Below are 57,671 nucleotides of genomic sequence, written 5' to 3'. Positions count from 1 at the left end.
TGAAATCTGTCTGAGTAGAATTGAAATGTATACGGATCTGTATACATTAAATTTAAATCAATCTTATTTATGCCAGAGGATCATATGAAAAACATATTAATACTAGCCGCCGCAGTTTCATGTTTTAGTAACATCGCGTACGCAGACAAAATTGAAAGGATGAGCGCCAGTTCCATGCGCTCATTCACGCCCGAAAATATTGAATGGAAAGATGAGCCCATATTACCCAAAGGCGCTCAGAGTGCAATCGTGGTAGGAGATCCGACAAAAAAGGGAGTATTTATCGCATGGTTAAAATTTCCGGCCAACTATCCAATTCCCCCACATACCCATCCATTTGCCGAAGTGGTGACCGTACTCAGCGGCCAGTTAGGTAATGGCATGGGAACCAAGCTCGACAAATCCAAAGGCGAACTGTTAAATGCCGGCTCTAGCTTCGTGCTTCCAACTGGCCATACACATTATGTCTGGACGACAGATAAAGAAACTATTGTTGAATTAATCGCTACCGGCCCCTGGGATATCCATTACACAAATCCAAGTGATGACCCGAGAAAAAAAGCAACAACAAACAAGTAGCAACCATTTATTGCAAAGGGGGTGTCAGGAGCTTGTGTGTTGGATCATTTAGTTTCAAGGACAAGCCCCCCCCCCCCAAAAAAAACATCAATTTCCACGCCAAGCCGACATAACGGCCAACGATTGCCACAGGGATTTACCATCATCAGCCAGCCGTTTTTTGCTTGGCTATGGGAGGTGCAAAAAAATCGATACACCCCTGGGATTTTGGCCAGTAATCGGCTGCATCTGATGCACCCAAATACTGAGCGCCATAAGCCATAGCGCTTAGTTTGTAGACGTTTTCTATGCATATTGTTAATTACCACTTTATGCTTCCGTCCCTTAGTCACGTTATGGCTTCGTCTATCCGACAGACTATGCTTCTAGGGAGGGCTTTGATTAAATCCATATGCATTTGCTAATTTAATTAACTCCTGAAACCATTCACCCACTGACTTGGTGGTTAGTAGTTTTGCATAGCGCTCAAGTATCACCTTCATTCTCCTTGATGAAAGAGGGTGTGCAGTATGTAGCTTTAAATATTTATATGAATTTGTATCCAGTCAGTGAAAAATAACAGCCTTTAATGAGTTAACTGATTGCGAAAAACTCAATGCGCCTAAAGATAGATATTTAAACATTTCACCTAATGCTTGCATGCCTAAAACCAACCATGGTATGCCCGAAACAATGCCTATAATTGCAGCAATGGTGCGAATATGCCTGGAGTCAAATCTAAGAGCGAAAAGGTCTGGCTGTGTTTTAAGATCAAAGGCTTTTCCCCAAGTCCAAACTGTTTTGGCCATGACATACATAAGCATCACTGTCAGCAAACTGTAGGAGAGGACATAAAAGGATATTGCTCCACTTGCTGCAGCCATACCTCCAAAAGCAGTAAACATTGCTCCTGGATACCAAGTATTTAGAAAAGACATTGCTTGGAATTTGGCATCGAATGCGCGATTGCCAACTGCGTATGTGGAAAAAGTGCTGTCGTCTATTTGAATTCTTTGTAACAAGACGACAAGTGCGAGAAAAAATATAACTACCATCCCGAAGGTAATAAACATTATTCAATCCTTCCATTCTCTTTTTCATCAAGATATGCGTACACAATGCTGGTAGTGATAGATAGGCCAACTATCAAGAAATAAAATATTGTTGGTGGAAGGCCAAAGATTGGATGCTGCAGTTTATTTGCATACCAGTAGATTGGAGGTGCTAATGTAATAACGGTATTTAATAAGAACCACAATTTAACAATTAAAGATGGTTTTTCTTTCACGCGGCTGCCCCTTTAGTTATTCATATTTTTAACTACATACATGGATCCCACTCAGTAATTCTTGAAATATTTTTTGCGACTATTATGCGTGGCGCATGTCTAAAAAAATACCTTGCAAATGCAAGGTAGGACTGAGATTATTTATCTGCTCTTGATCGTTGTACATTCATCAATGAAGTCAGTATTTATTTATTGAAATGACTATATGAATCAACTTTCGATTTCCCCTACATTTTTAGCAGACATTTACCAAACCGCACTCGTAGAGAGCCCTAATGAATTTCAGAAGAATGTCTTAGATAAACTTAATGAGGTTATTGGTTTTGATCATGCTTGGTGGGGCATTATGAGCCAAGCTCCTTCAAAAGGTTTTAAACTGTTAAGCTCATTAAGATATGAGTTACCTGCGGCATTTGAAGAACATTGGAAGGCAGTTTGTGCCGATGATACTTTAGCTAGTAGTGTGCATTTACAGCCTGAAACCACTATACACTTTTGTAAAAGAGACCTTTACTCAACATCTGGTTTATCCAGTCTGAATAATACTTTCAAACTGCATCAAGCACTTTGCACATCTATTTTTCTACCTGATCACCAATCTTTCTTATTCATTTCACTTTTTCGCTCGGGCGACAGCCCAATACCATTTAAAGAAGCAGATATTGATTTAAAGCAACTAATAACACCTCATCTATATGCTTGCTGGAAGACCAATCTTGTGGCCGCAATCGAGAGATCAAAACTGGAAAACCATAGGCAGGGTGCAGTTGCTTTTGTTGACCGAGAAGGCTCTGTCGTGTGCACTAGCGATGCTTTTAAAGATTTAATATCACAAGCTTACCCTTGGTGGAGTTTTGGTGAAAAATTGCCGGTTCAATTTACTAGCAAACCAATCGTAAATTTACTTACCGAGAAGCAGCAAAAGTTAATTGTGGAGAAAAGCGAAGTTGGTGGCTTATACAAAATTGACATAAAAAATTTATCATTAATTGAAAAACTCAGCTCTCGTGAACGCCAAATTGCACATGCATATTCTTCAGCAAAAACTTATAAAGAAATTGCATTAGACTATAGTCTAACCCCAGCTACAGTAAGAAACTATATACAAAAAATATATGAGAAGCTTGGCATAGGCAATAAAGCAGAACTTGTTAGAATGTTTGATAGTAGCAATTACCCTAACTTCTCCTCAAGCTCACCTCCAATAGCCTTAGATGTAAAAAAGTCCAACATCCAAGGCGCCTTTTACTGAGAAAGAGATTGAGCTATTAGCTAAAAGTAAAAGAGAGATTGCAGACCGCGTACAAAGCTTTAAAACAGATTATGCTTAAGAATTCGCCTTGAGGCCAAGATATACTTCCTATCGAATAAGAAATTTATCCTCAAAAATAAATGGCGTCTTGTCACCATTACCACTCAACTCAAGGAGCTCAACATGAACTTTCATATTGAAAACATGACCTGTGGTGGTTGTGCGCGTGGTGTCACCAGGGCAATCAAAGATGTAGACCCTGACGCAACCATCATCACTGATCCACCAACCAGATATGTAAAGGTTGAAACCATTGCATCGCAGGATGAAATCATTACTGCCCTGAACAGCGCAGGTTTTCCGCCTATTGCCCAGTAACCCTATCGCCTGCCGAGTTGCAACACTAGCAGGCTTTCTTGTATTAATTCCCTCAACTCCCTAGCCAACACTCGGCACTTCAGAAAATTGCGGCTGAAATCCACGTAAACGCAATGCATTCCCCAATACAAACACGCTAGACAAGGCCATGGCACCTGCCGCAAAGATTGGCGAGAGCAATATCCCCCAAACTGGATAAAGTGCGCCTGCAGCCACTGGTATTAAGGCCGTGTTATACGCAAATGCCCAAAACAGGTTCTGGTGAATGTTTCCTATCGTTGCCTTGGATAGTGCAATCGCATTAGGTACGCCCTGCAAGTTACCGGACACCAGCACTACATCTGCTGACTCAACGGCCACCTCCGTACCAGTACCAATCGCAATACCGACATCGGCTTCAGCCAGGGCTGGTGCATCATTGATGCCATCGCCCACAAAAGCAATCTGGCCATATGTAGCTTTCAATTGGCGGACTGCCTCGACTTTGCCTTCAGGCATCACTTCTGCAATCACCTCATCAATACCAAGCTGTTGAGCAATCGCTTGCGCTGTCCTGGTGTTATCTCCAGTAACCATGGCCACTTTGAGGCCCAATTGATGAAGTGCTGCGATGGCAACCGGTGTAGTCGTTTTAACAGGGTCTGCCACGGCAATAATGCCTGCCAATTTGCCATCTACTGCGGCATATAACGGAGACTTGCCCTCCCTACCCAGGCGCTCTGCAGTTTCGGCAAAGGTACTGACATCCAGGCCTAGTTTACGCATAAAGCGATCCGCACCAATTTCGACGATAGAACCTTCAACGGTGGCTTGTACACCCATGCCAGTCACAGACTGGAAATCTATTAGTGACGACAAGGATAAGCCTTCATCAGTTGCAGCTGCCACAATCGCCCTAGCGATCGGATGCTCTGATCTAGATTCCACTGCGGCCACCTTTGCCAGCACGTTGCTACGATCAAAACCTTCTGCAACTTCAAAATCAGTCAATACTGGACGACCCTCAGTTAAGGTACCGGTCTTGTCCACTGCAACCACCTTGGCGTCTTTTAGCAGTTGTAGTGCTTCGCCTTTCCTGAACAGTACCCCAAGCTCGGCACCGCGTCCTGTGCCGACCATAATGGAAGTTGGCGTGGCCAACCCCATGGCACACGGGCAGGCAATGATTAATACAGCAACTGCATTGATCAGAGCAAAGGTAAGCGCCGGAGAAGGTCCGTAAATCATCCAGGCAGCAAACGCTAACAAAGCAGCCACCATTACCGCAGGCACAAACCACATGGTCACCTTATCAACGACTGCCTGTATGGGCAGTTTGGAGCCTTGTGCTTGCTCAACCATACGGATGATTTGCGCTAGCATCGTTTGCCCGCCTACGGCTGTTGCACGCATAGTGAAGGCACCCTTTTGATTCACTGTGCCACCCACCACAGTACTACCCGCAGATTTCTCAACCGGGATGGGTTCACCGGTAATCATGGACTCATCCACGAAGCTTTTACCATTGGTGATTTCCCCATCTGCAGGTACGCGCTCACCCGGGCGAACTTCCAGCGCGTCATGTAGCTGCACTTCATTGATTGGAATATCCAGGAAGCCACCATCACGCATGACATGCGCTACTTTGACCTGCATCTTGGCAAGGCGCTTGATAGCTTCAGATGTCCTACCTTTGGCACTAGCCTCCAGGAAACGACCAAGCAGAATCAATACGACAATGACCGCTGCCGCTTCGTAATAAACGTTCACAGTCCCTTCAGGTAATAGATCAGAAGCAAAAGTAGCCACCACTGAGTAACCAAAGGCTGCTGCTGTACCCACCGCAACCAATGAGTTCATATCCGGGGCTAGGCGAAATAGTGCCGGAAAGCCCTTGAGATAGAACCCTCTCCCTGGAATTGCGAGTGCCAATGTGGTCAGTGCGAACTGGAAATACCAACTGTTCTGCATGCCTATGGTGTTCATGATTAACTCGTGTACTGCTGGGATCATGTGAGATCCCATTTCGAGTAAGAACACAGGTAGTGCAAGCACCGTGGCTAGTAACAAATTTTTCTGAAGTTGTACGCGCTCTGTCTCTTTTTTGAGACTGGCCTCCTCTTCGTCCAGATTGGAAGCATTGATAGGCTTGGCATCATAGCCAGCTTTCTCAACTGCAAATATCAAGGCACTAACATCAGCTGTGCCACGAACAGTTGCCCGTTCTGTAGCAAGATTGACGGTTGCATCAACTACACCAGGGAGTGCCTTTAGGGCTTTCTCCACCCGCCCGACACAAGAGGCACAAGTCATACCCTGAACACTGAGTTCAATTGTAATCGCAGGAACATCGTACCCGGCTTTTTCAACAGCTTGAATAAGTGCATTACGATCAACCATGCCTACCGCTTGAATGCTGGCTTTCTCGGTTGAGAGATTGACTGAAACTTTACCGACCCCAGGCACCTTGGACAAAGCACCCTCTACACGGCCTACGCAACTTGCACAGGTCATACCCTCAATGGGCAAGCTAATCATCGAGTCAATATTCTGAATCCCCTTATCAGGGTGCATATTCATAACATGCTTTCCTTCATGCTGATGTTTGATAGTCAGACACTATAAACATTATCATCATTGGAAGGTCAAGGGGGTATTGGGATGCATAAGGTTCGCTTTAACGACAGCCGAAATCCCGCTAGTACCGGTATTGATACCCTTTATACCCGTTCGTACGACAAGTTAATAACATAGCAGAGGAATCACACCGGCTTTGCCATGAGCGCGCCTGCACAAGCATCTGAATCAATACCCTTAAAGCCTGATTGCCCGTGTCCCTCGGAAACTGTCAATTTTCATGAAGTTTATCGCCATGATCAGACAAAAAAATCCCTCCATCAGGAGGGATGAGGACTAGGAGAATGTCCAGGGTATGCAAGTTACAACAAATTAAATCTAGAATGATTTGGATACCGCAATCACAAAACGTGGATTAACGGTATGCCAGCTTGCGTCAGTATTACCATATAGATCGTGCTCACCTTTTTTGATGTTGGTATCGTGGTAGCGTAAATCTACCAGATAGCCAAATACCTTGCGGTTAACACCCACGTTCCAGTGCCACCAGTTCAGGTCTTGATGACCATCGCCGTTGTAGTCAATTTTTGGACCGTCATTTTTAAACCATTGGTAACCTACGCCCCCTGACAAAGTGACGCCATAGGGCAGGCTATAACTGGGCAGAAATGCTACATTGTGTGACCTGAGGCTCTTAACACCGAACCAGTCACTAATAGTCGGTGTATATTCAAACTTCAAATTCCACTTTCCATATTGCTTGTCTATGTAGTTAAACATTTCTGCATAGTTATTTGGGCTCGATCCAGGATACATATACTGGAAAATCATCCCGTTATAGTTAATGCCGGTACCAGCAATATCTTTGGTGCTATATCCGATATATGGCCCCCAAAGCGCATTGATGTCAGGGTTATTATTTCTTGGCCCATTGCCAGGAAATAAGTTATTGGCACTATACAAGCCAAGATATACGCCACTGGAATGGGTCCAGGTAATTGCAACCTTAGTTGAAGGAACCTTACCATCCCTGGTTTCAGAAGTACCTCGATAAACATAGTCCGAAGCGAGTTCAATCCAGGTCGAGAATTTACCTCCCAGGAACTCATCCCCATCCAGGTATTGCGCGATATCCATTGATTGTTTGGCAGCCTTTACCGGCCCTGTTTCAACCATACCTTCTGCGGCACCATATTCTGCTGCCTGGTCTGCATTGGCATTCGTTGCAGCAAAAGCAGAAAGCGCCACATACAACAAACAGCTTAATTTGCTTTTCATTTTGTTATCACTCCCTTGTCAAAAGATGCCTGGTTAATCACCGGACGGCATGTGGATAATTCAGTGGGTACTGGCCCAGCTTGTCCCAGCAACTGTGGTGGCTGAACATAATCGACTGGTTTACTTACGGCAGGAAAAGTCAACGTCAGCGTGTCTGGCACATTCATACTTTCGCCATTCATCGCGCCCCGTTTTTTGTTGTATGGATCAGTGAATTCACCATACTTGCCAGGTTGCATCTTGTAGACGATGCTTTGAGTGCCCTTACCCGCATTTGCCAGGTATTTATTGGGATCACGCCAATCGCGGCCATCCAGGTTTGTTGTGAATTTAATATCCACGAGTACTGCATCACACAGCGGGGTCACTTCCTCATACTGGGTTGGCCAGCCGGAGCCGCCGGAGACATTGGGATATCTGCCCCAGTCGCCACCTTTGAGCGGACAAGCACCACCCGCATCGTAAGCGGCACGATCTGGATGGTGTACGCCATAAACCGGTAAACCGACAGCTTTAGATAGTGAGCCATCATTCAGCCAGAATCTTGGCTGCGAGGTGACCTCTGTTTTCACCTCAGCCGGATTAATGCGCGTCTTGATAGCCTCGTAATAGGCCCCATCTGGCCTGATGTACCGGAAGTCCTGATTATCCTCATTGTCAAATACAGCCATCACAAACAGGAAGGGGCGGTTAAAGAAATTGCGCTCAACCACATAAAACTCAGCCCTGGTTTTATCAGCATTGATTGCTGTCCACTTGGCATGTAATTGATTTTTACCTTCCTGGCCGATATTGACCCATGCACTTGCATCGGAAAAATGTTTCAACCTAATGACCTTGGTATAGTTTTCCTTCACATCCAGGCCGGCACGTTTCCCCAGCGGGCCAATTTTGTTAGCCACCTCCTGGGCGAAAGCAAAGTTCATCGCCTGCTGGGCATAGGGGTAGTCACTCTCCGACATCGTGCAATACCATGTGGGCAAGTCGATAGGCGTATGGCTATCGTACTTGCCCTGGTATTTAGGGTGGGTAATGGGCAGATCAATGAAATTCAACGTACCATCAGCAGATATTTTCTGATCCGGGTATTTGTATCCTCCCCAGCTTTCATCAGGTAAACGTGCTGCATATTGTTCATTGATCATTTTCTGGTTTTGGGCAGCCATCAGGTCGCTATCAACAGGTAGCCCTTTCTGGCCTTTTTTGAGGTATTCCCGCACAAAACCAGATTCTTGTGCTCGCCAAAGGCCATGCTTCCCTTCACCAATCATGGTGAATACCTGTTCGTTCACGTTTACAAACCGGTATGTCGAGTTCGTATTCATGTAGCCGAAATACACCGGCAAGTGCGGGATGCCGGAGTGCGTTTTATTTGGCCGTCCAGCACCTAAAACCTTCTCCATCTTGTCACCTGGCGCGATATTAATATCGCTCGTATAGAAAAATGGATCGCCGTTGGTTAAGTCTTGCAGATTTACACCCGCCCCCCCTGCATGCGTCTGGCTAACGCCAAGGCAGAAGGAGAAGGCAGCCATTAACTGTTGCTTTCTCTTACTCATTTCTTCATCTCCTGATCGATTTTTTTTAGATAAATGAGTTAAGAGTTAAAACAGTTTTCTTTGACCACATGCCCAGGCCAGGCCGCTAGATTTGGTAGAAAAGGTGATTTTTGCCCCTTTGGGGAAAAACAGTACGTCGCCCTTTTTACCTTCAACAGTTTGCTGGCCATCCGAGAAAGTGATTGAACCGCTGATGACATACTTGATGTCGTCATAGTCATACAAGTACACGAGCGGATTGCCTTTTTCGATACGGAACAGGCCGCATGAAATGGGCGCCTGCGCATCGCCTGAACCCACTACGTCGTCAAAATAAGCATTAATGCCTTGTTCCAGTTGTGTTTTAACGGGCGTCTTACCGCCATTTTTAATGAACTTCAGTTGCTTCTCTTCTTGCTTAACATCGCCGCCATGGGCATAGCCTGATACTGCACCACCCATCCCGAATGCAACGATTAATGCATTGATTAATAATGTATTTTTCATCATATCTCCGTCTATAAAAGAGTCAAAAAATGTAGTTACCACCAAGAAAAAACTACGTTCTGTTTCAGCGTTTGCTTCGACGGTGGCATTTATAGGCTGAAATAAATTACTTGTCAAGTTATAAATTACGTGTAAAGTAACAAATGAGATTCGTTTTTAGAATTTAGAGGCATGTTAAGATCGGTTTTGATTGAATCAGGTATCCATTCGGGTACCTGTAAAACGACCTGTATCTTAGGGATGCACATGAAAAAGAATGGATTTCCGGACCGCCTGAAGGCGCTCATGGAGCAAAAAAAACTCACATTGGCGCAAGTTGCCCAGGCGATTAATACTTCACCACCATCAGTTCACCGATGGACCAAAGGGGGGGAGATTGAATATGACAACTTGCTGGCATTAGCCACTTTCCTGGAGGTGAACTGGATCTGGTTGCGTTATGGCGATGAGGCCATCCGCACTGCGAGTACAGCAGTACCCGAAAGCGAAACGGAGTCAGATTTACGCCGGGAGTACCTGGACAGGATCATGCTGAATGAGGCCAGGATGAAGACCGCGCTTGAGATGGCCCAGATTATTAACTGGGAGTGGAATGCGCTTACCGGCACCTTCACTTTCTCTGACAATGCAGAGTCTGTATTTGGTCGCCGGCCTGACACCATTCGGGAGAGGTTTGCGCCCTTTGCTTCCTTGCCACTGGAGGAGTTGATTGAATTATTTACCAGCCAGAATGGCTATTTATGGGACTTCAAAACAGAAGCCCCCGACTCTGGCGAACAATGGTTTGCATCGCGGGCAAAGCTGGTACTTGACCCGCAAAATATACCTTTGCGGGTCATTGGGGTGACCGCAGACATCACTGAACGCAAAAAAGCCGAATTTGCGTTGGAGCGCAGTGAATACATGATGCGGAAAATTATAGAAACCATCCCGGTTGGCTTGTGGGGGGCCGACGAGAACGGCGTCATTAACCTGGCCAACCCGGAAGTCATCAGGATCTGGGGAGGCGCCAAATATGTAGGATTAGAAAACTATGGCTTGTACAAAGGCACCTGGGAAAAAAGCGGGCAAGCATTAACAAAAGATGACTGGACCCTGGCAAGAGCGGTAAAAACCGGTGAAATCAGCGAGGCTGAAGTAGTCAACATTGAGGCATTTGATGGCGTACCACGTAGCATCATCATGTATGCGACACCGCTCATCAATCCGGAGGGAAAGATTATTGGTGCCATTGAAGTCAACCAGGACATTACAGATTTAAAACAGACCGAAAGAAGGCTGAGAAGAAGCCATGAGCAACTCCAGCGCCTGTACCAGCAAAATTCTTTTGGGGTGGTTGCATTTAACGAGGCAGGTATCCAACGCGTCAATGACAGGTTTGCCTCATTATCGGGAATCAAGCATCCGCAGATAAAAGACCTGCCGCTGACTACGATTTTCGATCATGAAACTGCCAGCAAGATTCTGGAAATAAACGAATTAGGGGACGCCAGGCGTATAGAGGGCAGGTTATTAATCAACGGAAGCGATGAAACACAACATCGTAAAGTGGACATCCAGGTGATTGGATCAACCGCTTCCGACATTGATGTTTCTATGCTGCTGGTATTTACATAAAGGCTGACTGGGATGGAATGGAAAAGTGGGCATTAATCATCAATTTTTAATCAAGGCTTGGTTTTCCATCAACGGGATAATTACTTTATTCCCACCCTTTTATCTGGTTCTGGATGAAAGAACCAGGATAGGAGGCTTGCCCCTCACGCTGATTTACTTTCTATTTGTCAGCGCTTCCTGTGGCTTAAGCGTGATTTACGCCAATCATGCCGAAGGCTGATAAACCATGATAGTCACCTTCGGCATCCTGTCGATCTCATTAGTCGTACTTGTATGCATTCTGCAACGCATTGGGGCTGAGTCCTTTAACTTCTCAAACTACGCCATTGGCAATCGATCGTTTGGTACCAAATACCAGACAATGTCCCTGCTGAACACCTGGTATCCAGGTGCGATGTTCACCGCATGGGGCAGCATGGCAGTCATGAATGGTGTCATGAGCTTTTACGTGCTGAATTACAGCCTGCTCACCCTGATACTCATGTACATCATGGCCAGGCCGGTATGGGCATGGGGCAAGCAGTACGACCTCAAAACGCAGCCCGATTTCTTTGCCTTGCGCTATAACTCAAACAATATCCGCATCATCACGGCGGCCATTGGCATCATTTCCGGCATCCCTATGCTTATCCTGAGCATGCAAGCCCTGGGGGAGATATTTAAATTTCTTTCCCTAGGATCGCTCTCATTCTCCCAATCCGTTTTTACGGGCGTCATGGTGATTGCCCTGCGGCAGATCTGGACGATCAAAATCGGCATGAACGGGGTGGTGATCTCGGATTATTACCAAGGTATCGTTTCCTATATATTCGGGACGATGATGCTGATTGGACTGATTCTGTGGCTAGTCTTTGCCCAGGGGATCGGGTTCGATTCACTGCCGGAATCCCGTTTTCATTTATCCGGATTCGGGGATGATGAAGGACCGCTTTACTTGTTCTCGATTGTGGTCACAGGCACCTTGGGAGGCTGGTGCTGGCCATATATTTTTGTGCGGCTGTTCACTGCCAAAGATGTAAATACCCTCAAGCGCTCAGCAGCCCATACCGTCCCGATCTCATTCATGTTCTGTACATCACTCCTGATCTTTTGCATGCTCGCTTCGGCCTTACCGGAAGTCGCGGCAGATCCGGAGGGTGTCTGGTTCCTGGTATCCAAACAAGCGGGAGGATATATCCTGCTTGGCCTTGCCGGCATGATTGTCATGGCAGCTTCCATGGGGCATATCGATGGCCACATCCAGGCAACCGGTGCCCAAATTGCAAACGATATTTTCAGGGGCCTGGGCGTCAGGTCTTCACACAGGCTGATTATTGTTTCCAAGATATGCATGCTAGCCATCACACTGCTTTGCTCATGGCTGGCGTGCCTGCAACTCCCCGCATTATTCTCCCTGGCAGTGTTGTCATACCAAGGCATCATTCAACTCTCCGTTCCCCAGTTCCTGGGCATGTTCTGGAAACGCGGCAACAAGCATGCCGCCATCTGCAGCATGAGCGCAGGGTTTCTAATGGCGGTCTTGCTAGAAGTGTATTACGCCTCTAAATTGCCTTATGGATTAACTTCAGGCGTGGTTGCCCTGCCCTTTAACCTGGCCATCTACCTGGCCCTGAGTTTCTGGGTCAAGCAAACCCCACCGGACTTGGCCAGGGTTAACCAGATATTCCGCAATTTGAGCGATGCAGACAAGGCATGACTGCTTTTTAGCACGACATCGCATCACCTGCAGGCAAAACGGCTATACTTACTCCCATTCTTTTCCATGCAAGCCCCACCAGCATGCAAAGGATTGCGTCATGAACAAAGGAACCCCGCATATGCATCAAAAAGAATTTGTGGCCAAAGACGGTCAGACATACTCCATCCGCCTGAATGACAGCGGCGAGGAAATTTCCGTCTTCCAGGGCACGGAACCCATGGGCGTGATTGACCTGAAGCGCGTGAGAATGCCCAGCGGCATCGAGTATTACCTGCTCACGGTGCTGGATCTGGAAAAGTGCAAACGGAAAGGCATAGGCGAAGCTTCACTGCGCTATCACCAGGAAATATTCAGGCGCCCGCTGACCGCGAATGGCGATGTGCGTGAGGGCAGGCGGTCCAGTGGGAGCCAGATTACCAGAGAAGGGGTACTGTTCATACAGAAAATGCGCATGAAAGAAGTGGTCGCACCGGAAGAATTTCATGATGCCTTTAGTGAGGATGAATGACTTCCGCCAAATGCTTGCCTTAATCCCAGATGGCCTGATTTTACGATGCCATTATTTTTTCAGCGTTGCCACAAAATCAACCCCGTATGCACAAAAACGGGGTGAAATGGCATGAATGATTGAAAACTGACCGATTTTAGGGCATTGTGCTACATTGATATTTAGTTGTGATAAAAATACTGGACTGAATGGATGAGATTGTTTTTATCCAAGAGCGTATGGAATCAATGCGGAAATAGTGGGGCTACTCAAGATCAGTCCTGCTGTCCCAAGTCTTCGGATCATGAGCGCGGAGTCATTGAAATCGGCAAAATAAACCTTATCCTCATCGCGCTGATCGGGGTGATATTACTGACCCTCTTGTCGCAAGACCATAGCAGGATCGAAGAGGAAGAGCCTCCGTTACGTATTCAGACCCAGCCGGCAGCCGGGATAGTGGCCACCACCGCTGAAGAAACCACGGCACCGGAGGAAGCGCCGGCCAGCGCTGCACCGGCAGAATCCAACGTGTCCCGCCAGCAACATCAGGAAAACGATGAACCCGCGTCGCCGGTGACGGAAACGCATACCCGCCCGCTGTCACCTGCAGCCAAGAACCCCCGAGTCCACAGAAGCGTCGTAACCGAAACGCATACGACACAAGAGCCAGTACAAATAGACACCTCAAGGCATACCATTGTGTTCAGCATATGGAGTGTATCTGAACTCAGACTCAGAAGTGCTTATACACAAGTGATGAACGATAGTTCGATGACAGCTTCACAGCAGCAACTCATCAAAAAGGATTACCTGGATTTTGTTAACCGAAGAACGCAGAAGTGTGGCGAACTTGATAATAAATTTGCCAGCAATATCAACACGGTAGAGAAACTGACGTTTGACGAAAAAAGCCTGAGAACGCTGGAATGCCACTCCTCAGAAAACGTCTCGGAGCTGGAACGGCTGAGTACACTGGACCTCCATCACCCCTAAAATAACGCCAGCATCCCAATAGCAGCGTGCTGGTCAGAAGGAACAATCACCCATGCCCTCTACTGGCATATACAGCAGGCCTGTGCTGCAACCGTCCACATCTTCAAAGCAGAACGTAGGCTAATTCTTACCGCCCATCCGGTAAACAGCCTATATCCAATAGGCATATCGCCTTTTATGATCTCCCTACGTTGAATAAAATCAGGAGATAAGTCCCATGCTGTATTACGCTTTGCTGTTTCTTGTGATTTCCATTGTTGCAGGTCTGCTTGGCTTTCGTAATATTGAATCTGGCGCAGCCACCATTTCCAAAGTCTTTTTCTTTATCTTTCTGATCCTGGCCATAGGCGTTGCAATTATGGCGGTGCTTGGCATCAGCCTGTTCGCTTAACCGCCCCACAACCCGCGGCTAATCCATTTTGCGACTTGGCTAGGCAAAACGCCTGCCTAAGTCGTAAAATGGCCACCTCGATTTCTGGGGTGTTTCCAATGTCTTACCTTGATGATCCGCGTGTCTACTTCGCGGCAGAACGCACACTATTAGCCTGGCAGCGTACGGCAATTGCGCTGATGGGGTTCGGGTTTGTGATTGAGCGCTTCGGGTTATTTATTAAACTGATGGCCCATGACAGCACGTTGCCAGATGCGCAAAGTACCCTATCCCTGTTTATCGGTGTCGGCTTTATCCTGACCGGTGCGGTTACGGCACTGCTGGCTGCAATCCAGTTCATTATTTTCTGTAAAACGTTGAGCGACCAGGAAAAACCGCGCGGCTACCTGTTCTGGCTACCGCCCGCAGTTAATGTATTTGTCAGCCTTTCGGCAACCGCCTTAAGTGTCTGGCTGATCCTGTCACGCTAGATACTCACCCGGGCAGAGCTAGCCGGCGACCCAGGATTTAATAGCAAGATTTATTTAGCGGTTTTAGCCGGGGCCTCTGCGACTTTAACCAGGTCACCTTCGCCCACCCCATCCGGCGGGTTCTCAATCACATTGTCCGTTGCGGACAGGCCAGCCTGGATTTCCAGCGTTTTACCCAAATCACGCGCAATGGTCACGGTTTTCAGCGACACTTTATGGTCGGCGGTGACGGTAGCAACCTTGAGCCCATGCTGGTCAAAAATCAGCGCACTGGCCGGAATACTTAAAATACCGGCTTTATCATTAAACTGCAGGGTGACATTGACAAAGCCGCCCGGCAGGAATTTGCCGGTTGCATTATCTACCAGCAATTGTACCAGGGTCGTGCCTGACGACGCATTGATGGCACCTGAGGTAGACTGGATAGTCGCCTCATAATTGCCATCCGGGTATTCTGGTACGGCAAAGGTCGCCTTGCCACCCGGCTTGATATGGCTGACATAGTTTTGCGGCACATTGATATACAGGCGCAATTTGCGCGTATCCGAGACTTCAAACAACGGCAATGCCGTGCTGCCACCGGCATTAATCAGGGCACCGGTATCGGTATTCCGCGCCGTCACCGAGCCATCAAAGGGGGCCAGGATACGGGCAAAACTTTTCAGGGCCTGCAACCGGTTCACATTGGCTTCCGCCGCTTTTACAATCGCCTGTTTGCTTTGATAGTCACCGACCTTCTCATCCACTTCCTGGCGGGCAATCGACTGGGTTTTCAGCATGTTCTGCCAGCGGGTGGCGGTGGTCTCTGCCAGGCTGACATTAGCCTGGGCACTGGCCAGGTCGGCTTTGGCCTGCAACAGTTCCTGGTCCAGGTCCGGCGTTTCCACTTCGCCCAGCAATTGCCCGGTTTTCACCGCACCACCGATATCCACTTTCCAGTTTTTCAGGTAACCGCTCACACGGGCATAAATCGGGGCGCGGGCATAGGCTTCAAAACGTCCGGGCAAAATCAGCCGGTTGCCTTCAATCGCGCCGCCAGGCTGGCTGACACTCACGGTTGGCACGGCCTGCCGGTCTGTCCAGTCTTTCAATCTGGCATCGTGGCCGGCACGTGTATTGATCCCAATAATCACGATAACCACAGCCATCAGCGCGGCACAGATTCCGCTCACTTTTAATGTACGGGAAGGACGGGGGGAAAGATTAGTCATGTATGTCTCCTGTAGAAGTACCGACAGGCTGGGGGTAGGATTTTTTGTGGATAACACTGAACACGACCGGCACAAACAGTAAAGTCGCAATCGTGGCAAAGATCAGGCCGCCAATCACGGCACGGCCCAGCGGGGCATTTTGTTCACCGCCTTCGCCCAAGCCCAGGGCCATCGGAGTCATACCGATCACCATGGCCAATGCCGTCATCAATACCGGGCGAAAACGGACAAACCCGGCGTCAATGGCCGCTGCCGTGGCATCTTTCAGTTCGGCCAGCCGTTCGCGTGCAAAACTGATCACCAGCACACTGTTGGCAGTAGCGACGCCCATGCACATGATGGCGCCGGTCAGTGCCGGCACGGACAATGGCGTATAGGTGACAAACAGCATCCAGACGATACCCGCCAGGGCGGCAGGCAGGGCGGTAATAATGACAAACGGATCACTCCAGGATTGCAGGTTGACCACAATCAGCAGGTAAACCAGCACAATAGCCCCCAACAAGCCGAAGAACAGGCCGGTGAAGGCTCGGTCCATGGTATATGCCTGGCCCAGCATCACCACATTGGCGGCCTTGGGCACCTGGTTACTGGTTTCATCCAGGATTTTTCGGATATCCCTGGCCACCGCACCGAGGTCTTTATCCTGGGTACTGGCATGAATCTGTACCATGGGCTGGATATCGTACTGGCTGACCACCGCATTGCCGACATTGCGCTTGAAGGTCGCCAGGCCACCCAGTGTCTGTACCTGGCCGTCACTACCGCTGATGGGTAAACTGGCCAGTGTGTTCAGGCTATCTACCTGATATTGCGGCGTCTGCAATACGATGGGATAGGTCACGCCATTGGCCGGGTTCAGCCAGTAAGTCGGTGATACCTGTGAGCTGCCGGCCATATTGATTACCATACTGTTGGTGACATCCCGCGTACTGATGCCAATTTCCTGGGCGCGGGTTTTATCCAGCGTAATATCAAACGCCGGCCGGTTGAGTGATTGCTGGATACGCGCATCCACCACGCCGGGCACACTACGGATTTTCGCCAGTAGCTGATTGGCATACGCGAAATTCTCTGCCAGTTTACCGCCACGGATCTGGATGTCTATCGGCGCCGGCGAACCAAAATTCAAGATCTGACTGACAATGTCTGCCGGCGGAAACGAAAACGTGGTATCCGGAAACTGCCCTGGCAGCACTTCACGCAATCTGCGCACATAGCCTGCGGTCGGCGCGTGCCCTTCCTTGAGCGCAATCTGGATATCGCCATCGTGCGAGCCGGTCATGCCGGTATTGTTATACGTCATATTGATGCTACTGATAGGCATGCCGATATTATCGACAATGGTCAGGATCTCCTGGGCCGGAATGACTTTCTTGATCGCGGCCTGGATACTGGCAAAGCGGCTGGCCGTATCTTCAATGCGCGTGCCTACGGGCACGCGTGCGTGCATAAGGATCTGGCCGCTATCCACAGCCGGGAAGAAATTGCTTCCCAGGGTAGGCACCAGCAAAAACGATAGCAACACAATGGCCATGAAACCGCTCATAAACACATGGCTATGGCTGACCGCCAGGACCAGGATACCTTTATAGGCCTGGCGTACACGCTCGAAGCCGGCTTCAAACCTTTGCTGGAAGCGCACCAGCGGATTGCGGCTGGCAGGGGCATGCGCCTCGCCCGCCACATGCGGCTTAAGCAGGTAATTGGCCATGGTGGGCACCAGCGAGCGCGACAGGATAAACGAGCTGGCCATGGCAAACATCACGGCTTCCGCCATCGGCACGAACAGGAAGCGTGAGACGCCTTCCAGGAAAAACATCGGGATAAACACGATACAGATACATAACAGCGACACGAAGGCCGGGGTCACGATTTGCGCGGCACCATCCAGGATGGACTGTTCTACCGGTTTGCCCTGCTCCAAGTGCCAGTTGATGTTTTCTATCGTTACTGTGGCTTCATCCACCAGTAACCCGACGGCCAGCGCCAGGCCACCCAGGGTCATGATATTCAGCGTTTCGCCAATGGCCGATAAACCGATAATGGCCCCCAGCACCGACAGCGGGATGGAGGTGGCAATAATCAGCGAAGAACGCCAGCTGCCGAGAAACAGCAGAATCATCAGGCTGGTCAGGATCGCCGCCAGTACCCCTTCAAACACCACGCCATGAATCGCGGCACGCACGAACAGGGATTGGTCATTGATTGGCGTGGCCACCAGCGTGTCCGGCAAGCTGGGTTTGATTTCTTCCAGCTTTTCCTTGATCCCCTCGACAATCGCCAGTGTGGAAATCGCACCGTTCTTTAAAATCGTCATCAGGACCGAGCGATTGCCATCCACATGCACAATATTGGTTTGCGGTGAATTACCGTCACGCACCTGTGCCACATCCCGTATATAGACAGTGGCACCATTGACCACCTTGACCGGGATATTGGATAGCTCTTCAATATCCGCAGCGGCATTGTTGAGGGTCAGCGTATATTCGATGCTGCCGATTTTCTGCGTGCCCACCGGCACGATCATATTATGGGCAGCCAGGGCATTGGAAATATCCTGTGCCGACAACCCGCGCGCCTGTAAGGCTGCCGGATTCAGGTCAATCTGGATCTGCCGGCTTTTGCCGCCATAGGGATAAGGCACGCCGGCACCCGGTACTGTCACCAGCCGGATACGCACAGCGTTCAGGCCCAGATCGGCCAGGTTCTGCTCGGTCAGGCCTTTGCCGGAAAGCGCCACCTGCAGGATAGGCACGGTAGAGGCGGTGTAGTTCAGGATCAGGGGTGGTGTGGTTCCCGGTGGCATTTGCCGCGTCGCGGTCTGCGAGATCGCCGATACCTGCGCATTGGCAGTCGCAATACTTACGCCAGGATGAAAAAAGATTTTGACAATGGCAAAACCGACATAGGTATTGGCTTCGATATGCTCGATATCGTTCACCGTTGTGGTTAAACTTCGTTCATACAAGGTGGTGATACGGCCGGCCATATCATCCGGTGGCAGCCCGGTATACTGCCAGGCCACGGCCACGATAGGGATGCGGATCTCAGGAAAGATATCGACCGGGCTACGCAGCGCCGATAATGTGCCCACAATCAGGATCAGCAGCGCCATCACCACAAAGGTGTACGGCCGTTTCAGGGCAATGCCAACAATATTAAACATGTTCTTCCTTTTCCGGCATGGCAACCACATACCCGGCATCCCGCCAGGCATCAATCCCGCCACTCAAGGGCCGGATATTGCGGTAGCCCCGGTTAATCAGCCGTTTGGCGACCCTGGCCGCAGTGACCTCATTGGGGCAAGCGCAATACAGCACCACCGGTGTATCCTGGTCAATATCCAGCGTCATGCTATCGACCTCCTCCAGCGTAATAAACTGTGCGCCTGGAATCCAGCCATCATCGACCAGATGCGTGGCACGCGTATCCAGGATGACCGGCATCCTTCCCTGGTTAATCAGGTCGTTCAACTCCTCCACACTGATACGTGCCATGCGCAGGCTTTTGATAAAGCGCTGCCTGTCCCACCATCTAGAGGCAATAAACACTGCCAGCAAAGCCAGTACCAGCAAAGTACCCCATTTGCCCATTTCCACCAGTGTCAGCATAAGCTGGTCTATCGCGGAGCTGAATAAATAGCCCAGCCACAGGGCAGATCCTGCCCATAATGCAGCACCCAGACCATCCATCAGCATGAATACCCAGTAACGCGTCCCGGCAGCACCCGCTAACGCACTGGAAATGGACGCGAAGCCGGGAATAAACTTGCAAACCAGTAATGCCGGCGGGCCGAGCTTGAGGTATAGCGCTTCAGTCTGGCGGACGCAGGTATCCGGGGAAAGCGAGATTTTACATAGCTTGCCCAATACTTTTTTACCGTACTTGCGGCCAGCCAGATACCAGGCAGTATCCGCCAGCAGGGCGGAAAATACCGCAACCGCCAGCAGCAGGCCAAACGGGTATTGGCCATTGCCAATCAGTACGCCAGCCAATAGCAATGTGGGATAGGCTGGCAAAGGCAAGCCGAGTTGCTCCAGAAGCACATTGGCAAACACAAAAATCAGGCCAAATTGTTCAATCAATGCCAGAACGGTACTCATTACTCACATCTATATAAAAAACATGTACGCATTGCCATGCGCTTAAAAATACACCTCACGCCGGGGGAGTTCTAATACCCCCGGCGTGACCAGCGAAATCTGACCAGTATGGCGCCACATTATGACAATATCATCACGTCAATGACACCCCACCAGCGGGTAGTTCCTGACTCACCAGGCGTTCGGTGACCGGTCAATATACAGGACTTTGCCAGCCATAGCACGCCTACGTGCGCTTATCCTTGCCGGTTTCCTGGTGACGGATCACCACCGAGCAGGTCATCCCGGCCACCAGCGGCATATTGGCCGGTATCTGGTCCAGATGTATCCTGACCGGGATACGCTGTGCCAGCCTGACCCAGTTAAAGGTCGGGTTGACGTTGGCCAGCAGGCGGATATCGGTCGGGTTGTCGCGGTCGGTAATGCCATGCGCAATGCTTTCCACATGCCCCTTGAGCTTGGCATGGCTGCCCAGCAACTGCACTTCCGCCGCATCGCCAATCTGGATCATGTTTAACTTGTGCTCTTCAAAATAGCCATATACCCAAAAAGAATGCTGGTCTATCACCGCCAATTTGGCAGTGCCCACCTGGGCAAAATCACCCGGACGCACCAGCAGGTTGGATACCCAGCCATCAACCGGCGAACGGACGACGGTACGTTCCAGATCGAGTTTGATTTTTTCCACCTGGGCCACGGCAGCCTCATATTCGGCTTTGGCCGCCAGGGCGGAAAGGTCGGTATCTTCACGGTTTTCACGCGAAATCACTTCATCATCCAGGTGCGCCCGGCGCACGGATTGCTGTTTCTTCATCTCCCAGATGGATTTTTTCTGCGCAGTAATGGCCGTCGCCTCTGCCAGCGCATGCTGGTAATGCATGGGGTCTATGCGGAACAGTACCTCGCCTCTATGCACATACTGGTTGTCACGCACCGGCACTGCGATCACCAGCCCGGCCACATCTGGTGCGATATTCACCACATCGGCCCGCACGCGCCCATCCCGTGTCCATGGATAATCGGTATAACGTATCCACAGCTTGTATGCCAACAAGCCGGCAGCCACGGCAATCGCCAGCGTGATGCCTACCCGCAGCATGCCTTTTGTTACCCTGAACCAGATACGTTGCGTCTGCATGACCTACCTCTCAATACACCATTAAACCAAACACGGAAAACAAGCAAAAAAACAGCGCTACCCTGAACAAGGCCGGATACCAGACCAGGTCGTAAACCGCCCAGGCCGCCAGCCATTTATCGACGCCCCAGATCACCACGGCGGCCAGCAGGAACGCCAGGAATAAAGTCGGCACGTGCGCATCCAGGAATGTCACTTCACGGGAAATCCACTCATGTGGCATGCACAATCTCCTTCGCTACTGGTCGATGCTGGCTAACCGGCGCCCCTGCCTGGATCACCAGCCGGATAAAGTGTAACTGGGTCGTTAATTTTCCGGCCTGCCCTGCAGGTAAGGGATGGGGGAAGACGTGCGCTTCATCTCCTTCCTGTAACCAGGTCAGGAAATAATCCAGCCAGCGCAATACTTGCTGCCGGTTTTTGGGTACTGGCTGACGGTAGTAATGCATCACCAGCGCCAACGTGTGCTGCACCCATTTTTGCGGGCCCTCCGGCAATCCGCCGGCAGCTGCGCGCAATGCAATCACTGCCTGGCCGATTTCAAGCGTGGCACACAAGGCTTCGACCACACGTACACTATCTGCATCCTGTGGCCGATGAGCATGACCGGAACGCTGGATCAGGTCGCGGGCGCGCATTTCAAATTCGGCAGCAGTCATGGTTTGCCCCTGGCAGGCATCCCCCACTAGGCGTCGCAACTGCACAAACAAGCGTCTTTTCGCCCAAGGGCTGGCCGCATAATCTGTCAGGCTGAACATCATGCCGGACACTGCCAGTGCAATCACCAGCGCAATCGAATCATTGAAGTACTGGGCTGGATTATCCCCTAGCGATTGGTTAAAACCCGCCATTAAAAAGTAGGCAATCCCCAGGCCTGCGCCCACCAGCGTAGTGGACGGCCTGGCGCTTAACCAGGCCGTCAGCAAGATCACCGGACTAATGACAATGCACAGCATCACGTAATCATGGGCGGCCGTCAGCCAGAACACATTGCTCACATACATCAGCACAATCCCCAGCAAGGCACCGAAGGAGAACTGGCGGATGGTTGCAGCGGGTGCCGGGCTGGCCGCAAACAGGGTATTGGTCACTACACCCATTGTCATGGCCAGGATACCTGATGGCCAGTCTACCGCCATCCACATCCCGGCAATGATTAACAGGGTCAGTGCACCCCGTAGCGCAGCGATGGAAACCGGCAACCAGTCGATATGCAGGTACAACTGCTCCGCAGCGAATTCACGTGTTTCGACCTGTTGCGGACGTGCACGGGCAAGCAGCGTGCCATAAGTATCCAGGTAGCCGGACAACGCTGCGGCCAATCTTTGCAACAGCTCGGCACCAGCCTCCATTTCCAGCCAATCCAGGTCAGGAGCCGTTACCAGCGCTTGCTGTTGCTGGCGGAAAGCGGTATCAAAGTGCTGCTGGAACGCGCTTACCGCCTGTTGCACAGTTACCAGCTCCTGTGCATTACCGGCACAGCGACCATCAATCAGGATGGCCGCAGCCAGCGGTTGCATCAATGCCAGCAACGCTGTCGCTTCCGCTGTTCGCCCACCAGCCTGCAATCTCTGTACCAGGCGCTGGAACATGACATAGCCGGTGGAAACCGCCATGAACTGCACATTCAGCCGATTGATGGTGGTGCTATGCAAGCGCGCATCATCGGTTTCAAATTGTACCGACGAACGGAACGACTCCAGTTGGTAGAAATCCTGCATCACCGTTAAAAAAGGCTGGTTCAGGCCAGTGGGCGCGCCGGACCCGAGTAACTCGCAAAAATCGCGGAACTTGCCACGCACCATTGCCAGGATGTTTTCCCACAACCGCTGTGGCAAGATCAGTTCGCTGACCAGAGTCGCACTGAGCAGGCCGACACCGATTTCTGACAGGCGGGTCGAGGCGATCTGGAACGTGTGCCAGGGCGCCTGCGTCGCCGGCAAGCCCACAATGCATAAGGTATAACCGGCCAGCACAAAACCGTAGGACTGGAAATTGCGGTAGGCCAGCGAGCCTGCTGTACATAAGCCAATCCAGAGTGCGGCAGCGATAAAGAACGGGAAGCGGTCCTGGGAAAACCAGGCCACCAGCAGCATGGAAAACAGGATGCCAACCACAGTACCCAGCAGGCGGTAATAACTTTTGGTGATGACCATGCCGGAACGGAAGTGCATGACAATGATCACCGTCAACAAAGCGGTAGCCGGCTGGTCCATTTCCATTTTCAGCGCTACCCATAGCGCCAGCAACGCGGCCAGCAGGTATTTGAACAAATACCCGATCAACGGAAAATCCTGCCGGTACCACTCCGCGCCAGCCTGCTGTAGACAGGTGATTACCAACCGTGCCCCCTGGCCGAGGAGTGCCATGGCGCTGGCCAGGTGGTGCAAGCCGCGCTTAATGTATGGCCTGAGCTGCATGTTCCGCATCAATCACCCCTCCACCCAGTGCCAGCATCAGCGCTGCATACGTTTCCAGCCGGCTAGCATCCTGCCCGACCAGGATAGCCTTCTGTTGCAGGACCAGTGTATTGGTTTGCAAGCTCTCAAGCAGGTTGCTCAAACCAGCCTGGTAATTTTTCACGGCCAGGCGATGCGCCTGCTCAGTTTTTTCCAGTGCCTGCTGCGTGCTCTCCGTTTCGACTCTCACGGCATTCCAGACAGACAACTGGTTAGCAATTCCTTCCAGCGCCTTGAGGATAGTCGCGTTGTAATCTTCTACTGCCATGTCATACATGGCTGTTTCAGCCGACAAATTAGCACGCCGCTTGCCGCCATCAAAAATAGGCAGTGACAGCGCAGGACCAATACTGCCTACCAGGCCGGCACTGGAAAACAGACCAGAAAATGCTAGCGCCTGGAATCCGGCATAGGACAACAAGTTAATATTCGGGTAAAACGCTGCCTTGGCACTTTGAATATGCTTTTGTGTCGCCTCGACCCGCCACCTGGCGGCCACAATATCCGGACGGCGGCCAAGCAGGTTGGCAGACAGGTGGTCCGGCAAGCCTATCGTGGCAGATAAATGCAAGGTTGGCCGCGTAATACTGTCACCAGCACCCGGCCCCTCCCCGCTGAGCGCGGCAATCTGGTTTTTCAGCAAGGCCAGGTGCAGGTCAATCTGGGTAACCTTGTTCTGCGCGGCCGGTAGCGTTGCCTCTAGCCGGCTCAGGTTTAATTGCGTGTTCAACCCGGCAGCCAGCGCCTTGTTGGCAATACGCATCTCGTGGCGTAAATCATCCAGCTCCTCCTGCGCCAGGTCGCGCCACTGGAACTCGGCAGCCAGCCGGATATAACTTTTGACCAGCGCGGCCGTCAGTGCAATATTAACCTGCTGCTTTTCGGCTTCGGCAACCCGCGTTTCATCCAGCGCCGCCAGCCAGGTCGATTCATGCTGTTTCCAAACATCCAGGTCATAAGACAGCGATACCGTAGCTTCGTTATTCCAGTTGAAGCGCCCGGCCCAGGGAGGAGGAATAAAGCTCAACTCGGTAAAACGCTCGCGCGACGAACTGGCATTGCCGCCAATCGTTGGCAAGGTCGCAGCATGCGCCTGCTCCGCCATCGCGGTAGACAGTGCAACGCGTGCCGTGGCTTTTTTCAGGTCAGGATGATCATGCAGGGCTTTCTCGACCAGATGATCCAGCTGCGGATCCTGATAGGCCTGCCACCAGCGCTCGCTTGGCCACGCCATGGCAGGCGCATCTTCAATTGCTTTACCCAGCGACAATTGATCCTGCGCCACCGGCTGCGATGCAGGGATGATGTCTTTAAAACTGATACAACCATTTAATAACACTGCCAGTAACCAGGCTAGCCAGCGCATCCCTGGGGCAGGCAAATGTGGCAGCGAGCGTGTGATCGGCAAAGCAAAAGGGGCATGCATAAAGTATGGCAATTAATAGTACGGAATCAAACTAATTAAATAAAAATTTTTATTTAATCAAATCAACACGGCTGGCCAGCGTGGAAAGATCAGCAACCAGCGCCTGCCGCTGTGCTTTTTCCAGCACATTCATAAACCGGGTCACACATTGCACATAATCTGGCATGACCTCATCCAGTTTCCGTTGCCCGGCGACCGATAAGCGGATCAGGAATTTGCGCCTGTCCCTCGTATCCATAAAGCGTGACACCAGCCCTTCACGCTCCAGACCATCAATAAAGCCGGTCATGGTTGCCTTGGTCACCCCGGCTTTATCTGCCAGGTCCGAAGGTGAGGAGGTCAGGTCATCCTGGCGCATCAATAGCACCAGCACCCACCAGCGACCTTGTAACAGCCCGTGTCGGGCCAGCAACGCGTCCAGCGCAGATGAAATATCCGATGCCGCCCGTAAAATGCTGACAAAGTCAGAAATGGCGGAAATATCTGTGCCGGGATACCGCGTCACAAACTTTTCCAGGCTTCCGGAAGTAGGTAATTCTTTTAGCAGCAACATAGTATGGAACATTATAGTATGGGATCAAACTAATTGCAAGCCTAAAATAAACGCCTCTTGATGACAGTAAAAAGCCCTGTTCAACCGAACAGGGCTTTGCATCGCAATCGCTTTTTAAGCTTTCAGGGAACCGATATCAATCACAAAACGGTATTTCACATCGCTCTTGAGCATGCGCTCGTATGCTTCGTTAATATAATTGGCATTGATCATTTCAACATCGCTGACAATATTGTGTTTGCCACAGAAGTCCAGCATCTCCTGGGTTTCGGCAATCCCGCCAATCAAGGAGCCGGCCACCTGGCGGCGTTTGGTGATGAGGTTGGCACCATGCACGTCTACCGGGTCCAGTGGACCCACCAGTACAATGGTTTTGTCACGCTTGAGCAAACCGATGTAAGGGTTTAGGTCATGGGCAACCGGCACCGTATCAATAATCAGGTCAAAACTGGCAGCATGTTTGGCCATGTCATCTGCATTTTTTGAAATCAATACTTCGTGTGCGCCCAGTTTGGTCGCGTCTGCCGCTTTGCTGGCAGAGGTGGTAATCATCACCACGTGCGCGCCCATGGCAGCCGCCAGTTTCACTCCCATGTGCCCCAGGCCACCAAGGCCGATGATGCCGACTTTCTGGCCTGGTTGTACATTCCAGTGCCTGAGCGGGGAATACAAGGTAATACCGGCGCATAGCAGGGGGGCGACCGCTTTGGTATCCAGGTTTTCCGGTACGCTGACCACAAATTTCTCGTCTACAGTGATGCGTTCTGCGTAGCCACCAAAGGTCAGGCCGCCATGTCTGGGATCCTTGGCGTTATACGTGAATACAGACCCATCACAATATTGCTCTTCACCCGCATGGCACTCCTCACACTGCCCGCAGGAGTCCACCAGGCAGCCGACACCGACCAGCTGGCCCGGTTTGAACCTGGTGACATGGTTACCCACTTTGTTTACACGGCCCACAATTTCATGGCCTGGCACCATAGGGTACAAAGAACCACCGCCCCACTCGTTTCTGGCCTGGTGAATATCAGAGTGGCAGATGCCGCAATACTCGATATCAATCAATACATCATGCGGGCCTGGTTCACGGCGTTCTATGCTCATCGGGGCAACAGGGGTGGTGGCATTCTGCACACCATAGGCGGCTGTTTTCATCGTCATCTCCATCTTGATTAATCCATTACTGGAAATACCGGGGATTACTTCCTTCCGGTGCACATGTTACAAGTCTAAAAGAATCGATCTTCCAATAATTGCCAGCTTTTCTTGAATGATTGCCTAAAGCTATTATTTTCTTTCAGGCATCTATGCTGGCGTCTGTGAGCATTACTGCTGCAACGTGACATAGGCTGCTTCAGCATCGCTAGGCGTCATCATCAGGGCACTACGCACGGCACCCACCTCCTCCATCGGGCTTTTACCAAACATGCGCTTGAATTCGCGGCTGAACTGTGACGCGCTCTCATACCCTACCCTGCTGGCCGCCAATGTGGCACTCAAGCCATCCTGCACCATCAACAGCCGTGCCTTGTGCAAACGGGTCATTTTCAGGTACTGGATAGGCGACGTCGCCGTTACATCCCGGAATGCTGCATGAAAGGCAGGTACACTCATGGTCGATTCCGATGCCAGCTTATCCACATTGAGTGCCTTGTCATACTCCGCATGAATCAGTCGCAATGCCTTGCTGATCTTGCCCATATTGCTATGTGTGCTGTGGGCCGCCAGGATGGCCGATGCCTGCGACGTCTGCAAAATACGGAAGTGGATTTCGCGGATAATGGCCTGCCCCAGCACAGTCGCTTCCGTTTTCGATTGCAGGCATTCCAGCAACCTGACCACCGCGTTTGATAATCGCGCATCCAGCGGCGTAGAGGTAATGCCGCTTTTACCGTTGATTTTCATCGGTGTGCCATGTGCCAGGCTCAACAGCAACTCTGAAACCATGGATAAATTGATGCGAATCGAAATTGCCAGTAAAGGTTCCTCCAGCGAGGCAACGGTTTCACTTTCGAATGGCAATGGTACTGACAATACCAGAAATTGCTGTGGGTTGTACTGGTAGACTTCACCACCGAGATAACCGATCTTTCTGCCCTGGCAGACAAAGACAATACTGGGTTCATAAAACACCGGGCTGCGGGGAATGGCCCGGTTCCAGCGCATTAGTTTGACACCATCCAGCGCCGTCAGGGTGAAGCCTTCGTTTGGTGTCAGGCTGGATAGCAGCGAAATCGTCCTGTCCCTGTCATGCGCCGTCCAGCAGTCAACATTGCTCATATACCCCACCCGTTAAAACAATTAGGCATTAATCATAGTACAAAATACCGGGACTAATCTATTCTCCAATAGAAACAGGCAATCATTTAATATTTTTCAAACTTTCGCCAACCTCCCGGACTGCGTACACTATGCTATCCACACTTGCATTGATTTCAATATTGTTGGAGAAAGGATACACACGTGATGAAGCATCAATTTATAAAAAGCCTGATCGGTACCCTGTTTACCGCCGTGGCAGTCAATGCCTGGGCAGATATTCAGGATGTACGCGCCAACCTCAGCAAGCTGCATGTACCTGACGGTTTCCATGTCGACATTTATGCCGAAGTGCCCGGCGCGCGCCAGATGGCATTGGGCACCAATGGCAATATCTATGTGGGCACACGCGGCAGCAAAGTTTACGCCGTCGTCGATAAGAACAAGGACCACAAGGCTGATCAGGTAGTCGCTATTCTGGATGACCTGAATGTCGGTAATGGCGTGGCCATGGTCGATGGCCACCTGTATGTCGCAGAGCAAAACCGCATCACGCGCTATGCCGCACCCGATTTTGACCTGACCCTGCCATTTAAAGCCATGCGTGAAGTCATTTACGACAAGCTGCCCAACAAAGCACATCACGGCTGGCGTTACCTGACCGTCGGCCCGGACAACAAACTGTATGTATCGCTGGGGGCACCTTGCAACATCTGCGACCCGGTGGGCATAGAGGCTTCCATTATCCGCATGAACCCAGATGGCAGCCAGGTCGAGACTTTCGCCAAAGGCGTGCGCAACTCCGAGGGGATGGATTTCCAGCCTGGCACCAATACCTTGTTTTTCACCGATAATGGCGTTGACCTGCTGGGGGCAGACATTCCGCATGACGAATTGAATGCCGCACCTAAGGCAGGATTACATTTCGGCTTCCCCTATTTTGCCGGGGGCGATGCACGTGACCCGAACTGGAAAAACAAGACGCCTCCCACTGGAGTGACAAAACCAGTGGCAGAGTTCCAGGCGCACAGTGCCAACCTGGGTTTCAAGTTTTATACCGGCAAACAATTCCCGGCTGAATACCAGGGCAATGCCGTGATCGCACAGCACGGCTCCTGGAACCGCAAGGAACCAGTTGGCTACCAACTGGTTCGTGTCACTTTCGATGAGCAGAAACAGGTGAAAGAAACCAAAGTGTTCATTGACGGCTGGCTGAGTGCCGAAGGCGAAATGTGGGGTCGCCCGACAGATGTCCTGCAACTGCCGGATGGTTCCCTGCTGGTTTCGGATGACTTCAATGGTGTGATTTACCGCATCAGCTATGATGGCAAGACGCAAGCTGCTACACCTGTTGCTGCTGCAGACAACACCACATTGACAGGCTTCCAGATGCCGGAATCCGTATTTGCGGCTCCGAGCGGTATCACCTACATCTCCGAAATTGGCGAATTCGGCAAACTGGGCGATGGCAAAATTACCCAGATCAGCCCGGATGGTTCGCGTAAAGCCCTGGCAGAAGGCCTGAACGACCCCAAAGGCCTGGATATGTTTGACAACCAGCTGTATGTCGCCGATATGGACCGCGTAGTACGGGTAGATGCGCAATCCGGCCAGCAAACCGTGTTTGCGGCTACCAGCGCGTTTCCGCGTAAACCGGTCTTCCTGAATGATGTCGAAATCGATGGCCTGGGCAATGTCTACGTGTCTGACAGTGGCGATGATAATGGCAAAGGCGCGGGGATTTTCAAAATCACGCCTGCCGGTAAAGTGACGGAAGTCCTCAAAGGCAATGCCGGTATTAAACGCCCTAACGGTTTACTGATGGATGGTCCCGATAGCCTGTTAGTGGCTGATTTCGGGACTGGCAAACTGTTCAGGGTACAGCTGGGCACCAAGCCATCTGTCAGTCTGCTGAACCAGGGCTTTGGCGGTGCCGATGGCCTGATCAGGGATGCCAACGGCATGCTATACATCAGTGACTGGGCGCAAGGCAATGTCTGGCAACTGGTAGAGCCTAAGGCCACACCGCAACGTATTATCCAGGGTTACCAGTCTGCGGCAGACATCAGCCTGTCTGCCGACGGCCAGTCATTACTGATCCCGGATATGAAGGCGGGTACATTACATCGCCTGCCACTTCACTAAGATTCACTGGCGCATCAAAAAACAACCCGGCAAGTGCCGGGTTGTTTATTTTTTACCAACGGATTCGGCGCTGTGTCAGAATGGCAACCACAGGCTTGCGATACAGCGACCTGATCGTTAACAAAATATTGATGGGAGATTTTTCATGAAAAAACTACTTTTGGCCTTGTTGCTTTCCTGTGTCTGTATGTCAGTCTCTGCCGGTCAGCAACAGGAAAAAATGAAAACCTGTAATGCTGACGCAAAAACCAAAGCCCTCACTGGTGATGAACGCAAAGCCTTTATGAAATCCTGTTTGTCCAGCGACAGTGCAGATAGCGGATTGACCAAGCAACAAAACAAAATGAAAACCTGCAATGCCGATGCCAAAGCCAAGGCGCTTACAGGGGACGAACGCAAAGCCTTTATGAAATCCTGCCTGTCCGGCAGCTAATCTCTCATCCTCCCTCCAATCACACCTGCAGCGATGCTGCAGGTGTTTCTTTTTGGTAAACGCCCATCTCCCAGGCGACTTGCCAGTACAAAGTAAATCAATTGCACTGCAGCGCGGCTTCGCTTCACCAAAGGCGGCATAATTTGGACAAAAAAATAGCAGCGTATAAAGCTGCTATTGATATCCGCTGTACCCTTAAACCAGATAATGATCCAGCAACAAGGCCGCAAAAATCAGGCTGAGATAAAGAATGGAATATTTGAAAGTGGTTTTGGCCAGCGCATCGGAATAGTGGCGATACAACGCGATCACGTAATAAAGGAATATCGCATTCAAACAGGCGGCAGAAGCCAGGTACAACCAGCCGCTCATGCCCAGCCCATAAGGCATCAGGGACACCACCACCAGAATCACGGTATACAGCACAATATGCAGCAGTGTGAACTTTTCACCATGCGTCACGGGCAGCATGGGCATGCCAACTTTCGCATATTCTTCACGGCGGTATAACGCCAGCGCCCAGAAATGCGGCGGCGTCCAGGCGAAAATAATCAGGAACATCACCAGCGCTTCGGGCGAAACGGTATTGTTGACCGCTGCCCAGCCCAGGATGGGTGGCATGGCACCGGACGCGCCGCCAATCACGATATTCATCGGCGTGGCCGGCTTGAGAAATACGGTATAAATCACGGCATAGCCGACAAATGTGCCCAATGTCAGCCACATGGTGAGTGGATTGACCCAGTAATACAGCATAGTTAAACCGATGCCACCGAGCACACTGGCAAATAGCAGGGTTTCCATCTGCGACAGCTGCCCGGTAGGCAAAGGACGTGCCCGTGTGCGCGCCATCATGGCATCAATCTTGTGCTCAATTAAGCAGTTAAACGCCGCGGCTGCCCCGGAAGCAAACGCAATCCCTATCGTAGATGCCAGCAATATCTGCAGCGATACCATGCCGGGTGTGGCCATAAACATGCCAATGATGGCAGTAAACACGATCAAGGCCGTGACACGCGGCTTACATAGCGCGTAAAAATGGTGCACACTCATTTTGGCTGTCGCCAGTTGTGCTATCCAGGTCGTTTGCATGATTGAATCCCCCAACGTTTTAATAGGATGTATTGATTAATCTGGCATTCACAGCCACCAGGCTGACTCCCAGTAATGCAGCACCTGCGTTATGCAAGACCGCTAACACCAACGGGAGTTGTAACAATAAATTGGCAATGCCGAGGCTGACTTGCAGTAACAAGACCATGAGCACTATCCAGGCCAGGCAGCGGCCTGTTGGGCGCTGCAACAGGATCTTCACACTGGCCACACCCCAGGCCAGGACCACCAGTGCGCCCAGGCGGTGAACCCATTGAATGGCGGTGAGCGCACTCAAATGCAATTGACCACCATCCCGGCTTTCACCCAGGGCACGCGTGATATGAAACGCGTCCGCGAAATCCATTTCCGGCCACCACAAGCCATGACAGGTAGGGAAGTCGGTACAGGCCAGGGCGGCATAATTGCTGCTGGTCCAGCCACCCAGCATCACTTGCAGCAACCATATCAGTAATGCCATACGCAGCCACCATTGCTGATTTGCAGGTAAGGCAATCGATGGTGTCGTATGGTTACGTATGGCAATCCAGCACAGGATTACCAAGGTACTCATCCCGCCGAGCAAATGCAGGGTCACAATCACGGGTTTCAATAGCAGCGTTACTGTCCACATGCCCAGTAACGCCTGCATTACAATCAGCACGACCAGGACAGCAGATAGCGGCCATGCCGTTTTGATCGTGTCCCGGTTGCGGTAAGCCAGCCAGGCTAACCCTACAATTAACAGGCCCAAACTTCCGGCGAGGTAACGGTGCGCCATTTCCTTCCAGGCCTTGGCATGTTCCAGCGGTTTGTCAGGATAGACCTGCTGCGCGGCCTGAATGGCCGACTCGCTCTGTGGCACCGTCATCGCCCCATAGCAGCCCGGCCAGTCAGGGCATCCCAGTCCGGCATCGGACAAACGCACATAGGATCCCAACACTACCACGCAAAACGCCAGTATGGCCGCCAGCATACTCAATGATTTAAACATATCAACCCGCCCAGGAAGCTTTCAGTAACTTCATCAAATCTTTGCGTATCCATTTGGCTTCTTGTTCCAGCGAGTACTGCATCATGATATTACCTAGCGGATCGATAAAATAAACACGTTGCGCATCCAGCGTATTCTGCCCACCACCACTCAACAGGCGCCCGAGATCAGCAATCTGTGTAGCTTCCCCATTGATAATCAGCAAATCGGGATAACGCTCACGAATCGGCCGCGTATCTGCCTGCTGGGTAATCAGCACGCGCTGCACCCGGATCATGTCCTTGTAGAGTGAAACATAGATTTGCCTTAAATCGTACAGGCGTTGCATGCATGAAGCGTCGCACTCACGTGCAATCAGCACGATATTCCATTTGTCCTGCCAGAAGGCCGGCATGGCTTCATGCCTGTCACTTTCCCAATGTGTCGTAGAGGCAATCGAGACCGGTGGATGAATCAACTGGCCATAACTTTTACCTACCGGACGCCAGTCCAGCTTGATCATGGCAATGACTACCAGCAATGGCACGATGAAGAAAATAGCCAGCAACAGAAAAATCATGCGCCCTTTACGCTGCTGCGCAGCATCGTCTAATGCTGCCGGATCTGTTTCTTTTTGTGCCATCTTAATGCCGTTTCTCCACCATTTGATACAACCCTATCAGCAGGCTTGCCACCGCAAAGCCGAACCACTGGTAAGCATAACTTAAATGTTTCTCCACCTGGCCGGCAGGAACATCCCAATGTCGGACAAAACCATCCTGCACCACGGCAGGATCCAGTTTTAATATGGCGCCAGGCACAAGGAGATAAGGGATATGCTGTTGCAGTTGCTTGAAATCGATGACTTGTTGCACCTGATTCCATCGCTGCTCGGGCTTACCTAACTGAAAGGCGGTTTTTGTCTGGTGCCACCACATTCCGCGGATGGTTTGTTGCGCCTGGCTGGTGTTAACAACCGGCACCTGCTGGTGGTTGGCAAAACCGGCTATCCAGCCCCGGTTCACCAGTATCGCGGTATGCCCGTCATCGAGCAAAAAAGGCGTTACCACGTGAAACCCGGCTTGCTCCTGCTCAACCTGGTTATCAAGAAAGAAACTGTACTCTGCCAGATAATGTCCTGTGAGCTGCACCGTCAGCGTATGCAATGCTTCTACACTGGCGGCATTCAGTTGCTGCGCAATCAATGCAATGACATCCTGTTTTCCATGCGTTAATGCCCGCGTAATCGCCTGCTTCTGCTCAGCCTTGTGCCACTGCCAGAAACCCAGCTTCAGGCAGGTCGCCATCATGAGCGCCACGACCAATATGACAACTGGCCTTGGCTTTAATACGTAACTTCCCAGAGGTATTTGCATTTTCCTACTTACAGCCCATAATGTGCCTACCCTATCAAGGACTCACACCATGCTTATTAAAATTGCTACTGTTCTTATCCTGCTTGTCATCATTGGCAGCCTGCTCTCAGCCTTGGTTTTTTTACTCAAGGACAAACGCGGTTCAGATCGCACTGTCAAAGCATTGACTGTGCGTATTGGCCTGTCTCTCTTTTTATTCCTGCTGCTGATTGTCGCTGCCCAATTTGGTTATATCGGCCATACACTTTAGTTTCAATGAATGCAGGCGGTATATAAAAGGGCGCTCTAGGCGCCCTTTTTGTTTTGACTAGAGCATGTAAACAAAGATATACAGGCCTAACCACACTACATCCACAAAGTGCCAGTACCAGGCCACGCCTTCAAAACCAAAGTGATGTTCTGGCGTGAAGTGGCCCTTGATACTGCGCAACCAGATGACGATCAACATCAATGTCCCGACTGTCACGTGAAAGCCATGGAAACCGGTCAGCATAAAGAAAGTCGCACCATACGCACCGGATTTCAGTGTCAGCCCCATTTCAGTGTAGGCATGATGATATTCGGCAGCCTGGCAACAGAGGAAAGTCACCCCCAGTGCAATGGTCAGGAACAGGCCAATAATCAACTGTCTGCGATTGTTTTTAATCAATCCCCAATGCGCCCAGGTAATCGTCGCACCGGAACTTAGCAACAACAGCGTATTAATCAGTGGCAACCCACTCCAGGTCATGGGATGGAAGTCAGGATTAGGTTTGTAAGTCTCGCCCAGAACTACACCTCCTGGTCCCTGAGATGGCCATGTACTCAGGAAGTCTTTATACGGGGTAATATCCGGGGCATAAGAAGCCAAATCCGGCACTGCCAGTATGCGCATGTAGAACAGCGCGCCGAAGAAGGCGGCAAAAAAGGCAACCTCGGAGCAGATAAAGACAATCATGCCGATACGGAATGATTTATCTTCCCATTTTTTATATTGCCCGGTCATACTTTCGGTTACCACATCACTCAGCCACTTGAACATCATGAACAGAATGATGAACAGCCCCAAATACATCATGTATTTGCCGGGCGTTGCCAGGTAATCCAGCGTCGGATTTCTGAGTGATCCATCCCCACGCAGATCAGAGCCCGTGACATTAAACACAAACCCGCTGGCCATGGATAACAGGCCAACAGAAATGAGTGCGGGATAGACACTGCCATGTGGTACGAAATAATGATTCTCTGAATGACTTGCCATGCATTAACTCCCAATCACTTGATTTTTATAATTCAATTACATGTTCATCTTATTCACTCACCGGGAAGAACGAATATGACAGGGTCAATTCATGTACTTCCGGCGGCAAATCTGTACTCACAAAAAATCTGAGCGGTAACTCTTTCATCTCTCCTGGCTTGAGTGACTGCCGCGTAAAACAGAAACACTCAATTTTTTTCAAATGTGCAGATGCTATCCCTGGTGTCACACTCGGTATCGCCTGCCCGACCACCACTTCATTGGTAATGTTTTTTGCTTCAAACATGACCGATGTCACTTGGCCGGGATGTACCGTAACACTGTTTTGTTTGGGGTAAAAATTCCACCCCAGCCCAGACATCACGGAGGACACAAACTGCACCGTTACCTCCCGCGACGTATCTACCTTTTGTGCCGTGGCTGTCGTGGCAGTATTACTTGTCTTACCATTCAGGCCGGTGACCGAGCAAATTACGTCATATAAAGGTACCAGGGCAAAGGCAAACACCAGCGCGCCAGCAATAACCCACACCAGTTTTAACGCCAGTTTTTTATTAGCCTGCGATTGCTGTTGATTCACCACTATACGTCTTCAAACAAATTTATTTCCAGACGGTGAACATGGAAATCAAATACCATGCAATCGCCACACCTGCCAATATCCAGGCAATTTTCCTGCTATTTCTTTGCTTCTGTTCGCTCAAAATTCTGATTCCTGCAATACTTTTACCGGATCATCAGGCCACCCAGTTGCTCCCTGAACGGCCTGATACGCTCCTATTTCACTACCGGTTGCTCGGTAAAGCTGTGATATGGCGGAGGAGAAGGCAACGTCCACTCCAGGCCTACCGCACCTTCCCAGACACGGTCAGTCGCTTTCTGGCCACCACGTACACAACTGATAATGTTGTAGACCAGCAGCAGTTGTGACAAGCCCAGCACAAAAGCCCCAATCGAGGAGATCATGTTGAACTCGGCAAACTGCAATGCATAGTCAGGGATACGGCGTGGCATCCCTGCCAGGCCAACGAAGAACTGCGGAATAAAGGTCACATTGAAAGAAATGGCGGTCAGCCAGAAATGCAATTTACCCAGTTTCTCGTTGTACATGTGACCGGTCATTTTTGGCAACCAGTAATACACACCCGCCATGATGCCCATGATGCCTCCGGCAAACAGGGTGTAATGGAAGTGAGCCACCACAAAATAGCTGTTATGGTATTGCGCATCGGCCGCCACGTCCGCCAGCACCAGGCCGGTCAGGCCGCCTATGCCGAACAGGATAATCCAGCCAACGGTGAACAGCATGGGTGTTTCAAAGCTCATGGAGCCTTTCCACATGGTACGAATCCAGCAATAGAACAATACCGCCAGCGGTAATGAAATCGCCATTGTGCTATACATGAAATAAAGCAAGGCAGGTACAGGCATCCCCGCAGCAAAGAAGTGGTGTGCCCAGACAACCACGGACAATGCGCCGATCCCCCACAGGGAATACACTTGTGCTTTATAGCCATACATGGGTTTGCGGCTGAATGTCTGCAGAATTTGTGGAATGAAACCCCAGACAGGCAACAGCAGGATATACACTTCAGGGTGACCAAAGAACCAGAACAAATGCTGGAACATAATCGGATCACCACCACCAGCAGCATTAAAGAAGTGTGTGCCGAAGTGGCGGTCTGTCAGTAACATCGTCACTGCACCAGCCAACACAGGAATAGTAGCAATCAGCAGGAAAGCGGTGATCAGCCAGCCCCATGCAAACAGTGGCATTTTCATTAATGTCATGCCTGGTGCACGCATATTGAAAATAGTCACGATGATATTGATGGAGCCCAGTACCGATGAGATACCCAGCAGGTGAATCGCAAAAATGGCAAAATCCACGCCCAGGCCACCCTGGATAGAAAGCGGTGGATAAAATGTCCAGCCAGTTGCCAGAGCCCCATCACCGATCCCAAACAATGCCAGGGTAAAAGGCAAGGTTAGCAAGACGGCTGATGGCGGCAGAATCCAGAAACCCCAGTTATTCAAGCGAGGCAAGGCCATGTCCGGTGCACCAAGTTGCAACGGCAACATCCAGTTGGCAAATCCTGTCGCCGCCGGCATCAACGCCGCGAAAATCATAATCAGCGCGTGCACGCCAATCAATTGGTTGAAAAACTCAGGATTCATCAACTGCAATCCTGGTTTAAATAGTTCGGCACGAATGCCCAAAATCATACAGCCGCCAACCAAAAACATCACCAGCGAGAATGTCAGATACATGGTACCGATGTCTTTATGGTTGGTCGTTGTCAACCAACGCATGATGCCGGTAGGATGCTCCTGATGCTCATCGTGATGTGCTACAGTCGTAGTACTCATCGTTGCTCTCCTAAAATCTCTCAAATATTATTCACGTGCTGCTTTTACTTGTGCAGGTTGCACCACAGCATCTACAGAAGCAGCATTCCCCAAGGCATTCCGCTCATACGTCATCACAGCAGCAATTTCGGTGTCGTTCAACGTTGCTTTCCATGCCGGCATGACGCCTTTACCATTCAGCACGCGGTCAAGGTGACTATCCTTCTGGTATTTGCCATCTGCACCAAAAATCGGGCCGGTCGCAATCTTGCTGCCTGTCAGCGCAGGGAAAGCTGGCGGCAAGCCTGCACCGGTCACCTGGTGGCATACCGCACAGTTTTTCTCGTACACGGTCTTACCTTGTGCCAGTAACTCGTCCTTGGTCATTTCTTTGACATCATTGGCGGCTTTTTGCTCCTCTTGTTTTTTATTTGCCCACTCGGCAAACTCTTCTTTAGAGATCGCGTTAACCACCACCGGCATGTAACCGTGCCCCTTGCCACAGAGCTCTTTACATTGCCCGCGATAAACTCCCGGTTTTTCAACCTGCACCCAGGTTTCGCGGATAAAACCAGGAACAGCCACACGGGCAGAACCAAATTGTGGCACCCACCAGTTATGCAAGACATCCGCAGCCGTCATCAGGATACGGACTTTTTCCCCCACAGGCAGCACCAGCGGATTATCCACTTCCAGCAGGTAATGTTCGCCTTTATCTTCTTCATTATGCATCTGACCGTTGGTCGTGGTCAGGTTGCTCACGAATTTGATGCCTTTGGCATCTCCATCCAGATACTCATACTGCCAGCGCCATTGTGAGCCGGTAATCTTGATCACCATCGTGGACTGGTCACGTGTATCTTCCATCACAACCACACTGTGGTAAGCCGGAATCCCCATAATGACAAAGTCGATCAGTAGCAGAATGGCAAATGGCACCAGTGTCCAGAAAATTTCCATGGCTGTGGAAGGCGCCTTGTCCACGACAGGTTTGTAACCCTTGTCATGGCGGTGCTTCACAATGGAGTAAATCATGATTGCCAATACCACCACAAAAATAACGGCGGTAATCAGCATGAATTTGTTATGAACGTGTAGCGTATCCAGTGCCATCGGTGTAACCGGCTCTGGGAAATTGAACGTATAGTCAGCCCGTGCGCTCAATGAATAAAACAATGCGAACGCACTTGCCCCGAGTTTCTTCATCCCTTGCATCTAATCTGCTCCAAAATCTAGTTATTTAGTTTCTGAAGTGTTCGCTTGAGATGCGATACCAGTTCATCACGTTGCGCGTTGCTCATGGTATCACGACCAAACTCGACTTCTTGATTATGGGACCCAAGCCACAGTGACGTTTTACCGTTCTCACCTTCCCTGAGCGTTACCCGGGTCCAATATCGCTGAAACCGGATGTGCTTTACTTTTCCCAACACACATTGTTCGATTTCAACATAGTCCTCGGCAAGAGTGATCTTTTCGTAATCATCTCTGTGGCGCAACACCACCACAAATGCCAGAACCACTAACACCAATTCCAAACCGGCAAATGGAAACACCATCCAGGCACCAATATGCATAAACCCCAGTGCAATCAGACCTGAAAACACAATGAGGCTTAGTAGCAACTTACAGACACTTGCCACTGAAGCTGAAGCATTCGGTTTCGCTATGCATTGTGTTTCACAGATGGATAACATGTTTGCCAACCCAGAATTTAGTTTGTAGCAACTAAATTACGTTTAGTTACAAATTTGTTACACATGTCACGTTAGCATAAGCGCGCCATAGTGACAAGATAAAAAATGTGGCGCGTGGTGTCAGCAATGTAAATTTTCAGCAACTTAACTGCAACTGCACATACACCCTCAGACAAGGCTCAATGGGTCACCACATAATCATTTTTGCAGCAATCTAAAAGATTAAGGCCAAGCGAGATACCAGTACTTCAATCCAATTAAGTTGGTGGCTGTGAGCAACCAACATTCATCTATACAACCACTCTTAAACTTAAGAAAAATTCCATATTAACTTAAAAACAAAGGTCAGGAGGACAGCACCTGAATGGTATAAATTTTGCTGTTTCAATGGTATTAGCTTGTCAAGGCGTACCTATGCACCGTTCGTTTTTTTCTTTAGCACTGCTTGATCAGATCGTCATTAAGAAATGTACTGGCACGGTATAGATTTATATTGGGCATACAGCAATTTGTTACCCAATATTTATAAGGAAACACGCTGCCATCATCGTGCCTGCGATATCCTTCATGATGCGCTTCTTCGATTTGCGCTGACATCCTCTGCTGGTCGTGATGAGAAACCTCATGCGTATTTGAGAATGATTGCCCGCAACCTGACCCTCGACGAGTTTAAGTCATCGCGTCGTTTCCTGCCTTTGTTGACGCCGGAAGAAATGGGAAGCGATGGGGCGGGCAATCCGTTGGTATCCTTATCACCCTCCCCGGAAGAACTGGTACAAATCAAACAACGCCTGGAAGCATTGCAGAGAGTCATTGACGGGTTGCCCGCACGCTGCAAAGAAACATTCTGGTTATTTCGTATTGAAGGGTTATCTCAACAGGAGATTGCCAATAAATTATCTATTACCGTCAATATGGTACAACGCCATCTGTTGCGCGCCATGGCTGATCTGCTGGAAGCACAGGAATTCATCCGCTAACAATATGGCAGCAGCGCATTTCAAAAAATCCAAGCAAGCCGCCATCCAATGGTTCCTGCGCATGCAACATGCCGAGGTGGAGGACAGTGAGCGAAGCCGTTTTGAAAGCTGGCTTATGGAAAGTGCAGCCAATCAGGAGGCGTATAGTGAGGTCTCAAGGTTATGGGATAGCTTTGATTCGCCGGTGGCGCTTGAAACACTCGCAACTGCCATGGAGCAGAAAAACTATTTCAATAAACTCGAGCGCAGCCATCGATTCAAAAAAACTGCCGCTGGTGTGCTGGGCGCACTGACACTTGGCATCGGCAGTATTTTTGCCTACCAGTTTTGGCAATCGCAACCCGTCATGCAGTTAGCCGCGCAGACGGAATTAGGTGATATCAAGTCGCAACGATTGGAAGACGGTACGCTGCTGACCATGAATACCGGTACCGATATCGAAGTGAGTTATTACCGTGATCATCGCCTGGTCAAGCTCAAGCGCGGCGAGGCCATTTTTGAAGTCGCCCGCGATGAATCACGCCCCTTTATCGTCGATAGCGGATCTGCACGCGTCAGCGTCCTGGGCACACGCTTTGCGGTCAACCGTATGCAGAAGTTGATCCGCATCAGTGTTGATCATGGCTTGGTCAAGGTCGAGAAACAAGACTCACAGAACGAAACCAGTACACCAATAATGCTCCATAACGGAGAAGTTGCAGAGGTGCGTGCGGATGCGGCTAATCCACTGAAAACTATCCGCCAGGCCACCGATGCATTTACCTTTGAAAAAGGCGTGATCACTTTTGATCAGGCCGGTATCGATGAGATTGCCGAAACGCTCTCACGCTATCGCAAAGCGCCTGTCATCGCCCAAAGCGACACCGGCAACAACCACCAGATTACGGCGGTTATCAAATCGCAAAGTATCGAAACATTCCTCAGGCAATTGCCTAACATGGCGCCAGTGAAAGTAGTCACCACGCCGGAGCAGACCTTGATAACAGCAATACCGGCCAAAAAAACAGTGACGCAATAATTTATTTTTATCCGGACATCAGTGTTTTTCCTGATCAACAGTTATAGCGATATCAAATCGCAAAATCAGGGAGAATGAACATGCAATCCGGACGCACACAACCTCGCCGCTTACTTGCCATGGCAGGCTTGCCACTGACAGCAATCCTGCTGGCAACAAACGGCAATCTTCAGGCAGCCAGCCTTAATACCGAATTGCCAACGGCGAACCAGGGAAAATCTGTCAGGCAGTTCAATATACCGTCACAACCGCTTGATCGCTCCATCAAGCAGCTGGCCAATACCACAGGCCTGAATATCGCCTTTGACAGCGCCCTGGCTAAAAACAAGATAGCCCCAGCCGTCAAAGGCTTGATATCACCGATTGAAGCACTGAAACAATTACTGCAAGGAAGTGGTTTGCAAGCCACCATGGATGAAGATGCTGTCGTCATCCAGCCTGTGTCACAGGACACCTCAACCCGGCTGCAACTGGATGAAGTAACAGTCAGAGGCAAACGCTTTTATGAAACAGGCCCCATGCCCGGTCTTGGGCTCACAAAAGAACAGATCCCAGGTAATGTGCAGAGCATCAGCGCCCAGGAAATCAAAGAGTCAAATGAGCTCAGTCTTGCCGGGCTCATGAATTCAAAATTGCAATCGGTGAACACCAATGACTATCAGGGAAATCCGTTCCAGATGGATGTGACCTATCGTGGCTTCACGGCAGGCCCCCAGCTGGGTACCCCGCAAGGGTTATCCGTATTTTTCGATGGTGTCCGCGTCAATGAGCCTTTCGGCGATGTTGTCAACTGGGACATGATCCCCATGATGGCCCTGGCCAGTGTAGACGTCTTTCCCGGATCCAATCCGGTGTTTGGGTTGAATACCCTGGGTGGGGCCCTCTCGGTACGTACCAAAAGCGGGTTCGACGGCGATGTCCTGACGGCAAAACTCACCGGCGGTTCTTTTGACAGGAAACAACTGCAGGCCGAAGCTGGCGGGAACAATGGCGTAATCGCTGGTTATGTGGCAGCAAATATCTTTGATGAAAACGGATGGCGTGACAATTCGCCTTCCAAGGTAAACCAGTTATTCGGCAAGGCAGAATGGCGCAATGACAAGTTGAAACTAGGCCTGTCTTCTTTATATGCAGGCAATGACCTGGTCGGCAATGGCTTGATTCCCAAGGAGCTATACGACCAAAGACCGAAAAGCGTATTCACCTCCCCCGATGAAACAAAAAATAAGTTACTGCAACTGCAGCTTGCAAGTGCTTTCGATGTTTCTGACACCTTCAACATCACCACCCAGGTCTATCACAGGGAGAGCAAGCGCAAATCGGTCAATGGCGATTTTTACCAGGCTTTCCCGGACATGGTCGGTACTTATGATTTCGGCAGGGAAACTTCAACACCAGCGAATAACCTCCCCTTGTGCCAATATCTGGATGCAGACGGAGATGGTAAATGGGATACGTCTGATGGGTTTACCCCTTTGCCTCCCATTAACAACCCGACCAATGCATCTGGAGTATGCAATCCCAGTACCAGACAAGCTATCCTGGAACAATTGAAGATGCGGAATGGTGCGAATGGCGACGCCGGGTACGGGGGAAATGGGACAGGAGTCATCAACGGAACCCCCATTGGCCAGATTGATACAACCACCATTGACCAAGTGACCAATGGTGGCGCCATGCAGTTCAACTGGAATCTCGAGAAACACAAATTCATGGTCGGCTTATCCCTGGATTCTGCAAAAGCAACCTACAGCAGCGTTTCACGCCTGGGCCTGATTGATGCATCCCACAATGTATATCTTGATCCGGCCAATATTTCTCCGGAATTTTATGCAGCGTCGCATGACATCACCAACAATGCGTTCGATGGCAACTCCAGGACCTCCAGCCTTTATTTCAGCGAAACATGGACGCCTGTCGAAAAATGGAATTTCTCGGCCTCTGCGCGTTATAACAAGACAACGGTGACCAATAACCTGAAATCGCGAACGGCTGCCGGTTTTGCCGAACTGCACAACCTGAAAGACTTTGCCGCCAACCCAGATATCATTCTATGCCAGGATCCCACCAATTGCCCGACAACGCCTAATGCCACGAGCACACTTACAGATGACGCCCAGGCAAGCGGGCTGAATGGCTACTATCGTCCTAATGGCAACTTCGGTGACCGTTCCAGCCTGGATGGGCATAAGGAAAAGTTTTCTTACTATTCCCTTAACCCATCACTAGGCGCAAGTTATTCACCGCAAGAGAACATAAACCTGTATGGAAACTGGAGCCAGGGAACACGCGCACCTTCCGTGATTGAGCTTGGTTGCGCCTACAGCAGCGATCCTGCATTACAGAGTGCGGGTGCATGTACCCTACCCTCCCAACTTTCCGGTGACCCTTACCTGCCCCAAATCAAGGCCACCACCAGTGAGCTCGGCGCCCGCGGCATTTTTCCCAATCAATGGAAATGGAATATCAGCGCTTTCCAGACCGACCTGAAAGACGATATTTACTTTACCAGCCTGTCTTCTTCCCGCAATTATTTCGACACCATCGGCGACACACGCCGCCAAGGGTTAGAGCTAGGATTTGCAGGGAATGTCGGCGACCTGGATATTTCCGTGAATTACAGCCTGACCAGCGCCACGTTCGAAAGCGCCTTCCATATGTTCAACCTGTCCAACAGCAGCACTAACTTTGACCCCAATAATGGGGTTGGCCCAGGCATGTATCAATATGTCGAGGACCCTGACGGAGGTTATCATCTGGAATTTCCCCACAACGCCGCTTATTACAACAAATACGGTCAATCCAGTTTTCGCCAATACAAGATCAAGCCAGGCAGCCGCATGCCTGGCGTGCCTTTGCATAACCTGAATGTGTCCCTCAATTACCGCGTGACCGATCGCTGGAAAATTGGCCTGAATATGATCATGCGCTCCAGCGCGATTTCTCGTGGCAATGAAAACAACGAGCACCATAAAGGGCCGGCGGCACAGCAAGCGGGTCAGATTGCTGCCAGCTGTAATCCTGCATTTGACCCTGTCACTGGCGACTTTACCGGCTATTTCCAGTGTGATGCCCAGCCATCTACAACTGTGGGTCAACCATTCAGTCAGGATGGCAGTACACCTGGCTATGCCATATTCAACCTAAATACCAGCTACAAGCTCGATAAGGGATTAACGCTTGGGCTCCAGATTAATAACTTATTTAATCGCAAGTATTACTCCGCCAGCCAACTAGGCGCTAACCCGTTCTCTCCATCCATCAATGGCGCAATTGGTACCAGTGGATTCAATTACAACTCCAGGGATTGGCAGAATACGACTTTCGTAGCGCCAGGGGCACCTCGCGCAGCATGGTTGACACTGACTTATGAATTCGACCCTAAACCATAGGGATAACAAGCCATCAGACCTGAGCGGCTAAGGCAGGCAAGTCCTGCCAAGACGCTGGCCTGAGGTTCGGTTGATGCAGGGCCTGGATTTATGCAGACAGGACAGAAACACATTCACAATGAATGTGCCTGGAAAGTGAAGATATAAACTAAAAACCCGGCATTCAAAGGAGTGTCGGGTCTAAGCCATCAGCGTCGTTGAGTGACATGACAGCAAGGGTCGCTTCACCATCATCGACACTATCATTTATCGCTGCTATAGACGTAAAAAAATCCCGTAATCTATTGATTTACGGGATTTTTCATTGCATTAGGGCTGCGTTGGATGTCCAAATGGTGCCGGGAGCCGGAATCGAACCGGCACGCCTTGCGGCGCTGGATTTTGAGTCCAGTGCGTCTACCAGTTCCGCCATCCCGGCATGGGATATAATGTTGGACAACAAACCGCTATTATAACCATAATTTTGCTTTATGAGAACTCTAGATTTCGATTTTTATCTACCGCCAGACCTGATTGCACAACACCCTTTACCGCATCGTTCAGAAAGCCGTTTACTCGAAGTGAATGCCACGAATCATTCGATCCAGGACAGTTTTTTCCGCCAGATCGGTGATCATTTTGAGGCTGGCGATGTATTGGTTCTTAATGATACAAAAGTGATCAAAGCAAGATTGTTCGGGCAAAAAGCCACCGGTGGCCAGATTGAGGTCATGATAGATCGCGTGCTCAATGCGCAGGAGGCTTACGCGCAAATCAAATCTTCGCGCTCACCCAAGGCTGGCGGCCTGTTGCATCTGCCAGGCGATTACCAGGCAGAAGTGCTTGGACGCCACATGGATATGTTCCATATCCGTTTACTGGGTAATGAATCGTGGTATGACTTCCTTGAGCGCTACGGGCAACTACCTTTACCACCTTATATTGAACATACAGCGGATACCACAGACAGCACACGTTACCAGACTGTGTTTGCCAGGCATGAAGGTGCCGTTGCGGCACCGACGGCAGGACTGCATTTTGATGAAGCGCTATTGCAATCCCTGATCGCTAAAGGCGTGCAGGTGCACTATGTCACCTTGCATGTCGGTGCTGGCACGTTCCAACCAGTAAAAGTAGACAATATCGCCGAGCATCACATGCATAGCGAGGTATATCATTTGCCGGAGCAGACGATAGACGCCATCCTGGAAGCGCGTGCTAACGGGAAACGCGTGACCGCAGTGGGTACGACTTCCTTGCGCACGCTGGAAAGCGCCGCCCATGCAGGCAAGCTGTTTGCGCACCATGGCGAAACGGATATTTTTATTACGCCCGGCTTCGAATTCAAACTGGTTGACCGCCTGATCACCAATTTCCACCTGCCCAAAAGTACCTTGATGATGCTGGTCTCGGCATTTGGCGGCTACGACCTGATGCGCCAGGCTTACGCACATGCCATTAAGCAATCCTACCGTTTTTTCAGTTATGGCGATGCCATGCTGATTACACGTGCAGTATCGAAAAAGTAAACCGCGGCGGTTAGAATAACGTTTACATCATTCATATAAAAACTGGGTTACGGAGCTATGCAATTCAAGACAACAACACTGGGCGGGCTGATGTTGCTCTGCCTGTCACTGACTAGCCATGCAGATATCCTGCCGGAGGCGGAAGTCGGCGTGAAAATTCCTTTAACCAAAAAACCGACCACGCGCCCGATGACAGTGGCCTATTTACCGGGCAACCAGCATTACTACATTGCCGATGGCGGTCTGGCACCTATGGGCAGTGAATTCGAAGCGCCAATTTCCAAGTCGGAAGTGCATGCCTTTACCGCAACAGGCCAGTATGTGAATTCGGCCAGGCCCGGTTTTGATAACCGCTCGCTTTACTACAACGCGAACTCGAACAAACTGGAAACCATCACCTACAATATTTCCAGTGCCGTGGGGTTTATGCCGAACACGGGCATTTACAGCCTGGAAGTCAACGATAACGGTGAGATATTGAGTAGCTCGGGCGACGTTGCGCAGTTTAATCCCGCCTTCGGCGATGCAGGCACCATGCCCAGCTATGATCCTGCCAGCAACCAGTATTATGCCAAGCAGGAACATGGCAACCTGGTGTTTGTAGTAGACCCGAAACAGCGCGAGAAACTCAAGGAAATCAAACTGGATTTTGCTGCGGCACACGTCGCCCACGATGATATCAGCGATCACTTTATTGCCTTTACCGGCGTCACTGGCAACGAATTGGCTTTGCTCGATGTTGACCATAAAGCCGTACTGATTTTTGACCTGACTGGGCATTATGTCGGCAAAAGCGCGTTACCTGCCACGATGAAACTGCGCTCACAAAACCACTTCAATGGCCTGGGTTACACCAACGGCATGATGTTCGTTTATCACGAAAACGAAGGCGAATTCGGTACCTACTACGGATTCAAGGTTGTGAAATAAGCGGCAATCCACAAACAAAAAAGCCGCGCAATTGCGCGGCTTTTTTATACAGATTCATTCAACTGTACTTACTGGCTGGCCATATTCACCGTAACCGATGGCGAAAAATGCCAGTAATTGCGCCAGGCGCCTACCACCAGCTTAGGATATTCCGGCTTGCCCAGACTGCCGTTATAGCGGCCCAGGGCGCGGTAATAATCGCCATGCTCAATATCCAGGTAATGGCGCAGAATGGTACAACCGTAACGCAGGTTAAGGCGCATGTCGAACAGGTTGTGCTCACTGGCACCTATACTTCTGACCCAGAACGGCATCACCTGCATATATCCGCGTGCACCCACGCTGGAAACCGCATACTTTTTGAAACCGCTCTCAACCTGGATCAACCCCAGCACCAGTTGCGGGTCCAGCCCAGCACGGGTGGCCTCATAATGCACAGACTTGAGAAAATCCTCACGATATTGCGCATCCGGCATGCGCTTTACCAGGCGCCCGGACATCTCCTGCAACCAGGCCTGCGCCAATTGTTCAGAATCAAACAGCAAGCGTGGCGCTGCCACATCACTGACCGATTTCTGCATCAGCGCCCTGACATTATTTGCCAACGGCTCTTCCTGCTGGTTGCCAGCCATGGAGACGGATGACCCTAACAGGCCAGCCAGCATCCAGAAAAATAAAAGCGTTGTTTTGTTCATGCTGCCTATTCTATCCAATAGAAAAATGGTCAGACGTCAAAACAGAAGGAGAAATCACCTTCTTATGATTGACCAAGTTTGTCACGTAAAAACGTAACGCAGTCAGTCGCTTGCAAGTTTTGTGCCTCGGCATCGGTACGGCCTTTATATTCCACTTTGCCTTCTGCCAGCCCGCGATCACCGATCACCAGGCGATGCGGAATTCCCATCAGGTCACTTTCGGCAAACATCACGCCAGGACGCTCAACACGGTCATCCAACAATACATCCACTCCTGCCTGTTGCAACTGACGGTAAATATCTTCCGCTGCCTGCTTCACGGCTTCGCTCTTGTCCAGGCCAATCGGGCAGATCACTACATCGAATGGCGCCATATTGCGCGGGAAGATAATACCTTTGTCATCGTTGCCTTGCTCAATTGCCGCGCCAACGATACGAGAAACACCAATACCGTAACAGCCCATTTGCATCACCTGCGACTGCCCGTTTTCGTCCAGGTAAGTCGCTTGCATGGCTTCTGAATATTTGGTGCCCAACTGGAAAATATGGCCCACTTCAATGCCGCGGCACAAACTCAATGTGCCTTTGCCGTCCGGGCTGGCGTCCCCTTCCACCACATTGCGGATATCAGCCACCACGGATGGCTCGGCTAAGTCGCGGCCAAAATTGACACTCGCCAGGTGGAATTTGGGTTTATTGGCACCACAGACAAAATCACTCATCAAAGCGACTGTTTTGTCTGCAATCACACGCACCTGACCGCTGACACCAACCGGGCCGATAAAACCGGGTGGGCAACCCAGGTTGCCACGGATTTCTTCTTCGGTCGCCAGGCGGAAATTCTGTACCCCTTCAATTTTGCCGAATTTAATTTCGTTCAACTGGTGGTCGCCACGCAGTAACGCCAGCGTAAACACATCATCCACCATCAGTGCCACGGACTTCACCGTTTTGCTGACCGGAATTTCCAGCAACTTGGCCACATCCTCACAACTGGTCTGCTTGGGGGTATCCACTTCGTGCATGGTTTCCGTTGCCGCAGCACGGCTACCGGTTGCAATGGCTTCGGCCATTTCCACATTGGCAGCGTACTCAGACTGCTCACAGTAAGCCAATGCGTCTTCACCGCTATCTGCCAGCACATGAAATTCCTGCGAACCATCACCACCGATGGCTCCTGAGTCAGCCCTGACCGCACGGAATTTCAGGCCCAGCCGCGTAAACACATTGCTGTAAGCAGTGTGCATGGTGTTGTAAGTGTTGACCAGGCAATCCGCACTGGTATGGAAAGAATAGGCATCTTTCATCAGGAACTCACGTGCGCGCATCACGCCAAAGCGCGGACGGATCTCGTCACGGAATTTGGTCTGGATCTGGTAGAAGTTCAGCGGCAATTGTTTGTAGCTGCTGATTTCCTTGCGGGCGATGTCAGTAATCACTTCCTCATGCGTAGGACCAAAACAGAAGTCACGCTCGTGCCTGTCGCGGATTTTCAGCATCTGCGGGCCAAATACGGCCCAGCGGCCGGTTTCTTCCCATAGTTCTTTCGGTTGCACTGCAGGCATCAGCAGCTCCAGCGCACCGGCCTTGTTCATTTCGTCACGCACGATGTTTTCCACTTTGCGCAATACGCGTAAACCCAGTGGCATCCAGCTATACAAACCGCTGCCCAGTTTTTTGATCAACCCGGCACGCACCATCAGTTTATGGCTGATCAGTTCGGCATCGGAAGGAGCTTCTTTTTGGGTGGCAATGAAAAATTGTGAGGCGCGCATAAGAATGTGTTTCTAATCAGGAATCTAAAGGCAAGATTTTAGCCTTTAATACAACGATAGTCAGCAGATATGGCAGCTTTATTCGCGGTGTCGGATGGGGCTGTCTTCGGGAATATAGCCATCTTTCCACTGTGCCATCGGCACGATGGTGGCAGGATGGCCGTTATCATAAAACCAGCTATCCACCGCATACTCGGCGTTGCTGTCGTTCTCCCGAATCACCGCCGTGGTATGCGGCCAGCCGCTGAAGAAGAATTTGCGGGTACGCGTGTCCAGAATCGTATGGAAGCGGATCAGGCCGGCCTGCTGCATCAGACGCATATAGGTGGTGCTGTTAATGGCTTCGTCATTACAATCCTGCTGGTGCTGGTATTCGCTATTGCCAAAAGTCCCTGCCCTGTCCGCAGCGGTGCCTGTTTTGGTGCCGACGATATCTTCCAGCATGCCAATGGCCGCTGCAATCCGGGCACGCTCCTGTTCAGCTGTCTCTGACTGAGAGGTGAATATGCGCAGCACGTTCTCCCATTCAGGCTGGCTGAGTTGCAACATATCGGAATGGGCACAGCCGCCACCCTGGCAGATTTCAAACGCCGCCAGGCTGGGTTCAGTGTGGTAAATGCGGTTGATATCCTGCAGGTCTGCCCGGGCTGGCATACCGACCAGTAACAAGCTACAGCACCAGTACGTGATTACTGAGTTCGTTACGCGGAATCGCTTCAGGCGGAAAATAATCTGCCAGATGCTGGCCAATGGCAGTAATGCCGTGTGTAACGCCTTGTTCAAACTGTCCACTCCTAAACATTTCTTCCATCTGCCGGCATATATGCTGCCAGCCTCGGTCGCCGACATGGCGATGGATACCGCGGTCGGCAACAATTTCCACATCGCGGTCTGCCAGCATTAAATAGATCAGTACGCCATTATTGTGTTCGGTATCCCAGATATTCAGTTGCCCGAATAACTGTATCGCCCGCTGCCGCGGTGACAGGCGCTGCATAATGGCAGACAAGGGTAAGCCGGATTCAATCACCACGCGCACTTCCCCGGCATGCCGACGTTCGCTATCGGCGATGGCCTGCTCGATATGTTGCAATGCTGTTTCGGAAAAATAGCGCCTGACCTGCCACGGATGGCTGGTGATATGCCGTAAAAAACGTTTGGCCGGATGGATGGGCTTCATTTACCAGTCTCCCGACGCGCCACCGCCACCAAAGCCGCCACCGCCACCACTGAAAATATCCGGTCCATGGCGCCCACCGCCGCCATAGCCAACAGGAAAACCGCCGCCCGGTAATCCGCCTTGCCCGCTACTCCCCATGGCCAGGGTAAAAACAAACGCGGCCAGGCCGACCAGGCCCATCACCAACAATGTGGCCCCGAGGGAACCAGCCAGCATGGCCAGTACGCCACCTGTCAGGGCGCTGCCAAAAAATGCGCCCAGCATGCCGCGTAAAATGGCACCGGCAATAATGGCGGCGAACATCAATATCGGTAGCCATTGCATCAGGTCGCCCTGCCCTGCGACAGCGGGTGTTTTGGCGGGTGCGGGCAATTGTTCGCCTTGTATCAGTTTAATCAGGGTATCGGTCGCCAGGTTAAGCCCGGCATAGAACTGGCCCTGCTTGAAAGCCGGGGACAATTGTTCGGCAATAATCCGCTTGGCAACCGCATCTGGAATGGCACCTTCCAGGCCATAACCGACCTCGATACGCATTTTTCTATCCTGTTTGGCCACGATGATAATCACGCCATCATCCTGCTTTGCGCGGCCTATTTTCCACGCATCGGCCAGGCGGATACCGAATTGTGCAATATCTTCCGGCTGCGTGGTCGGCAGGATCAGCACGGCGACCTGCGAGCCAGCCTGCTGCGAGAACTGTGCCAATTTCTCATTGAGCGCCGCCTGCTCTTCTGCAGACAAAGTCTGCGTCAGGTCGGTGACAGCACTGTTTAATGGCGGGATTTCCACCAAGCCATCCGCTGCCTGGCTGCCGGAGATTCCCAGCAGCACCAAGCAACAGGCCAGCAGCGTACGTAACCAGTGCAGCATCAACGTCAGAACCATCCGCGATTATTTGTCACCAAAATCCACTTTCGGGGCCGAAGAAATGGCTTTTTCGTTATCTACCGTGAAGGTGGGTTTTGGCTGGTAACCAAACATCATGGCAGTCAGGTTATTAGGGAAGCTGCGCACCGCGATGTTGTACTGCTTCACGGTTTCAATATAGCGGTTACGCGCGACGGTGACACGGTTTTCGGTCCCTTCCAGCTGTGCCTGTAAATCACGGAAGCTGGCATCCGCTTTCAGGTTAGGGTAGTTTTCTGACACAACCATCAGCCGGGATAAGGCACTGGTCAGTTGCCCTTGCGCCGCCTGGAACCTGGCAAATGCCTCCGGGTCATTCAGCAATTCCGGCGTGACTTGCATGCTACCCACTTTGGCACGTGCTTCGGTCACTTCCGTCAGCACTTTCTCTTCATGATTGGCGTAGCCTTTGACGGTAGATACCAGGTTGGGCACCAGGTCGGCCCGGCGCTGGTACTGGTTCAGCACTTCCGACCAACTGGCCTTGGCTTCCTCATCCAGACTCTGGAACTGGTTATAGCCGCAACCAGACAGCGTTAATACGCCAGCCAACAAAACCACCTTAAAAATTTGACGCATTGCATGCTCCTCTCAGATAGATGTCATTTACATGGGGATCCGGCATACAGCTTCAACCAGGCCCTTGTTTATTTTTCTGCCAGCAATAAACACAAGTCATGCCAGGTTTCTTTTTTCAATGCAGGCTGCGCCAGCATGGCCTGCGGGGGATGTGTAATCACATAGCGCATGTCACCATGCGCCAGCAATTGTCCGCGTACCGAGGCGATGTCAGCATGCGTCGTGCCGAGAAAGTGATTGGCGGTTTCCAGCCCGAACAAGACACAAAAACGGCTTTGCACTTGCGCGGATGAGATAGCGTGCTGGTGCAGTACCACGTCCTCAACTGGCAGCTTCAGGGCGCGCAGGATATTTTGCAATAATGCCTGGCTGGCGTCATCACTGGCTTGCGGGCATAACAAAAGCCATGGCGATTGAATCAATGGTTCAGAGATCGTCTCAATGATGTTAGCTTCAACAATTTCCGCTGATTCGCTTGGCTGGGGATCAGGCAGTAAAGGTGTGATCTCCGCTTCAGCTGGAGTCACTTCTGCCACCGGCACACTACCCTCATCCACCAGGGATTTTGCGACAGGCGTACCAGATGGTTTCTCCACAACCGGGAACATATGTGCAACCTCAGGCATGCGTGGCCGCCAGGCTGGCAGTAACTCCAGTTCGCGCAATATGTCTTCGCGGGTCAAGCTCACACATGCCTCCTTTGCCATCTCAGGCGATTCATAGTGCCAATCCCATCAGCACGGCATCTTCGCGCCCTTGTTTAGTCGGATAATAATTGCGGCGGATGCCCATCTCACAAAATCCTACCGACTCATACAAGGCAATTGCCGTGATATTGCTGACACGTACTTCGAGGAACATATTGGCAGCACGATGATAACGGGAAATATCTATCATTTGCGCGAGTAAAGCACGCCCCAGTCCTTGCCCCTGCAAAACTCTGGCAACACTGATATTCAACAGGTGTGCTTCATCCAGCACCATCATGACCAGGGCGTAACCCGCAATTTCCCCGGCAATCTCCATCACCCAGGCACTATGCCCGGCATCCAGTGAGTCCCTGAAATTACCAAGCGTCCACGGATGACTGTAAATCGTTGGTTCAATGCGACAAATCGCCGCAAGGTCATCATACGACATCGGGCGGAACGTGGGCTGGGAATGTGGCAATGCGCTCATGATGTGATCTTACAGCGTTTGTCCCTGCGCACGTTCACTGGCTGTCAGTGCTACCCGGTTGCGTACATACAAAGGCGCGGCCTGGTCGGCAGACTGCGTTTCCCCGGCGGCAAACCGGGGGTGGGCCAGTGTTAACATGGCTGGGGCTGTGGGTAGCAGATCGGCATGTATCTGACTAATTTTGCCTGCATACTGTCCAGATAAGCTATCGGCAAATATACGCCAGCCCGAACCTGCTGCCAGCCAGTCATTGCCCTCAATCGCCGGTACATCGTGCGGTTTGCAGACGACAGGCGCAGAGACTTCCACCCATTCGTTTTGTTGCCGGGTAAACGCGGCGTGATAAACCTCGCCCATACGCGCATCCAGACAGACCAATACTTTTTCCGCCTGTGTTTCCAGCCAGGCGGCTTGTGCGACTGTTTGCAGCGAACTTACGCCCACCACCGGCAAACCGGCACCCAATGCCAAGCCCTGTGTTACCCCTACCGCCACACGTACACCGGTGAATGCGCCGGGGCCCATGCCATAGGCAATCCCATCCAGCCCGGCCAGGGTGAAATGTGCCTGCGCCAGCAGGCGCTGGATTTCCGGCAGGATACGTTGCGAAGCCGCCGGACCCGTGCACTCATGAAACGCATGTACCTCAGTACCAGCTTGCAGCGCCAGCGACAGGAATTCAGTTGAAGATTCAATGGCTAGTAAATTCATGGCAATTAATAGCTATGCTTTTGCTCAGGGAATTGGCCGGATTTCACCGCCTGCACATAAGCAGCAATTGCCTGCTGCACACTACCGGATTGCTGCAAAAAGTTTTCTGCGAAACGCGGCGCCTTGTAGTCTTGCGGGGCCTTGCCTGCCGGTCCGGTATAAATGCCCAGTAAGTCCTGCAATACCAGCACCTGGCCACTACAACCGGCACCGGCACCTATGCCTATGGTAGGCACCGGAATGTTGTTAGTAATCTGCATGGCAAGTGCTGCCGGGACCATTTCAAACAGCACCATGCTGACACCGGCATCAGCCATCGCCTGCGCATCCGCCAGCATGGCCTGGGCGCCCTCTGCCGTTTTGCCCTGGATTTTATAACCGCCCAGTTTCTCCACAGATTGCGGCGTAAACCCAAGGTGTGAACAAACAGGAATGCCATTAGTCACTAAATGACGCGCCGTTTCGACCATCTGGCCACCACCTTCGATCTTGATAATATGCGCGCCCGCAGCAATCAGGGCCCTGGCATTGACCAGCGCCTCTGCCATATCGTGTTCATAACTGTTGGCCGGCATATCGCTCATGATGATGGTATCAGGTGCACCCTTTGCCACAATGCGCGTGTGATACAGCATATCCTGCATGGTGACACCCAGGGTATCAGACGCGCCTTGGATCACCATGCCCAGTGAATCCCCGACCAGCAGCACATCCACGCCGGCCAGCGCCATCAGCTTGGCAAACGTGGCGTCATAGCAAGTCAGCATGGCAATTTTTTCACCCGCGCTTGCTTTGGTCAGAAGTTGTTTCAGCATATTCAAAAGAGGGTTGGCGATGCACGTCCAGCAAGAAGATACAGGCAGTACTCATACAGCCCGACTTGCACCGTGCTGTCGTTTAAAAGTTGGGGTTAAAGTACTCGCGGCTACTCTTGATCTGGTTAATCCGCTCAATCAGCAAGTCGAACGCCTCCGGGTCTTTGATAATGTTCAACTTCTCGTTGTTCACGATCAGCAAGGGTGAAGCATCATAGCCATGGAAAAACTCACTGTAGGCTTCTGCCAGGCGGGCGATATATTCACGCGGCATATCCTGCTCGTAGCTGATATTGCGCTCTTCGATACGCTCCATCAGCGCGTCCACCGGTGTTTGCAGGTAGACCACCAGGTCCGGCTTGGGCGCTTTAAGCTGCAAGTGCTGGTAAATCTGGTGATACAGGGAATATTCTTCATCATCCAGGTTCAGGCGCGCGAAAAGCGGGTCTTTTTCCAGAAAAAAGTCAGACACAGTCTGTTGCCCGAACATATCGCGCTGTGCCATGTCTTCAATCTGGCGTGAACGCTGGAACAGGAAGAACAATTGCGTCGGCAGGGCATAACGCTGGGCATCCTGGTAAAAGCGCGTCAGGAACGGATTGGCTTCGGCTTTCTCGGACAGCAGTTCCACCGAGAATTTGTCGGCCAGCATGCGCGCCAGCGTGGTTTTGCCACTGCCTATCGGGCCTTCAATCACAACATAGGGAAAACGGTTAAACATTCTTATTGCTCGTCCAGCTTATTCAATTCGGGGCAGTTTGCGCACGTTCCAGTTTTCTCACATCCTGGTGCCGGTATCCAGCTACCCATTCTACAACAGACTTTCCGTCCGGCAGTACAAAACCGGGCAGAATTTCCGCCAGCGGAAAAACCACAAAACCGCGTTCGTGCATGCGCGGATGCGGCAGCCTGAGCAGTTCGGTATCCAGTTGCATACCGTCATAATCCAGCAGGTCCAGATCGAGGATACGTGGCGCATTGAGGAAAGGCCGTTCGCGGCCAAATGTTTGCTCTATGTCTAACAGCAACTGCATCAACTGCGGGGCGGGAATATCTGTTGCGACCTGAATCACGGCATTGATAAAGTCAGGCTGGTTGTCATAGCCTACAGGAGCGGTCGCATACAGGCTGGAAGTCTTGAGCAGCGTCAATCCTGGTGTTTGCGCCAGCACCTGTATCGCACGGCTGACTTGCACTTGCGGCTGTTGCAGGTTACTGCCCAGCGCGATTAGGGCCAGCGCCATTAAGCATCTGCCTCATGAGTCGCTGCCGGTTTTTTCTTGCGCGGCTTGCGGCGACGTTTTTTAGGGGCGCTATCCGGCAACAGCATGGCGGTGCGTTCTTCAGTACCGGCATCGGCAAACCGAGTCCACCAGTCACCCAGTTCCTGCGGCAACTCGCCCGAGGCACAACGCAACAGCAGGAAATCATAACCGGCCCGGTAACGCGGATTGGTCAGCAAGGCATAAGGCCGCTTGCCAGAGCGCTGTTCAAAGCGCGGCTGCATGGCCCAGATTTCTTTCATGGTTGCAGTATAGCGATTATGGATCGCCATTTTCTCGCCCTGCTTGTCAATGATTTCATTCATGGCCGCGTGCAGTGCCGGAATCAGCGGCTCGCCACGCTTCTGGTTTTCCTGCCAGGCTTGCAGCACTTCATGCCAGAGCAAGGTCGCGAACAGGAAACTTGGGTTGGATGATTTGCCAGCAAGGATACGGTCATCGGTGTTTTTCAGCGCCAGCATGACAAATTTTTCACCCAGCGGTTGCTCCAGTACCACATCCAGCAATGGCAGCAAACCATGGTGCAAATGCTGGGCACGCAAGGCGCCGATGCTTTCAATTGCATGGCCGGACAGAAATAACTTAAGCATTTCATCAAACAGTCGGCTGGGGGGTACATCTTCCAGTAAATCTGCCAGTTTACGGATAGGCGCTTCGGTGGCACGCTCCAGCTTCAGGCCCAGCTTGGCGGAAAGACGGACGGCGCGCAGCATGCGCACCGGGTCTTCCTGGTAGCGTTTGACCGGGTCGCCAATGATACGCAGGGTTTTGGCGCGGATATCGGCGACACCGTCATGAAAATCCAGTACTTCCTGGCGCTTGGGATCGTAATACAAGGCGTTGGCGGTAAAATCGCGCCGGACCGCATCTTCTTCTATGGTGCCAAAAATATTGTCGCGGATAATACGGCCGCTATCATTAGTGGCCGCATCGCCGTCATTCTGGTGATGGCCGCGGAAAGTAGACACTTCTATCGTCTCCTGCCCCCATAACACATGCACCAGGCGGAAACGGCGGCCAATCATGCGGGAACGGCGGAAGGTCTTGTGCACTTGTTCCGGCGTAGCATCCGTAGCGACATCAAAATCCTTGGGAGGATGGTTCAGCAATAAATCACGCACGGCACCGCCGACAATATAAGCCTGGAAACCGGCCTTGTGTAAACCGTCACAGGTTTTCAGGGCAGCCTGGCTGATCAGTTTCTGGTTGATTTTATGTTTGCTGGCGGTAATCACCTTTACAGTAGCA

General features: G+C 51.1%; 55 protein-coding genes and 1 tRNA gene (1 of these 56 only partly in view). 17 read left to right on the top strand and 39 right to left on the bottom strand.

Annotated features, from left to right (window positions below; all coding sequences use genetic code 11):
• Positions 1-84: 84 nt before the first annotated feature.
• Positions 85-579, top strand: a complete 495-nt coding sequence (locus BLP53_RS09105; RefSeq protein WP_091471941.1) for a cupin domain-containing protein — start codon at positions 85-87, stop codon at positions 577-579.
• A gap of 545 nt (positions 580-1,124) precedes the next feature.
• Here BLP53_RS09105 and BLP53_RS09100 read toward each other — a convergent pair.
• Together BLP53_RS09100 and BLP53_RS09095 are read right to left on the bottom strand one after the other, a co-directional pair.
• Positions 1,125-1,631 carry an SLC5/6 family protein gene (locus BLP53_RS09100; protein WP_245652758.1) on the bottom strand — a complete coding sequence of 169 codons (507 nt, stop codon included), beginning with the start codon at positions 1,629-1,631 and terminating at the stop codon, positions 1,125-1,127.
• On the bottom strand, positions 1,631-1,846 hold the full coding sequence (locus tag BLP53_RS09095; RefSeq protein WP_091471824.1) for a hypothetical protein: 216 nt from the start codon (positions 1,844-1,846) through the stop codon (positions 1,631-1,633). Before BLP53_RS09095 ends, BLP53_RS09100 begins: the two co-directional genes overlap by 1 nt.
• Before the next feature lie 205 nt (positions 1,847-2,051).
• Here BLP53_RS09095 and BLP53_RS09090 point away from each other — a divergent pair, with 205 nt between their 5' ends.
• On the top strand, positions 2,052-3,098 hold the full coding sequence (locus tag BLP53_RS09090; protein WP_091471823.1) for a helix-turn-helix transcriptional regulator: 1,047 nt from the start codon (positions 2,052-2,054) through the stop codon (positions 3,096-3,098).
• A gap of 183 nt (positions 3,099-3,281) precedes the next feature.
• Entirely contained in the window at positions 3,282-3,476 is a 195-nt protein-coding gene (locus tag BLP53_RS09085; protein ID WP_091471822.1) for a heavy-metal-associated domain-containing protein, read from the top strand.
• Positions 3,477-3,536: 60 nt separating this feature from the next.
• On the opposite strand, the gene BLP53_RS09080 is transcribed toward BLP53_RS09085, so the two are convergent.
• The 4 genes from BLP53_RS09080 to BLP53_RS09065 all read right to left on the bottom strand — a co-directional run bounded on the left by BLP53_RS09080 (position 3,537) and on the right by BLP53_RS09065 (position 9,472).
• Entirely contained in the window at positions 3,537-6,035 is a 2,499-nt protein-coding gene (locus tag BLP53_RS09080) for a heavy metal translocating P-type ATPase (RefSeq protein WP_091471821.1), read from the bottom strand.
• Between the two features lie 375 nt (positions 6,036-6,410).
• The gene (locus tag BLP53_RS09075) at positions 6,411-7,310 is read right to left on the bottom strand and encodes a TorF family putative porin (protein ID WP_091471820.1); all 900 of its coding nucleotides are present in this window, start codon (positions 7,308-7,310) and stop codon (positions 6,411-6,413) included.
• Positions 7,307-8,869, bottom strand: coding sequence for a hypothetical protein (locus BLP53_RS09070; protein ID WP_143001363.1), 1,563 nt, complete (start codon positions 8,867-8,869; stop codon positions 7,307-7,309). Before BLP53_RS09070 ends, BLP53_RS09075 begins: the two co-directional genes overlap by 4 nt.
• Positions 8,870-8,914: 45 nt before the next feature.
• Positions 8,915-9,472 (bottom strand): cupin domain-containing protein, encoded by a 558-nt coding sequence (locus BLP53_RS09065; protein WP_218119033.1) that lies wholly within the window; start codon positions 9,470-9,472, stop codon positions 8,915-8,917.
• A gap of 129 nt (positions 9,473-9,601) precedes the next feature.
• Here BLP53_RS09065 and BLP53_RS09060 point away from each other — a divergent pair, with 129 nt between their 5' ends.
• The 6 genes from BLP53_RS09060 (at position 9,602) to BLP53_RS09035 (ending at position 15,012) form a co-directional block, all read left to right on the top strand.
• The gene (locus BLP53_RS09060) at positions 9,602-10,972 is read left to right on the top strand and encodes a PAS domain S-box protein (RefSeq protein WP_091471818.1); all 1,371 of its coding nucleotides are present in this window, start codon (positions 9,602-9,604) and stop codon (positions 10,970-10,972) included.
• 226 nt (positions 10,973-11,198) lie between these two features.
• The gene (locus BLP53_RS09055; RefSeq protein ID WP_091471817.1) at positions 11,199-12,668 is read left to right on the top strand and encodes a sodium:solute symporter family protein; all 1,470 of its coding nucleotides are present in this window, start codon (positions 11,199-11,201) and stop codon (positions 12,666-12,668) included.
• A gap of 100 nt (positions 12,669-12,768) precedes the next feature.
• Entirely contained in the window at positions 12,769-13,179 is a 411-nt protein-coding gene (locus BLP53_RS09050) for a hypothetical protein (RefSeq protein ID WP_245652756.1), read from the top strand.
• Positions 13,180-13,521: 342 nt separating this feature from the next.
• Positions 13,522-14,151 (top strand): hypothetical protein, encoded by a 630-nt coding sequence (locus tag BLP53_RS09045; RefSeq protein ID WP_143001362.1) that lies wholly within the window; start codon positions 13,522-13,524, stop codon positions 14,149-14,151.
• A gap of 217 nt (positions 14,152-14,368) precedes the next feature.
• A complete protein-coding gene (locus BLP53_RS09040) occupies positions 14,369-14,542 on the top strand; it encodes a DUF1328 domain-containing protein (protein WP_091471815.1) in 174 nt (57 codons plus the stop codon).
• Positions 14,543-14,640: 98 nt separating this feature from the next.
• On the top strand, positions 14,641-15,012 hold the full coding sequence (locus BLP53_RS09035; RefSeq protein WP_091471938.1) for a YidH family protein: 372 nt from the start codon (positions 14,641-14,643) through the stop codon (positions 15,010-15,012).
• 50 nt (positions 15,013-15,062) lie between these two features.
• Here BLP53_RS09035 and BLP53_RS09030 read toward each other — a convergent pair whose 3' ends face one another.
• From BLP53_RS09030 to BLP53_RS08985, 10 genes are all read right to left on the bottom strand, one after another.
• Positions 15,063-16,223, bottom strand: a complete 1,161-nt coding sequence (locus BLP53_RS09030; RefSeq protein WP_091471814.1) for an efflux RND transporter periplasmic adaptor subunit — start codon at positions 16,221-16,223, stop codon at positions 15,063-15,065.
• Positions 16,216-19,392 (bottom strand): efflux RND transporter permease subunit, encoded by a 3,177-nt coding sequence (locus tag BLP53_RS09025; RefSeq protein WP_091471813.1) that lies wholly within the window; start codon positions 19,390-19,392, stop codon positions 16,216-16,218. The genes BLP53_RS09030 and BLP53_RS09025 overlap by 8 nt, the downstream gene beginning before the upstream one ends.
• Complete coding sequence (locus tag BLP53_RS09020; RefSeq protein WP_091471812.1) at positions 19,385-20,329, bottom strand: DedA family protein/thiosulfate sulfurtransferase GlpE; 945 nt, start codon at positions 20,327-20,329, stop codon at positions 19,385-19,387. Before BLP53_RS09020 ends, BLP53_RS09025 begins: the two co-directional genes overlap by 8 nt.
• A gap of 226 nt (positions 20,330-20,555) precedes the next feature.
• Complete coding sequence (locus BLP53_RS09015) at positions 20,556-21,467, bottom strand: HlyD family secretion protein (RefSeq protein WP_091471811.1); 912 nt, start codon at positions 21,465-21,467, stop codon at positions 20,556-20,558.
• A 10-nt stretch (positions 21,468-21,477) separates the two neighbouring features.
• Positions 21,478-21,690: a DUF1656 domain-containing protein gene (locus tag BLP53_RS09010; protein WP_091471810.1), complete on the bottom strand. Its 213-nt coding sequence runs from the start codon at positions 21,688-21,690 to the stop codon at positions 21,478-21,480.
• Positions 21,680-23,887 (bottom strand): FUSC family protein, encoded by a 2,208-nt coding sequence (locus BLP53_RS09005; protein ID WP_245652754.1) that lies wholly within the window; start codon positions 23,885-23,887, stop codon positions 21,680-21,682. The genes BLP53_RS09010 and BLP53_RS09005 overlap by 11 nt, the downstream gene beginning before the upstream one ends.
• Positions 23,865-25,352 carry an efflux transporter outer membrane subunit gene (locus BLP53_RS09000; RefSeq protein ID WP_245652752.1) on the bottom strand — a complete coding sequence of 496 codons (1,488 nt, stop codon included), beginning with the start codon at positions 25,350-25,352 and terminating at the stop codon, positions 23,865-23,867. The genes BLP53_RS09005 and BLP53_RS09000 overlap by 23 nt, the downstream gene beginning before the upstream one ends.
• Before the next feature lie 49 nt (positions 25,353-25,401).
• Positions 25,402-25,905, bottom strand: coding sequence for a MarR family winged helix-turn-helix transcriptional regulator (locus BLP53_RS08995; RefSeq protein ID WP_091471809.1), 504 nt, complete (start codon positions 25,903-25,905; stop codon positions 25,402-25,404).
• Positions 25,906-26,019: 114 nt separating this feature from the next.
• A complete protein-coding gene (locus tag BLP53_RS08990) occupies positions 26,020-27,063 on the bottom strand; it encodes an NAD(P)-dependent alcohol dehydrogenase (protein ID WP_091471808.1) in 1,044 nt (347 codons plus the stop codon).
• 171 nt (positions 27,064-27,234) lie between these two features.
• Positions 27,235-28,188 (bottom strand): AraC family transcriptional regulator, encoded by a 954-nt coding sequence (locus BLP53_RS08985; RefSeq protein ID WP_091471807.1) that lies wholly within the window; start codon positions 28,186-28,188, stop codon positions 27,235-27,237.
• Between the two features lie 186 nt (positions 28,189-28,374).
• Between BLP53_RS08985 and BLP53_RS08980 the strand changes: the two genes are divergently transcribed.
• A complete protein-coding gene (locus BLP53_RS08980; protein WP_091471806.1) occupies positions 28,375-30,312 on the top strand; it encodes a DUF7133 domain-containing protein in 1,938 nt (645 codons plus the stop codon).
• A 145-nt stretch (positions 30,313-30,457) separates the two neighbouring features.
• Entirely contained in the window at positions 30,458-30,745 is a 288-nt protein-coding gene (locus tag BLP53_RS08975) for a PsiF family protein (protein WP_091471805.1), read from the top strand.
• Between the two features lie 195 nt (positions 30,746-30,940).
• Here BLP53_RS08975 and cyoE read toward each other — a convergent pair whose 3' ends face one another.
• The 4 genes from cyoE to BLP53_RS08955 are packed head-to-tail and all read right to left on the bottom strand — an operon-like array spanning position 30,941 to position 34,120.
• Positions 30,941-31,837: a heme o synthase gene (cyoE, locus tag BLP53_RS08970; RefSeq protein ID WP_176755243.1), complete on the bottom strand. Its 897-nt coding sequence runs from the start codon at positions 31,835-31,837 to the stop codon at positions 30,941-30,943.
• Between the two features lie 19 nt (positions 31,838-31,856).
• On the bottom strand, positions 31,857-32,831 hold the full coding sequence (locus BLP53_RS08965) for a COX15/CtaA family protein (RefSeq protein WP_091471804.1): 975 nt from the start codon (positions 32,829-32,831) through the stop codon (positions 31,857-31,859).
• Between the two features lies 1 nt (position 32,832).
• Complete coding sequence (locus BLP53_RS08960; RefSeq protein WP_091471803.1) at positions 32,833-33,453, bottom strand: hypothetical protein; 621 nt, start codon at positions 33,451-33,453, stop codon at positions 32,833-32,835.
• A 1-nt stretch (position 33,454) separates the two neighbouring features.
• Positions 33,455-34,120, bottom strand: a complete 666-nt coding sequence (locus BLP53_RS08955; protein WP_245652750.1) for an SURF1 family protein — start codon at positions 34,118-34,120, stop codon at positions 33,455-33,457.
• 115 nt (positions 34,121-34,235) lie between these two features.
• Between BLP53_RS08955 and BLP53_RS08950 the strand changes: the two genes are divergently transcribed.
• A complete protein-coding gene (locus BLP53_RS08950) occupies positions 34,236-34,436 on the top strand; it encodes a twin transmembrane helix small protein (RefSeq protein ID WP_091471801.1) in 201 nt (66 codons plus the stop codon).
• 57 nt (positions 34,437-34,493) lie between these two features.
• Here the strand turns inward: BLP53_RS08950 and BLP53_RS08945 are convergent, their stop codons facing one another.
• The 5 genes from BLP53_RS08945 to BLP53_RS08925 all read right to left on the bottom strand — a co-directional run bounded on the left by BLP53_RS08945 (position 34,494) and on the right by BLP53_RS08925 (position 39,472).
• On the bottom strand, positions 34,494-35,426 hold the full coding sequence (locus BLP53_RS08945) for a cytochrome c oxidase subunit 3 (protein WP_091471800.1): 933 nt from the start codon (positions 35,424-35,426) through the stop codon (positions 34,494-34,496).
• A gap of 49 nt (positions 35,427-35,475) precedes the next feature.
• On the bottom strand, positions 35,476-36,006 hold the full coding sequence (locus tag BLP53_RS08940; protein WP_245652748.1) for a cytochrome c oxidase assembly protein: 531 nt from the start codon (positions 36,004-36,006) through the stop codon (positions 35,476-35,478).
• A 197-nt stretch (positions 36,007-36,203) separates the two neighbouring features.
• The gene (gene ctaD / locus BLP53_RS08935; protein ID WP_091471798.1) at positions 36,204-37,796 is read right to left on the bottom strand and encodes a cytochrome c oxidase subunit I; all 1,593 of its coding nucleotides are present in this window, start codon (positions 37,794-37,796) and stop codon (positions 36,204-36,206) included.
• 27 nt (positions 37,797-37,823) lie between these two features.
• Positions 37,824-38,990 carry a cytochrome c oxidase subunit II gene (gene coxB, locus BLP53_RS08930; protein ID WP_091471797.1) on the bottom strand — a complete coding sequence of 389 codons (1,167 nt, stop codon included), beginning with the start codon at positions 38,988-38,990 and terminating at the stop codon, positions 37,824-37,826.
• A 17-nt stretch (positions 38,991-39,007) separates the two neighbouring features.
• Positions 39,008-39,472: a DUF2244 domain-containing protein gene (locus BLP53_RS08925; RefSeq protein ID WP_091471796.1), complete on the bottom strand. Its 465-nt coding sequence runs from the start codon at positions 39,470-39,472 to the stop codon at positions 39,008-39,010.
• A 509-nt stretch (positions 39,473-39,981) separates the two neighbouring features.
• Here BLP53_RS08925 and BLP53_RS08920 point away from each other — a divergent pair.
• The 3 genes from BLP53_RS08920 (at position 39,982) to BLP53_RS08910 (ending at position 44,862) form a co-directional block, all read left to right on the top strand.
• Complete coding sequence (locus BLP53_RS08920; RefSeq protein ID WP_245652747.1) at positions 39,982-40,452, top strand: RNA polymerase sigma factor; 471 nt, start codon at positions 39,982-39,984, stop codon at positions 40,450-40,452.
• A gap of 4 nt (positions 40,453-40,456) precedes the next feature.
• Entirely contained in the window at positions 40,457-41,470 is a 1,014-nt protein-coding gene (locus BLP53_RS08915) for a FecR family protein (RefSeq protein ID WP_091471794.1), read from the top strand.
• Between the two features lie 80 nt (positions 41,471-41,550).
• Positions 41,551-44,862, top strand: a complete 3,312-nt coding sequence (locus BLP53_RS08910) for a TonB-dependent receptor (protein WP_143001361.1) — start codon at positions 41,551-41,553, stop codon at positions 44,860-44,862.
• Between the two features lie 333 nt (positions 44,863-45,195).
• Here BLP53_RS08910 and BLP53_RS08905 read toward each other — a convergent pair.
• Positions 45,196-45,280: transfer RNA gene (locus tag BLP53_RS08905), tRNA-Leu, on the bottom strand.
• A gap of 52 nt (positions 45,281-45,332) precedes the next feature.
• On the opposite strand from BLP53_RS08905, the gene queA reads away from it, so the two are divergent.
• Together queA and BLP53_RS08895 are read left to right on the top strand one after the other, a co-directional pair.
• The gene (queA, locus tag BLP53_RS08900; RefSeq protein ID WP_091471792.1) at positions 45,333-46,370 is read left to right on the top strand and encodes a tRNA preQ1(34) S-adenosylmethionine ribosyltransferase-isomerase QueA; all 1,038 of its coding nucleotides are present in this window, start codon (positions 45,333-45,335) and stop codon (positions 46,368-46,370) included.
• A 57-nt stretch (positions 46,371-46,427) separates the two neighbouring features.
• On the top strand, positions 46,428-47,300 hold the full coding sequence (locus tag BLP53_RS08895) for a hypothetical protein (protein WP_091471791.1): 873 nt from the start codon (positions 46,428-46,430) through the stop codon (positions 47,298-47,300).
• Positions 47,301-47,368: 68 nt separating this feature from the next.
• Here the strand turns inward: BLP53_RS08895 and BLP53_RS08890 are convergent, their stop codons facing one another.
• From BLP53_RS08890 to pcnB, 13 genes are all read right to left on the bottom strand, one after another.
• Entirely contained in the window at positions 47,369-47,965 is a 597-nt protein-coding gene (locus BLP53_RS08890; RefSeq protein WP_425412905.1) for a lytic transglycosylase domain-containing protein, read from the bottom strand.
• A gap of 92 nt (positions 47,966-48,057) precedes the next feature.
• Positions 48,058-49,770 carry a proline--tRNA ligase gene (locus BLP53_RS08885; RefSeq protein WP_091471789.1) on the bottom strand — a complete coding sequence of 571 codons (1,713 nt, stop codon included), beginning with the start codon at positions 49,768-49,770 and terminating at the stop codon, positions 48,058-48,060.
• Between the two features lie 78 nt (positions 49,771-49,848).
• Entirely contained in the window at positions 49,849-50,439 is a 591-nt protein-coding gene (locus BLP53_RS08880; RefSeq protein ID WP_245652745.1) for a hypothetical protein, read from the bottom strand.
• A 1-nt stretch (position 50,440) separates the two neighbouring features.
• A complete protein-coding gene (locus tag BLP53_RS08875; RefSeq protein ID WP_091471788.1) occupies positions 50,441-50,950 on the bottom strand; it encodes a TPM domain-containing protein in 510 nt (169 codons plus the stop codon).
• A complete protein-coding gene (locus BLP53_RS08870; protein ID WP_245652743.1) occupies positions 50,951-51,835 on the bottom strand; it encodes a TPM domain-containing protein in 885 nt (294 codons plus the stop codon).
• A gap of 6 nt (positions 51,836-51,841) precedes the next feature.
• Positions 51,842-52,435, bottom strand: coding sequence for a LemA family protein (locus tag BLP53_RS08865; RefSeq protein WP_176755242.1), 594 nt, complete (start codon positions 52,433-52,435; stop codon positions 51,842-51,844).
• A 68-nt stretch (positions 52,436-52,503) separates the two neighbouring features.
• Positions 52,504-53,124, bottom strand: a complete 621-nt coding sequence (locus tag BLP53_RS08860; protein WP_245652741.1) for a uracil-DNA glycosylase family protein — start codon at positions 53,122-53,124, stop codon at positions 52,504-52,506.
• 28 nt (positions 53,125-53,152) lie between these two features.
• Positions 53,153-53,614 carry a ribosomal protein S18-alanine N-acetyltransferase gene (rimI, locus tag BLP53_RS08855; protein WP_245652740.1) on the bottom strand — a complete coding sequence of 154 codons (462 nt, stop codon included), beginning with the start codon at positions 53,612-53,614 and terminating at the stop codon, positions 53,153-53,155.
• Positions 53,615-53,623: 9 nt separating this feature from the next.
• A complete protein-coding gene (gene tsaB, locus BLP53_RS08850; protein WP_091471786.1) occupies positions 53,624-54,325 on the bottom strand; it encodes a tRNA (adenosine(37)-N6)-threonylcarbamoyltransferase complex dimerization subunit type 1 TsaB in 702 nt (233 codons plus the stop codon).
• Between the two features lie 5 nt (positions 54,326-54,330).
• Complete coding sequence (gene panB / locus BLP53_RS08845; protein WP_091471785.1) at positions 54,331-55,140, bottom strand: 3-methyl-2-oxobutanoate hydroxymethyltransferase; 810 nt, start codon at positions 55,138-55,140, stop codon at positions 54,331-54,333.
• An 82-nt stretch (positions 55,141-55,222) separates the two neighbouring features.
• Positions 55,223-55,861 (bottom strand): deoxynucleoside kinase, encoded by a 639-nt coding sequence (locus BLP53_RS08840; RefSeq protein WP_091471784.1) that lies wholly within the window; start codon positions 55,859-55,861, stop codon positions 55,223-55,225.
• A 22-nt stretch (positions 55,862-55,883) separates the two neighbouring features.
• Entirely contained in the window at positions 55,884-56,384 is a 501-nt protein-coding gene (gene folK / locus BLP53_RS08835) for a 2-amino-4-hydroxy-6-hydroxymethyldihydropteridine diphosphokinase (RefSeq protein WP_091471783.1), read from the bottom strand.
• Positions 56,384-57,671 carry the 3' portion of a polynucleotide adenylyltransferase PcnB gene (pcnB, locus tag BLP53_RS08830; protein WP_091471782.1) on the bottom strand. Its footprint extends 65 nt past the window's final position, so 1,288 of the gene's 1,353 nt are visible here — the last part of the coding sequence; the start codon falls outside the window, past its right edge — the gene reads right to left on this strand; it ends in the stop codon at positions 56,384-56,386. Before pcnB ends, folK begins: the two co-directional genes overlap by 1 nt.

Source organism: Methylophilus rhizosphaerae (genome assembly GCF_900100975.1).
Taxonomy (GTDB): Bacteria; Pseudomonadota; Gammaproteobacteria; order Burkholderiales; family Methylophilaceae; genus Methylophilus; species Methylophilus rhizosphaerae.
This window is presented reverse-complemented; position numbering and strand designations above follow the sequence as displayed.

What these genes read in the sequence shown, in the direction of transcription:
- BLP53_RS09105 (WP_091471941.1), top strand. Translation starts at nt 85, where the DNA reads ATGAAAAACATATTAATACTAGCCGCCGCAGTTTCATGTTTTAGTAAC.
- BLP53_RS09100 (WP_245652758.1), bottom strand. Translation starts at nt 1,631, where the DNA reads ATGTTTATTACCTTCGGGATGGTAGTTATATTTTTTCTCGCACTTGTC.
- BLP53_RS09090 (WP_091471823.1), top strand. Translation starts at nt 2,052, where the DNA reads ATGAATCAACTTTCGATTTCCCCTACATTTTTAGCAGACATTTACCAA.
- BLP53_RS09085 (WP_091471822.1), top strand. Translation starts at nt 3,282, where the DNA reads ATGAACTTTCATATTGAAAACATGACCTGTGGTGGTTGTGCGCGTGGT.
- BLP53_RS09080 (WP_091471821.1), bottom strand. Translation starts at nt 6,035, where the DNA reads ATGAATATGCACCCTGATAAGGGGATTCAGAATATTGACTCGATGATT.
- BLP53_RS09075 (WP_091471820.1), bottom strand. Translation starts at nt 7,310, where the DNA reads ATGAAAAGCAAATTAAGCTGTTTGTTGTATGTGGCGCTTTCTGCTTTT.
- BLP53_RS09070 (WP_143001363.1), bottom strand. Translation starts at nt 8,869, where the DNA reads ATGAGTAAGAGAAAGCAACAGTTAATGGCTGCCTTCTCCTTCTGCCTT.
- BLP53_RS09060 (WP_091471818.1), top strand. Translation starts at nt 9,602, where the DNA reads ATGAAAAAGAATGGATTTCCGGACCGCCTGAAGGCGCTCATGGAGCAA.
- BLP53_RS09055 (WP_091471817.1), top strand. Translation starts at nt 11,199, where the DNA reads ATGATAGTCACCTTCGGCATCCTGTCGATCTCATTAGTCGTACTTGTA.
- BLP53_RS09050 (WP_245652756.1), top strand. Translation starts at nt 12,769, where the DNA reads ATGAACAAAGGAACCCCGCATATGCATCAAAAAGAATTTGTGGCCAAA.
- BLP53_RS09040 (WP_091471815.1), top strand. Translation starts at nt 14,369, where the DNA reads ATGCTGTATTACGCTTTGCTGTTTCTTGTGATTTCCATTGTTGCAGGT.
- BLP53_RS09035 (WP_091471938.1), top strand. Translation starts at nt 14,641, where the DNA reads ATGTCTTACCTTGATGATCCGCGTGTCTACTTCGCGGCAGAACGCACA.
- BLP53_RS09030 (WP_091471814.1), bottom strand. Translation starts at nt 16,223, where the DNA reads ATGACTAATCTTTCCCCCCGTCCTTCCCGTACATTAAAAGTGAGCGGA.
- BLP53_RS09025 (WP_091471813.1), bottom strand. Translation starts at nt 19,392, where the DNA reads ATGTTTAATATTGTTGGCATTGCCCTGAAACGGCCGTACACCTTTGTG.
- BLP53_RS09020 (WP_091471812.1), bottom strand. Translation starts at nt 20,329, where the DNA reads ATGAGTACCGTTCTGGCATTGATTGAACAATTTGGCCTGATTTTTGTG.
- BLP53_RS09015 (WP_091471811.1), bottom strand. Translation starts at nt 21,467, where the DNA reads ATGCAGACGCAACGTATCTGGTTCAGGGTAACAAAAGGCATGCTGCGG.
- BLP53_RS09010 (WP_091471810.1), bottom strand. Translation starts at nt 21,690, where the DNA reads ATGCCACATGAGTGGATTTCCCGTGAAGTGACATTCCTGGATGCGCAC.
- BLP53_RS09005 (WP_245652754.1), bottom strand. Translation starts at nt 23,887, where the DNA reads ATGCAGCTCAGGCCATACATTAAGCGCGGCTTGCACCACCTGGCCAGC.
- BLP53_RS09000 (WP_245652752.1), bottom strand. Translation starts at nt 25,352, where the DNA reads ATGCATGCCCCTTTTGCTTTGCCGATCACACGCTCGCTGCCACATTTG.
- BLP53_RS08995 (WP_091471809.1), bottom strand. Translation starts at nt 25,905, where the DNA reads ATGTTGCTGCTAAAAGAATTACCTACTTCCGGAAGCCTGGAAAAGTTT.
- BLP53_RS08990 (WP_091471808.1), bottom strand. Translation starts at nt 27,063, where the DNA reads ATGAAAACAGCCGCCTATGGTGTGCAGAATGCCACCACCCCTGTTGCC.
- BLP53_RS08985 (WP_091471807.1), bottom strand. Translation starts at nt 28,188, where the DNA reads ATGAGCAATGTTGACTGCTGGACGGCGCATGACAGGGACAGGACGATT.
- BLP53_RS08980 (WP_091471806.1), top strand. Translation starts at nt 28,375, where the DNA reads ATGAAGCATCAATTTATAAAAAGCCTGATCGGTACCCTGTTTACCGCC.
- BLP53_RS08975 (WP_091471805.1), top strand. Translation starts at nt 30,458, where the DNA reads ATGAAAAAACTACTTTTGGCCTTGTTGCTTTCCTGTGTCTGTATGTCA.
- cyoE (WP_176755243.1), bottom strand. Translation starts at nt 31,837, where the DNA reads ATGCAAACGACCTGGATAGCACAACTGGCGACAGCCAAAATGAGTGTG.
- BLP53_RS08965 (WP_091471804.1), bottom strand. Translation starts at nt 32,831, where the DNA reads ATGTTTAAATCATTGAGTATGCTGGCGGCCATACTGGCGTTTTGCGTG.
- BLP53_RS08960 (WP_091471803.1), bottom strand. Translation starts at nt 33,453, where the DNA reads ATGGCACAAAAAGAAACAGATCCGGCAGCATTAGACGATGCTGCGCAG.
- BLP53_RS08955 (WP_245652750.1), bottom strand. Translation starts at nt 34,120, where the DNA reads ATGATGGCGACCTGCCTGAAGCTGGGTTTCTGGCAGTGGCACAAGGCT.
- BLP53_RS08950 (WP_091471801.1), top strand. Translation starts at nt 34,236, where the DNA reads ATGCTTATTAAAATTGCTACTGTTCTTATCCTGCTTGTCATCATTGGC.
- BLP53_RS08945 (WP_091471800.1), bottom strand. Translation starts at nt 35,426, where the DNA reads ATGGCAAGTCATTCAGAGAATCATTATTTCGTACCACATGGCAGTGTC.
- ctaD (WP_091471798.1), bottom strand. Translation starts at nt 37,796, where the DNA reads ATGAGTACTACGACTGTAGCACATCACGATGAGCATCAGGAGCATCCT.
- coxB (WP_091471797.1), bottom strand. Translation starts at nt 38,990, where the DNA reads ATGCAAGGGATGAAGAAACTCGGGGCAAGTGCGTTCGCATTGTTTTAT.
- BLP53_RS08925 (WP_091471796.1), bottom strand. Translation starts at nt 39,472, where the DNA reads ATGTTATCCATCTGTGAAACACAATGCATAGCGAAACCGAATGCTTCA.
- BLP53_RS08915 (WP_091471794.1), top strand. Translation starts at nt 40,457, where the DNA reads ATGGCAGCAGCGCATTTCAAAAAATCCAAGCAAGCCGCCATCCAATGG.
- BLP53_RS08910 (WP_143001361.1), top strand. Translation starts at nt 41,551, where the DNA reads ATGCAATCCGGACGCACACAACCTCGCCGCTTACTTGCCATGGCAGGC.
- queA (WP_091471792.1), top strand. Translation starts at nt 45,333, where the DNA reads ATGAGAACTCTAGATTTCGATTTTTATCTACCGCCAGACCTGATTGCA.
- BLP53_RS08895 (WP_091471791.1), top strand. Translation starts at nt 46,428, where the DNA reads ATGCAATTCAAGACAACAACACTGGGCGGGCTGATGTTGCTCTGCCTG.
- BLP53_RS08890 (WP_425412905.1), bottom strand. Translation starts at nt 47,965, where the DNA reads ATGCTGGCTGGCCTGTTAGGGTCATCCGTCTCCATGGCTGGCAACCAG.
- BLP53_RS08885 (WP_091471789.1), bottom strand. Translation starts at nt 49,770, where the DNA reads ATGCGCGCCTCACAATTTTTCATTGCCACCCAAAAAGAAGCTCCTTCC.
- BLP53_RS08875 (WP_091471788.1), bottom strand. Translation starts at nt 50,950, where the DNA reads ATGAAGCCCATCCATCCGGCCAAACGTTTTTTACGGCATATCACCAGC.
- BLP53_RS08870 (WP_245652743.1), bottom strand. Translation starts at nt 51,835, where the DNA reads ATGGTTCTGACGTTGATGCTGCACTGGTTACGTACGCTGCTGGCCTGT.
- BLP53_RS08865 (WP_176755242.1), bottom strand. Translation starts at nt 52,435, where the DNA reads ATGCGTCAAATTTTTAAGGTGGTTTTGTTGGCTGGCGTATTAACGCTG.
- rimI (WP_245652740.1), bottom strand. Translation starts at nt 53,614, where the DNA reads ATGAGCGCATTGCCACATTCCCAGCCCACGTTCCGCCCGATGTCGTAT.
- tsaB (WP_091471786.1), bottom strand. Translation starts at nt 54,325, where the DNA reads ATGAATTTACTAGCCATTGAATCTTCAACTGAATTCCTGTCGCTGGCG.
- panB (WP_091471785.1), bottom strand. Translation starts at nt 55,140, where the DNA reads ATGCTGAAACAACTTCTGACCAAAGCAAGCGCGGGTGAAAAAATTGCC.
- BLP53_RS08840 (WP_091471784.1), bottom strand. Translation starts at nt 55,861, where the DNA reads ATGTTTAACCGTTTTCCCTATGTTGTGATTGAAGGCCCGATAGGCAGT.
- folK (WP_091471783.1), bottom strand. Translation starts at nt 56,384, where the DNA reads ATGGCGCTGGCCCTAATCGCGCTGGGCAGTAACCTGCAACAGCCGCAA.